The 56,291-nt window shown below is 70.8% G+C and carries 50 protein-coding genes (1 of these 50 running past the window's edge); 23 read left to right on the top strand and 27 right to left on the bottom strand.

Going from position 1 to position 56,291, the window contains the following annotated elements; translation table 11 throughout:
- The 3 genes in view from D8M34_RS12345 to D8M34_RS12335 are tightly spaced (at most 25 nt apart) and all read left to right on the top strand, a layout consistent with a single transcriptional unit that may run on beyond the window.
- Nucleotides 1-1,218: the 3' portion of an L-fuconate dehydratase gene (locus D8M34_RS12345; RefSeq protein ID WP_101848828.1), read on the top strand. The gene continues 78 nt to the left of window position 1, outside the view; only the last 1,218 of its 1,296 coding nucleotides appear in the window; its start codon lies beyond the left edge, outside the window; its stop codon occupies nt 1,216-1,218.
- Nucleotides 1,205-2,173: an aldo/keto reductase gene (locus tag D8M34_RS12340; protein WP_126894154.1), complete on the top strand. Its 969-nt coding sequence runs from the start codon at nt 1,205-1,207 to the stop codon at nt 2,171-2,173. The genes D8M34_RS12345 and D8M34_RS12340 overlap by 14 nt, the downstream gene beginning before the upstream one ends.
- 25 nt (nt 2,174-2,198) lie before the next feature.
- The gene (locus D8M34_RS12335) at nt 2,199-2,618 is read left to right on the top strand and encodes an RbsD/FucU family protein (protein ID WP_025105374.1); all 420 of its coding nucleotides are present in this window, start codon (nt 2,199-2,201) and stop codon (nt 2,616-2,618) included.
- Nucleotides 2,619-2,627: 9 nt separating this feature from the next.
- Here D8M34_RS12335 and D8M34_RS12330 read toward each other — a convergent pair whose 3' ends face one another.
- The gene (locus D8M34_RS12330) at nt 2,628-3,629 is read right to left on the bottom strand and encodes a LacI family DNA-binding transcriptional regulator (RefSeq protein ID WP_126894153.1); all 1,002 of its coding nucleotides are present in this window, start codon (nt 3,627-3,629) and stop codon (nt 2,628-2,630) included.
- A 188-nt stretch (nt 3,630-3,817) separates the two neighbouring features.
- On the opposite strand from D8M34_RS12330, the gene D8M34_RS12325 reads away from it, so the two are divergent.
- From D8M34_RS12325 to D8M34_RS12310, 4 genes are all read left to right on the top strand, one after another.
- Nucleotides 3,818-4,687, top strand: coding sequence for a sugar phosphate isomerase/epimerase family protein (locus D8M34_RS12325; RefSeq protein ID WP_126894152.1), 870 nt, complete (start codon nt 3,818-3,820; stop codon nt 4,685-4,687).
- A gap of 179 nt (nt 4,688-4,866) precedes the next feature.
- Nucleotides 4,867-6,369, top strand: a complete 1,503-nt coding sequence (locus tag D8M34_RS12320) for a sugar ABC transporter ATP-binding protein (protein WP_025105377.1) — start codon at nt 4,867-4,869, stop codon at nt 6,367-6,369.
- Nucleotides 6,369-7,403: an ABC transporter permease gene (locus D8M34_RS12315; RefSeq protein WP_025105378.1), complete on the top strand. Its 1,035-nt coding sequence runs from the start codon at nt 6,369-6,371 to the stop codon at nt 7,401-7,403. The genes D8M34_RS12320 and D8M34_RS12315 overlap by 1 nt, the downstream gene beginning before the upstream one ends.
- A gap of 134 nt (nt 7,404-7,537) precedes the next feature.
- Nucleotides 7,538-8,539 carry an ABC transporter substrate-binding protein gene (locus D8M34_RS12310; protein WP_126894151.1) on the top strand — a complete coding sequence of 334 codons (1,002 nt, stop codon included), beginning with the start codon at nt 7,538-7,540 and terminating at the stop codon, nt 8,537-8,539.
- A 686-nt stretch (nt 8,540-9,225) separates the two neighbouring features.
- Here D8M34_RS12310 and D8M34_RS12305 read toward each other — a convergent pair.
- From D8M34_RS12305 to D8M34_RS12275, 7 genes are all read right to left on the bottom strand, one after another.
- Nucleotides 9,226-9,522 carry a putative quinol monooxygenase gene (locus tag D8M34_RS12305; RefSeq protein ID WP_126894150.1) on the bottom strand — a complete coding sequence of 99 codons (297 nt, stop codon included), beginning with the start codon at nt 9,520-9,522 and terminating at the stop codon, nt 9,226-9,228.
- A 23-nt stretch (nt 9,523-9,545) separates the two neighbouring features.
- Nucleotides 9,546-10,514: a phosphotriesterase family protein gene (locus D8M34_RS12300; protein ID WP_126894149.1), complete on the bottom strand. Its 969-nt coding sequence runs from the start codon at nt 10,512-10,514 to the stop codon at nt 9,546-9,548.
- The gene (locus tag D8M34_RS12295) at nt 10,514-11,470 is read right to left on the bottom strand and encodes a shikimate dehydrogenase (protein ID WP_126894148.1); all 957 of its coding nucleotides are present in this window, start codon (nt 11,468-11,470) and stop codon (nt 10,514-10,516) included. Before D8M34_RS12295 ends, D8M34_RS12300 begins: the two co-directional genes overlap by 1 nt.
- Nucleotides 11,467-12,444, bottom strand: coding sequence for a phosphoglycerate dehydrogenase (locus D8M34_RS12290; RefSeq protein WP_238695653.1), 978 nt, complete (start codon nt 12,442-12,444; stop codon nt 11,467-11,469). Before D8M34_RS12290 ends, D8M34_RS12295 begins: the two co-directional genes overlap by 4 nt.
- Nucleotides 12,444-13,934: a xylulokinase gene (xylB, locus tag D8M34_RS12285; RefSeq protein WP_126894147.1), complete on the bottom strand. Its 1,491-nt coding sequence runs from the start codon at nt 13,932-13,934 to the stop codon at nt 12,444-12,446. Before xylB ends, D8M34_RS12290 begins: the two co-directional genes overlap by 1 nt.
- A gap of 9 nt (nt 13,935-13,943) precedes the next feature.
- Complete coding sequence (locus tag D8M34_RS12280) at nt 13,944-14,519, bottom strand: glucose-6-phosphate isomerase family protein (protein ID WP_025105385.1); 576 nt, start codon at nt 14,517-14,519, stop codon at nt 13,944-13,946.
- A 123-nt stretch (nt 14,520-14,642) separates the two neighbouring features.
- The gene (locus D8M34_RS12275; protein WP_126894146.1) at nt 14,643-15,617 is read right to left on the bottom strand and encodes an acetylxylan esterase; all 975 of its coding nucleotides are present in this window, start codon (nt 15,615-15,617) and stop codon (nt 14,643-14,645) included.
- Between the two features lie 80 nt (nt 15,618-15,697).
- Between D8M34_RS12275 and D8M34_RS12270 the strand changes: the two genes are divergently transcribed.
- Nucleotides 15,698-16,507: a DeoR/GlpR family DNA-binding transcription regulator gene (locus D8M34_RS12270; protein WP_025105387.1), complete on the top strand. Its 810-nt coding sequence runs from the start codon at nt 15,698-15,700 to the stop codon at nt 16,505-16,507.
- A gap of 11 nt (nt 16,508-16,518) precedes the next feature.
- On the opposite strand, the gene D8M34_RS12265 is transcribed toward D8M34_RS12270, so the two are convergent.
- The 6 genes from D8M34_RS12265 to D8M34_RS12240 form a co-directional block, all read right to left on the bottom strand.
- The gene (locus D8M34_RS12265; RefSeq protein ID WP_238695652.1) at nt 16,519-17,406 is read right to left on the bottom strand and encodes a LacI family DNA-binding transcriptional regulator; all 888 of its coding nucleotides are present in this window, start codon (nt 17,404-17,406) and stop codon (nt 16,519-16,521) included.
- Between the two features lie 68 nt (nt 17,407-17,474).
- A complete protein-coding gene (locus tag D8M34_RS12260; protein ID WP_126894145.1) occupies nt 17,475-19,736 on the bottom strand; it encodes an FAD-dependent oxidoreductase in 2,262 nt (753 codons plus the stop codon).
- Between the two features lie 36 nt (nt 19,737-19,772).
- Nucleotides 19,773-21,578, bottom strand: coding sequence for a BNR-4 repeat-containing protein (locus D8M34_RS12255; protein ID WP_126894144.1), 1,806 nt, complete (start codon nt 21,576-21,578; stop codon nt 19,773-19,775).
- Between the two features lie 11 nt (nt 21,579-21,589).
- Nucleotides 21,590-22,915 carry an extracellular solute-binding protein gene (locus D8M34_RS12250; protein ID WP_126894143.1) on the bottom strand — a complete coding sequence of 442 codons (1,326 nt, stop codon included), beginning with the start codon at nt 22,913-22,915 and terminating at the stop codon, nt 21,590-21,592.
- Between the two features lie 50 nt (nt 22,916-22,965).
- On the bottom strand, nt 22,966-23,871 hold the full coding sequence (locus D8M34_RS12245) for a carbohydrate ABC transporter permease (protein ID WP_025105392.1): 906 nt from the start codon (nt 23,869-23,871) through the stop codon (nt 22,966-22,968).
- Complete coding sequence (locus D8M34_RS12240) at nt 23,868-24,722, bottom strand: carbohydrate ABC transporter permease (RefSeq protein ID WP_174235390.1); 855 nt, start codon at nt 24,720-24,722, stop codon at nt 23,868-23,870. The genes D8M34_RS12245 and D8M34_RS12240 overlap by 4 nt, the downstream gene beginning before the upstream one ends.
- 438 nt (nt 24,723-25,160) lie before the next feature.
- On the opposite strand from D8M34_RS12240, the gene D8M34_RS12235 reads away from it, so the two are divergent.
- Genes D8M34_RS12235 through D8M34_RS12225 form a run of 3 tightly spaced genes read left to right on the top strand, consistent with a single transcriptional unit; the run spans nt 25,161 to nt 30,500 of the window.
- A complete protein-coding gene (locus D8M34_RS12235) occupies nt 25,161-29,234 on the top strand; it encodes an Ig-like domain-containing protein (RefSeq protein ID WP_126894142.1) in 4,074 nt (1,357 codons plus the stop codon).
- A complete protein-coding gene (locus D8M34_RS12230; protein WP_025105395.1) occupies nt 29,225-29,830 on the top strand; it encodes an SGNH/GDSL hydrolase family protein in 606 nt (201 codons plus the stop codon). The genes D8M34_RS12235 and D8M34_RS12230 overlap by 10 nt, the downstream gene beginning before the upstream one ends.
- Nucleotides 29,831-29,849: 19 nt before the next feature.
- A complete protein-coding gene (locus tag D8M34_RS12225; RefSeq protein WP_126894141.1) occupies nt 29,850-30,500 on the top strand; it encodes a GntR family transcriptional regulator in 651 nt (216 codons plus the stop codon).
- Nucleotides 30,501-30,799: 299 nt separating this feature from the next.
- On the opposite strand, the gene D8M34_RS12220 is transcribed toward D8M34_RS12225, so the two are convergent.
- From D8M34_RS12220 to D8M34_RS12185, 8 genes are all read right to left on the bottom strand, one after another.
- Nucleotides 30,800-31,609 (bottom strand): amidohydrolase family protein, encoded by an 810-nt coding sequence (locus tag D8M34_RS12220; RefSeq protein ID WP_126894140.1) that lies wholly within the window; start codon nt 31,607-31,609, stop codon nt 30,800-30,802.
- Nucleotides 31,610-31,630: 21 nt separating this feature from the next.
- Nucleotides 31,631-32,575, bottom strand: coding sequence for an aldo/keto reductase (locus tag D8M34_RS12215; protein ID WP_025105398.1), 945 nt, complete (start codon nt 32,573-32,575; stop codon nt 31,631-31,633).
- Nucleotides 32,545-33,327, bottom strand: a complete 783-nt coding sequence (locus tag D8M34_RS12210) for an RraA family protein (RefSeq protein WP_025105399.1) — start codon at nt 33,325-33,327, stop codon at nt 32,545-32,547. The genes D8M34_RS12215 and D8M34_RS12210 overlap by 31 nt, the downstream gene beginning before the upstream one ends.
- Nucleotides 33,324-35,240 (bottom strand): hypothetical protein, encoded by a 1,917-nt coding sequence (locus tag D8M34_RS12205; RefSeq protein WP_126894139.1) that lies wholly within the window; start codon nt 35,238-35,240, stop codon nt 33,324-33,326. The genes D8M34_RS12210 and D8M34_RS12205 overlap by 4 nt, the downstream gene beginning before the upstream one ends.
- The gene (locus D8M34_RS12200; protein WP_017204137.1) at nt 35,237-36,091 is read right to left on the bottom strand and encodes a carbohydrate ABC transporter permease; all 855 of its coding nucleotides are present in this window, start codon (nt 36,089-36,091) and stop codon (nt 35,237-35,239) included. The genes D8M34_RS12205 and D8M34_RS12200 overlap by 4 nt, the downstream gene beginning before the upstream one ends.
- Complete coding sequence (locus tag D8M34_RS12195; RefSeq protein ID WP_025105401.1) at nt 36,091-37,005, bottom strand: carbohydrate ABC transporter permease; 915 nt, start codon at nt 37,003-37,005, stop codon at nt 36,091-36,093. The genes D8M34_RS12200 and D8M34_RS12195 overlap by 1 nt, the downstream gene beginning before the upstream one ends.
- Nucleotides 37,006-37,173: 168 nt before the next feature.
- Nucleotides 37,174-38,442: an ABC transporter substrate-binding protein gene (locus tag D8M34_RS12190; RefSeq protein ID WP_126894138.1), complete on the bottom strand. Its 1,269-nt coding sequence runs from the start codon at nt 38,440-38,442 to the stop codon at nt 37,174-37,176.
- A 140-nt stretch (nt 38,443-38,582) separates the two neighbouring features.
- Nucleotides 38,583-39,119, bottom strand: coding sequence for a CGNR zinc finger domain-containing protein (locus D8M34_RS12185; RefSeq protein WP_126894137.1), 537 nt, complete (start codon nt 39,117-39,119; stop codon nt 38,583-38,585).
- Between the two features lie 38 nt (nt 39,120-39,157).
- Here D8M34_RS12185 and D8M34_RS12180 point away from each other — a divergent pair, with 38 nt between their 5' ends.
- From D8M34_RS12180 to D8M34_RS12155, 6 genes are all read left to right on the top strand, one after another.
- Nucleotides 39,158-40,102: an EamA family transporter gene (locus tag D8M34_RS12180; RefSeq protein ID WP_164498177.1), complete on the top strand. Its 945-nt coding sequence runs from the start codon at nt 39,158-39,160 to the stop codon at nt 40,100-40,102.
- A gap of 193 nt (nt 40,103-40,295) precedes the next feature.
- Entirely contained in the window at nt 40,296-40,961 is a 666-nt protein-coding gene (locus D8M34_RS12175) for a GntR family transcriptional regulator (protein ID WP_025105405.1), read from the top strand.
- A complete protein-coding gene (locus tag D8M34_RS12170) occupies nt 40,958-42,484 on the top strand; it encodes an MmgE/PrpD family protein (protein ID WP_085605503.1) in 1,527 nt (508 codons plus the stop codon). Before D8M34_RS12175 ends, D8M34_RS12170 begins: the two co-directional genes overlap by 4 nt.
- Nucleotides 42,484-43,392 (top strand): methylisocitrate lyase, encoded by a 909-nt coding sequence (gene prpB / locus D8M34_RS12165; protein ID WP_126894136.1) that lies wholly within the window; start codon nt 42,484-42,486, stop codon nt 43,390-43,392. Before D8M34_RS12170 ends, prpB begins: the two co-directional genes overlap by 1 nt.
- Nucleotides 43,393-43,469: 77 nt before the next feature.
- Nucleotides 43,470-44,603, top strand: coding sequence for a bifunctional 2-methylcitrate synthase/citrate synthase (locus tag D8M34_RS12160; RefSeq protein WP_025105408.1), 1,134 nt, complete (start codon nt 43,470-43,472; stop codon nt 44,601-44,603).
- 172 nt (nt 44,604-44,775) lie between these two features.
- The gene (locus D8M34_RS12155) at nt 44,776-46,263 is read left to right on the top strand and encodes an MFS transporter (protein ID WP_126894135.1); all 1,488 of its coding nucleotides are present in this window, start codon (nt 44,776-44,778) and stop codon (nt 46,261-46,263) included.
- 13 nt (nt 46,264-46,276) lie between these two features.
- On the opposite strand, the gene D8M34_RS12150 is transcribed toward D8M34_RS12155, so the two are convergent.
- Together D8M34_RS12150 and D8M34_RS12145 are read right to left on the bottom strand one after the other, a co-directional pair.
- On the bottom strand, nt 46,277-46,879 hold the full coding sequence (locus tag D8M34_RS12150) for an antibiotic biosynthesis monooxygenase (RefSeq protein WP_062765537.1): 603 nt from the start codon (nt 46,877-46,879) through the stop codon (nt 46,277-46,279).
- Between the two features lie 154 nt (nt 46,880-47,033).
- Complete coding sequence (locus D8M34_RS12145) at nt 47,034-47,372, bottom strand: hypothetical protein (RefSeq protein ID WP_126894134.1); 339 nt, start codon at nt 47,370-47,372, stop codon at nt 47,034-47,036.
- A 1,029-nt stretch (nt 47,373-48,401) separates the two neighbouring features.
- Between D8M34_RS12145 and D8M34_RS12140 the strand changes: the two genes are divergently transcribed.
- The 4 genes from D8M34_RS12140 to D8M34_RS12125 all read left to right on the top strand — a co-directional run bounded on the left by D8M34_RS12140 (nt 48,402) and on the right by D8M34_RS12125 (nt 52,897).
- A complete protein-coding gene (locus D8M34_RS12140; RefSeq protein ID WP_126894133.1) occupies nt 48,402-49,901 on the top strand; it encodes a CoA-acylating methylmalonate-semialdehyde dehydrogenase in 1,500 nt (499 codons plus the stop codon).
- Nucleotides 49,902-49,962: 61 nt separating this feature from the next.
- Nucleotides 49,963-51,144 carry an acyl-CoA dehydrogenase family protein gene (locus D8M34_RS12135; RefSeq protein ID WP_062637002.1) on the top strand — a complete coding sequence of 394 codons (1,182 nt, stop codon included), beginning with the start codon at nt 49,963-49,965 and terminating at the stop codon, nt 51,142-51,144.
- The gene (mmsB, locus tag D8M34_RS12130; protein WP_126894132.1) at nt 51,141-52,019 is read left to right on the top strand and encodes a 3-hydroxyisobutyrate dehydrogenase; all 879 of its coding nucleotides are present in this window, start codon (nt 51,141-51,143) and stop codon (nt 52,017-52,019) included. The genes D8M34_RS12135 and mmsB overlap by 4 nt, the downstream gene beginning before the upstream one ends.
- Nucleotides 52,020-52,120: 101 nt before the next feature.
- Nucleotides 52,121-52,897: an enoyl-CoA hydratase gene (locus D8M34_RS12125; RefSeq protein WP_126894131.1), complete on the top strand. Its 777-nt coding sequence runs from the start codon at nt 52,121-52,123 to the stop codon at nt 52,895-52,897.
- Between the two features lie 13 nt (nt 52,898-52,910).
- On the opposite strand, the gene D8M34_RS12120 is transcribed toward D8M34_RS12125, so the two are convergent.
- The 3 genes from D8M34_RS12120 to D8M34_RS12110 are packed head-to-tail and all read right to left on the bottom strand — an operon-like array spanning nt 52,911 to nt 54,357.
- Complete coding sequence (locus D8M34_RS12120; RefSeq protein WP_025105416.1) at nt 52,911-53,354, bottom strand: YdeI/OmpD-associated family protein; 444 nt, start codon at nt 53,352-53,354, stop codon at nt 52,911-52,913.
- Complete coding sequence (locus D8M34_RS12115; RefSeq protein ID WP_126894130.1) at nt 53,351-53,821, bottom strand: SRPBCC family protein; 471 nt, start codon at nt 53,819-53,821, stop codon at nt 53,351-53,353. Before D8M34_RS12115 ends, D8M34_RS12120 begins: the two co-directional genes overlap by 4 nt.
- Nucleotides 53,821-54,357: a MarR family winged helix-turn-helix transcriptional regulator gene (locus tag D8M34_RS12110; protein ID WP_085605486.1), complete on the bottom strand. Its 537-nt coding sequence runs from the start codon at nt 54,355-54,357 to the stop codon at nt 53,821-53,823. The genes D8M34_RS12115 and D8M34_RS12110 overlap by 1 nt, the downstream gene beginning before the upstream one ends.
- Before the next feature lie 175 nt (nt 54,358-54,532).
- Between D8M34_RS12110 and D8M34_RS12105 the strand changes: the two genes are divergently transcribed.
- Together D8M34_RS12105 and D8M34_RS12100 are read left to right on the top strand one after the other, a co-directional pair.
- Nucleotides 54,533-55,309 (top strand): electron transfer flavoprotein subunit beta/FixA family protein, encoded by a 777-nt coding sequence (locus D8M34_RS12105; RefSeq protein WP_126894129.1) that lies wholly within the window; start codon nt 54,533-54,535, stop codon nt 55,307-55,309.
- A gap of 1 nt (nt 55,310) precedes the next feature.
- Nucleotides 55,311-56,282 carry an electron transfer flavoprotein subunit alpha/FixB family protein gene (locus D8M34_RS12100; protein ID WP_126894128.1) on the top strand — a complete coding sequence of 324 codons (972 nt, stop codon included), beginning with the start codon at nt 55,311-55,313 and terminating at the stop codon, nt 56,280-56,282.
- Nucleotides 56,283-56,291 lie beyond the last annotated feature (9 nt).

The raw sequence follows: 56,291 nt of genomic DNA, 5'->3' as shown, positions 1-56,291 counted from the left end.
AACCCGGACCCCGACTACTCTGCCGCGTACGTCATCGTCCGCACGGACGCCGGCGACGGCATCGAGGGGCACGCCTTCGTCTTCACGATCGGCCGCGGCAACGACGTGCAGGTCGCCGCCATCGACGCGCTCGCCGGGCACCTCGTCGGGCGTGAGATCGAGCCGCTGCTCGACGACATGGGCGGCACGTTCCGCGAGATCATCGGCGACTCGCAGCTCCGCTGGCTGGGCCCGGAGAAGGGCGTCATGCACATGGCCATCGGCGCGGTCGTCAACGCGCTGTGGGACATCAAGGCCAAGCGCGCGGGCCTGCCGCTCTGGCAGCTGCTCGCCCGGATGACCCCGGAGGAGCTCGTCGATCTCGTCGACTTCCGCTACCTCACCAACGCCCTCACCCGCGAGGAGGCGCTGGAGATCCTGCGCGCGGCGGAGCCCGGCCGGGCCGAGCGCGAGCAGCAGCTCCTCGCCACCGGCTACCCCGGCTACACGACCAGCCCCGGCTGGCTCGGCTACTCCGACGAGAAGCTCGAGCGCCTCGCCCGCGAGGCCATGGCCGACGGCTTCACGCAGATCAAGCTCAAGGTCGGTGCCGACCTCGACGACGACATCCGCCGCTTCCGGAAGGCGCGCGAGGTGTGCGGCCCGGACTTCCCCATCGCGATCGACGCCAACCAGCGCTGGGAGGTGTCCGAGGCGATCGAATGGGTGAACGCGCTCGCCGAGTTCCACCCCGCCTGGATCGAGGAGCCCACGAGCCCCGACGACATCCTCGGCCACGCCGAGATCGCCCGCGGCGTCGCGCCCATCCGTGTCGCCACCGGTGAGCACGCGCAGAACCGGATGATCTTCAAGCAGCTCCTGCAGGCCGACGCGATCTCGGTCATGCAGATCGACGCCGTCCGCGTCGCGGGGGTCAACGAGAACATCGCCAACCTGCTGCTCGCGGCGAAGTTCGACGTGCCGGTGTGCCCGCACGCCGGCGGCGTGGGGCTGTGCGAGGCCGTGCAGCACCTGTCGATGTTCGACTTCGTCGCCGTTTCTGGGACCCGCGAGGGCCGCCTGATCGAGTTCGTCGACCACCTGCATGAGCACTTCGTCGTGCCGACCGACATCCAGGGCGGCTCCTACATGGCCCCGACCGCGCCGGGTACGGGCATGGAGATGAAGGCCGACAGCATCGCGGAGTACACCTGGACGGGCGCGCATGTCCACGCCTGACCGCCTGACCGTCCCGACGCTCGGCTACGGTGCCGCGAACGTCGGCAACCTCTTCCGTGAGCTGTCCGACGACGACGCGTGGGCGGTGCTGGACGCGGCGTGGGAGAGCGGCATCCGCTTCTACGATACCGCTCCGCACTACGGCCTCGGGCTCTCCGAGCGTCGTCTGGGTGCCTTCCTGCAGACCAAGCCGCGGGACGAGTACGTGCTCTCGACCAAGGTCGGCCGGCTGCTGCGCCCGAACCCCGACCACGCCGGCGGCCTCGACACCGCGAACGACTTCCACGTGCCGGACGACCTCCAGCGCGTGTGGGATTTCTCGGCGGACGGCATCCGGACGAGCCTGGACGAGTCCCGCGAGCGGCTCGGCATCGAGCGCATCGACCTTCTCTATCTGCACGACCCGGAGCGGCACGACCTCGACCTCGCGCTCGCCGAGGCTCTTCCTGCCCTGGAGCAGCTGCGCGCGGACGGCGAGGTGACCGCGATCGGCATCGGGTCGATGGTGTCGGACGCCCTCGCGGCATCCGTGCGCTCCGCCGACCTCGACCTCGTGATGGTGGCCGGTCGGTACACGCTGCTGGAGCAGCCCGCCGCGGTCGACGTGCTGCCCGCGTGCCGCGAGACCGGGACGGGGATCGTCGCGGCGTCGGTGTTCAACTCCGGACTCCTCGCGGCGAACGAGCCGCGGAGGGACGGCCGGTACGAGTACGGACAGCTCCCCGACGAGCTGTGGGACCGCCTCGTGCGCATCGCTGCGGTGTGCGCCGATCACGACGTGCCCCTGCCGGCCGCGGCGATCCGGTTCCCGCTCCAGTCCGACGTGGTGCGCTCCGTGGTGGTCGGCGGCAGTCGCCCGGCGCAGCTCCGGCAGAACGCGGAGTACGCTGCCCGGGAGATCCCGTCGGCCCTGTGGGAGAACCTCGCGGCCGAGGGCCTGATCCCCGCCTCCTGACCTCCATCCACCGAGAGGAGCCGCCGTGCTCGAAGGAATCCACCCGCTGCTGACCGGGGAGCTGCTGCTGCATCTCGACCGGATGGGGCACTCCGACGCCGTGGTCGTCGCCGACGCGCACTTCCCGGCCTGGGGTCTCGGGGCGCGCGTGGTCGATCTTCCCGGCACCACCACGCCCGAGGTCGTCGCGGCCATCCGCAGCGTGCTGCCGCTCGACGACGCGCCGGGCATCGATCTGATGACCTCTGCCGACGGCGAGGTGCTGGACGTGCAGCGCGAACTCATGGCCGCCGCCGGCACGGAACTCGACACCACGCGCTTCGTCGAGCGCTTCGCGTACTACGAGGTGGCGAAGGAGGCGTACCTCATGGTGCGCACGGGAGAGACGCGCAAGTACGGCAACGCACTCCTCCGGAAGGGTGTGGTCGGCCACCCCTCGGCCTGACCCGGGGGTTCAGCGCCCGACGGTCGACTCCCGCACGATGAGCTCGGCGGGGAACGGCGTGGGTGCCGGAGGCGCGGCGGTCGGATCGGCGAGGAGCTGCAGCAGCGCGGCCCCGGCGGCGCGACCGATCTCGTAGCCGGGCTGCCGGATGCTCGTCAGCGGCACCACGCCCTGGTGTGCGGCGGCCACGTCGTCGAACCCGACGAGGGCGATCTCCTCCGGCACCCGGATGCCGTGGCGGAGCAGCTGTGTCAGCACGCCGAGGGCCACCCCGTCGTTCGCGGCGAAGACCGCGTCGGGACGCTCTTCCGCCGGGAGATCCGTCAGGTGCGCCCCGGCCCGGAGGCCGTCTTCGGTCGTGAGATGCTCGACGTCGAGGACGGAGATACGGGCGTCGGTCCCCGCCACCGCGTCGCGCAGCCCGGCGAGACGATCGTTCGACTGGCTCACCGTCGGGGCTCCGAGGAACAGGATGCGGCGACGGCCGAGGGAGAGCAGGTGCTCGCCGGCCAGCCGTCCGCCGCCGCGGTCGTCGAAGGTGACCGCGGCGACGGAGGGCGAATCCCGGATGGGGCCGACGACCACCGAGCGGATCCCGCGAGTCGCGAGCTGTTCCAGCCGTGGCACGACATCGCCGCGCGGGTAGATGACGATGCCCTGCACCCGGTGGGCCTCGAACATGTCGATGTTCTGCTCCTCGCGGGCGGCATCGCGGGCGCTGTCGCTGAAGAAGAGCGACCAGCCGCCCTCACGGGCCACGTCGTCGACGCCGCGGGACAGGTCGTTGAAGTACGGCAGCCAGGCGTCGAGGAGGATGAGGGCGAGGGCTTTGCTCGACCCGGCGCGGAGCTGGCGGGCCGATTCGTTCGGCACGAAGCCGAGCTCGGCGATCGCCGCCCGCACCCGCTCGCGGCTGGCGGCGCCGAGGACGTGCGGGTGATTGAGGTAGTTCGACACGGTCGATGCCGACACCCCCGCGAGAGCCGCGACATCCTTCACGCTCGCGGGCATGGGCCTCCTTCGGCGGTGGGGCCGCAGGCGCGCGGCCGGATGAGGCCCAGGCTAGCGGACCAGTTGTAACGTGCCAAGAAAGTTCTTGACACCCCGACGGATGGCGACGTAGCGTGACTCGCACACCGGGCTTGTAACGTGCCAAGTCCGCGCGGCGACGGTGCCGGACACCCGCCGGAGGAGCGCTCATGAACATCGGCTGCCACGGACTCGTCTGGACGGGGACCTTCGACGCGGACGGCATCCGGCTCGCGGTCGAGAAGACGAAGCAGGCGGGCTTCGACCTCATCGAGTTCCCCTTGATGGACCCGTTCTCGTTCGACGTCGCCGCCGCCCAGGCCGCCCTCGCGGAGCACGGACTCGCGGTCAGTGCCTCGCTCGGGCTCTCCGACGAGACCGACATCACGAGCGGCGACCCCGCCGTGGTCGCCGCGGGCGAGGCGCTCCTGCTCCGCGCGGTCGACGTGCTCGCCGACCTCGGCGGTGCGCACTTCTGCGGGGTGATCTACAGCGCCATGAAGAAGTACATGGATCCGGTCACGCCCGAAGGTCTCGCATCGAGCCGTCGCACGATCGCCCGGGTCGCCGACCACGCCGCCGAGCGGGGGGTCTCGGTCTCGCTCGAGGTCGTGAACCGCTACGAGACCAACGTGCTGAACACGGCACGGCAGGCGCTGGCGTACCTCGGCGAGGTCGACCGCCCGAACCTCGGGATCCACCTGGACACGTACCACATGAACATCGAGGAGTCGGATATGTTCGCGCCGGTGCTCGATGCGGCTCCCGCCCTGCGGTACGTGCACATCGGCGAGAGCCACCGCGGCTATCTCGGCACCGGGACGGTCGACTTCGACACGTTCTTCAAGGCGCTCGGGCGCATCGGCTACGACGGCCCCATCGTGTTTGAGTCGTTCTCCTCGGCGGTGGTGGCGCCCGACCTCAGCCGCATGCTCGGCATCTGGCGCAACCTCTGGACCGACAACGACGAGCTGGGTGCGCACGCGAACGCCTACATCCGCGACAAGCTCGTCGCGGTGGACTCGATCCGCCTCCACTGACGCCCGGGCGGCGGTTCGAGATCAAGATGTTATTACAGGTCTTCCCTCGCCGCCGATCGTTAGATACATTTAGATACAACTTGCACTGACCCGGGTGCAGGTCGCAGAATTGATCCGATGTTTACGGCGGAACGGTCCGCCGCAATCGCGACAGAACCTTCAAGGAAGCAGGTGAGCGCATGAGTGGACCCATCCTGAGGGTCGAGGGGATCAGCAAGGGATTCCCCGGTGTCCAGGCGCTGAAGGACGTGCATCTCGAGGTGCGCGCCGGCGAGGTGCTCGTGCTCGTGGGTGAGAACGGTGCCGGCAAGTCCACCCTGATGAAGATCCTCTCCGGGATCTACACCAAGGACGAGGGCACGATCACGTTCGAGGGGCAGGAGGTCGAGCTCACCAGCCCGCTGCAGGCGCAGGAGCTGGGGATCACGATCATCCACCAGGAGCTCAACCTGATGCCCGACCTCACGGTCGCGCAGAACATCTACGTCGGCCGCGAACCCACGACGGGTCCGTTCCTGTCGGAGCGGAAGCTCAACCGGCAGACGGCCGAGCTGCTGCAGCGCCTCGACATCCACCTCGACCCCCGCCAGCGCGTGGGCGAGCTGACGGTGGCCGAGCAGCAGATGGTCGAGATCGCCAAGGCGCTGTCCTTCAACGCCAAGGTCCTCATCATGGACGAGCCGACGTCGGCCCTCACCGACAGCGAGGTCGAGACCCTCTTCGTCCTCATCGAGCAGCTCAAGGCCCGTGGCACCGGCATCGTGTACATCTCGCACCGCATGGACGAGCTGCGCCGCCTGGCGGACCGGGTGACCGTGCTCCGCGACGGCACATACATCGGATCACTCGACAAGTCCGAGATCACGATTCCGACGATCATCGAGATGATGGTCGGCCGCGTGATCGACGAGGGCACCCGCCCGCAGGCGCGGGAGCACCTCAACGACCCGATCGTGCTCGACGTGCAGGGGCTCTCCACGCGGAAGCTCCTCAAGGACGTGTCGTTCCAGCTGCACAAGGGCGAGATCCTCGGATTCGCCGGCCTCATGGGCGCCGGCCGCACGGAGACCGCCCGTGCCGTCATCGGCGCGGACCACCGTGACGGCGGCACGATCACGATCGGTGGGCGCACCGTCCGCATCGCGCAGCCCGCCGACGCGGTCAAGCACGGCGTCGGCTACCTCTCCGAGGACCGCAAGCTGCTCGGCCTCATGCTGGAGCAGGACGTCACCTTCAACACCGTGCTCGCGTCGCTCGGCTCCTACGCCAACGGCATCGGGTGGATGGGCGACAGCAAGGCCAAGAACCGCACGAAGGAGTACGTCCAGCAGCTGCGGGTGAAGACCCCCTCGGTCAACCAGGTCGTCAAGCTCCTCTCCGGAGGGAACCAGCAGAAGGTCGTCATCGCCCGGTGGCTGATGCGCGACTGCGACATCCTCATCTTCGACGAGCCGACGCGAGGCATCGACGTCGGCGCGAAGGAGGAGATCTACCGCCTCATGCAGCAGCTCGCCGACGCGGGCAAGTCCATCATCGTCATCTCGTCGGAGCTCCCCGAGATCCTCCGGGTCGCGAACCGCATCGCCGTGTTCGCGAACGGTCGCATCACCGGGACGCTCCGCAACGAGGAAGCCAGCCAGGAGAAGATCATGCAACTCGCAGCCCACGGGGAGGAAGACTGATGAGCACCCCACAGCAGTCCGGATCGTCGACGACGACGATCATCCAGACGGCCGTCAACGAGGACACCGACAAGCGCGACGTCGCCGGGTTCCTCAAGCGGCAGTTCCAGCAGTCGCTCGCGTTCGGCACCCTGATCGTCCTGGTCATCTTCTTCTCGATCGCCAGCCCGAACTTCTTCACCTTCAGCAACATCGCCACGGTGCTGCTGTCGACCGCGGTCATCGGCATCCTCGCCCTCGGCACGACGTTCGTCATCATCACGGGCGGCATCGACCTGTCGATCGGCACCGGCATGGCGCTCTGCGCGGTGATGACCGGTGTCCTCATCACCAACCTCGGCCTGCCGGTGTGGGTGGGCGTGCTCGGCGGCATCGCGACCGGTGTGCTCATGGGGCTGGTGAACGGCGTCAACATCACGTTCCTGCGACTGCCTCCGTTCATCGCGACCCTGGCCATGATGATGATCGCGGGCGGCCTCGCCCTCGTGATCTCGAACGTCGCGCCGATCTACTTCTCGACCTCGGCTCCCGACTTCAAGAAGATCGCGCTCGGCGTGCTCATCCCCGGCATCCCGAACGCGGTGCTCATCACCGCGGCCCTCGCGATCGTCGCCTGGCTCGTGCTGTCGAAGACGCTGCTCGGCCGGTACACCTTCGCGATCGGATCGAACGAGGAGGCCACGCGCCTCTCCGGCGTCAACACCCGCCGCTGGACGATCCTCATCTACATGTTCGCCGGCGCCTTCACCGGCATCGCGGGCATCGTGATCGCCGCCCGCCTCGACTCGGCGCAGCCGCAGATCGGCACCGGCTACGAGCTGCAGGCCATCGCGGCCGTGATCATCGGCGGCACCTCGCTGCTCGGCGGCCGCGGCTCGATCCTCGGCACCGTGATCGGTGCGCTCATCATGAGCGTCCTCGTCAACGGCCTCCGGATCATGTCGATCCAGCCCGAGTGGCAGAACATCGTCGTCGGCGTCGTCGTCCTGCTGGCCGTCTTCCTCGACTCGCTGCGCAACCGCCAGCGGACCTGAGACACGGCGGCGGCGAAACCCGTGCCCGCCGCCGTCCCCGGCTCCGGCCGGACCCCGCGGAACCCTCCGCACAGGCACCACGAATGTCCACCCGCCGGTCCTGGCCGGCACCCACACAGAACAACGGAGTTTCCATGAAATTCGGCAAGAAGACCGCATTCGCGGCACTCGTGGCCGCATCCGCGCTCGTGTTCGCCGGCTGTGCCGGCGGCGGCGACGTGATCGAAGAGGGCTCGGGCGGCGACACCGGCAGTGGCGACGGCGAGATGTACATCGCCATGGTCTCGAAGGGCTTCCAGCACCAGTTCTGGCAGGCCGTCAAGAAGGGCGCGGAGGAGAAGGCCCAGGAGCTGGGCGTCAAGATCACCTTCGAGGGCCCGGCCGCCGAGACCGAGATCGCGCAGCAGCTCGAGATGCTGACCGCCGCGATCGACAAGAACCCGGACGCCATCGCCTACGCCGCCCTCGACCCCGAGGCGTGCGTCGCCCCGCTCGAGCAGGCGAAGTCGAAGGACATCCCCGTCGTCTACTTCGACGCCCCGTGCAACGGCGACGTCGGACTCAGCCTCTCCGCGACGGACAGCAAGGTCGCCGGCGCGCTGGCGGCCGAGCACATGGCCGAGCTGATCGGCGGCGAGGGTGAGGTCGCCATCGTCGGCCACTCGCAGATCAACTCGACCGGTGTCGAGCGTCGCGACGGCTTCGTCGAGAAGATCGAGGCGGACTACCCCGACATCGAGATCGTCGACATCCAGTACGGTGACGGCGACCACCTGAAGTCGGCCGACATCGCCAAGACGCTCATCGCGGCCCACCCCGACCTCAAGGGCATCTACGGCACCAACGAGGGCTCGGCCATCGGCGTCGTGAACGCCGTGAACGAGCTCGGCCTCGAGAAGGGCAAGATCACCATCGTCGGCTTCGACTCCGGTGCGGCCCAGATCAACGCCATCAAGGACGGCACCATGGCCGGCGCCATCACGCAGGACCCGATCGGCATCGGCGCCCAGGTCGTGCAGGCGGCCTACGACGCGGCCAACGGCGACGACGTCGAGGAGTTCTACGACACCGGTTCCTACTGGTACGACAAGAACAACATCGACGACGACAAGATCGCCGCGGTCCTCTACGAGTGACTCGCACGACGGAGCCCCTCGCCTTCGGGCGGGGGGCTTCGTCGTGTCCGGGGGGACTCCGGTCCGTGGGTCCGTGGTCCGTGGGTCCGTGGTCCGGCTGCACGATCCCGGGGCGACTGCACGACCGGATCCCCGGTTTCCTCGTGCACCCGTATCGGGGTCGTGCAGACGAACCGGGTCCGGAGCCGGGTGGGTCTGGGGTCTAGGTCCGGGGAGGGTCTGGGGCTGGGCCGTGGATGGGACGGATGCACGACGTGGGGACCGATGCGTGGCCGGATGGGTAGTTCGGTCGTGCAGTCGTGACAGGGGCGTGCAGGTGAAACCGGAGGGCCGAGTGGAGTCGTTCGGCACGGGGGACGGTCAGCCCGAGGGACGGATCCACGACTGTGAGACGGATGCACGACGCGGGGACCGATGTGTGGCCGAAGGGGCGGATCGGTCGTGCAGTCGTGGTAGGGGTGTGCAGGTGAAACCGGATGGCCGAGTGGAGTCGTTCGGGTCGGGGGCGGTCAGCCCGAGGGGACCGTCCCCGGGGGACGGGGCACGACGAGGGACGGATGCAGGACGGGGGGACGAGGGCATGACGGGGAGGTCGGAACGGGCGTGCGGGCGTCGCGAGGTCGTGCAGGTGAAACAGGGAGGGGGAGACGGAGGGAGGAGGGGGGGAGACGGAGGGGAGGAGGGGGTCAGAGGGGGCGGAGGAACGTGAGGATCGAAGTGGGCTCGACGATGAGCTCCTGCAGGGCGGCGTTGAAGGGGACGCCGGCGGGTGCGTGGAGGTGGGCCTGGAAGGCGTCCTCGTCGCGGTAGACCTCGTAGACGAAGAAGCGGTCAGGGTCGTCGACGAGGCGGTGGGCCTCGAAGACGATGTTGCCCTCCTCGGCGCGGACGACCTCGGCGAAGTCCCGCAGCAGCGCGGCGACCCGGTCGGCGGCTCCGGGCTGCGCGGTGAAGACGGCGTGGAGGACGGTGGGTTCGGGCATGACGACTCCTCGGGTTCGGGTGGTCAGGAGTGGAGGGCCAGGAAGCGCGCGGGGGTCGTCACGAGCATCCGGTGCACGGCGTCGTCACCCACGGCCTCGCGGAGCCGGGGAAGGTAGCGGTCGCCGAGGTAGGCGAGACCGGGCATGCCGCCGTACGCGATGTACCGGGTGCGCCGGGCGACGTCGCCCCCGAGCAGGATCCGGTCACCGGCACCCCGCTCCACCACGGCGACCGTGAGGGCCAGCAGCTCGGCGTCGGAGCGGGTGCGCGGGCGGGCGAAGCCGTCGTACCCAAGGTGGGCGCCGCGCTCGGCCAACGCGACGTGCAGACCGGGATCGGGGTCGCGGTCGGCGTGGGCCAGCACGACGCGATCCGCCGGCACCCCCTCGGCCGCCAGCAGGTCGAGGACCTCGTGGGCCGCGGTGCCGAACTCCAGATGCACCATGACGGGGGCTCCGGTCTCCCGGTGCGCCTGAGCGACGGCGACGAGGGTCGTCCGCTCGAACGGACTGAGGCGCCAGTAGTCGGCCCCGCCCTTGAGCATGCCGGCGCGGACGGGCTGCCCGTCGGGACCCGCGGCGAGAGGCACGTCGGGCGTCTCGAACACCGCGGTGTCGTCCGCCGGCATCCCCCGCGTGAGGTCGGACACGAACAGGGCGGCGAGGCGGTCCGCGCCCCACACCTGCATCGGGTGGTCGGGGCCGTAGTGGGCCTCACGGTGCCGGCCCGTCGTGGCGACCACGTGCAGTCCGGTCGCGGCGCTGATGCGGGCGACGGCGGCCGGGTCGCGGCCGAGGCCGAACGGGGTGGCGTCGACCATGGCCTCGAAGCCGCTCGCCCGCAGCAGACCGGCCTCCTCGCCGGACGCGGCCTCGTCGTCGAGCTCGTCCCCGACCAGCAGCGGCGACACCTGGAAGAGGTGCTCGTGGTAGTCCACGCGCCCGAGCCGCGACGGGTCGAGGTCGCCGAGGACGGTCCGCACGGCGGGCATCAGCGCACCGACTCCGCGGCCTCCGCGAGGCGCTCGACGGTCTCCGGCGTGAGGTCGAGGTCGAACACGTCCGCCACGACCTGCGACCAGCCGTGGATGAAGTACCGCCAGCCGTCGACCACATACAGCGCGCGGTCGTCCTCCTGTGCCTCGGCCTGGTGCAGGAACTCCAGGGAGCCGCGGTAGTTGAACTCCCACGCGTACGCGCCCTCGGGGAACACGACGGCGTCGGTCAGCGGGGAGCCCGGGCGGTCCTTGCCGAGCCCGGTGGCGTTCGCGATGACCGATCCCGCGGGCGCGGCGGCGACCAGGGCATCGGCCTCCTCCGGCGTCTCGGTGACGACGTAGCGGAGCAGTCCCTCGGGAGTGCCGTGCTGGCGGTGCACCTCGCGGAGGTGGTCGAGCTTGTCCTGCGTGCGCGCGGTGACGGTGATGAGGGCCGGGGCATCCTCCCGCTCGGCGAGGGCCCAGCTCAGCGCGGTGCCCGATCCGCCCGCACCCAGGATGACGACCTCGGCCCCGGTGCGCGCGAAGTGGTCGGCGGGGAGGAAGTCGCGCAGCGCCAGGTCGACCGTGATCGGGTCCTTCGCGCGGCCGGACAGCGTGGACCCGCGCTTGGCGATGCTGGAGATCTCGGCACAGGACACGGCGAACGGGTCGAGGTCGTCGAACAGGTCGGACGCCGCCGCGTACACGTTCATCTTGTGCGTGGTGACCAGCGCGCCGCGGTGGTGCGGGTCATCGCGGATCTGCTCGACCATGGCGCGGTACTGCGCGGGGTCGGCGTCCATCGGCAGGTCGTGGCCGACGAGGGTCCGGGTGGGGAGGCCGAGGATGTCGGCCCACAGCGGGAACACCTTCATGATCGACGACGAGGCGGTGGTGACGCCGACGAAGCCCATGTAGTCGGCGGTGGCGGGGGCTGACGGTGCGGCGGACGTCGCGGCGGTGGTCATCGGTTCTCCTCGGGAGCGGACGCGGGCAGGGGCACGGGGTGGGCGGGGTCGGCGCCGCGGAGGACGGCGAGCACATCCGCGAGCGACAGCTCTCCCATGTTGTCGACGGCCTGGGTGGTCTGGGCACCGAGGTGCGGGGTGACGATGACGCGGTCGGCGAGAGCAGGGTCGAGCAGGGGACTGTCGTGCGCGGCGGTGTCGCCGTCGAGAGTGTCGGCGGCGTACCCGGCGAGGGTGCCGTCACGCAGCGCGTCCGCCACGGCCTGCTCATCCACGAGGTCGCCGCGGGCCGTGTTGACGAGTACGGTGCCGGGTCGCATCACGGCGAGGCGCTCGGCGTCGACGAGGCGCTGACCGCCGGGGGCGTGCAGGGTGATCACGTCGGCGGTGCGGAACAGGTCATCGAGGCCGAGGGGGTCGGCGCCGTGGTCCCGCACGAGGTCGGCGGGGAGGAACGGGTCGGAGGCGAGCAGCCGCGGGCCGAACCCGCTCAGTCGCCGCGCGACCCCTTGGCCGATCCGCCCGAAGCCGACGATGCCGACGGTCGCGGCGCCGAGCTCCCGTCCGCGGCGCACGCTCCAGTCGCCGGTCCGCACGCGGCGGTCGCCGTCCGGGATGGTGCGCAGGGCGGCGAGCATGAGGCCGACCGCGTGGTCGGCGACCGCATCCGCGTTCGCGCCGGGGGTGTTCGTGACCGGGATGCCGCGGTTGCGCGCCGCCGCGAGGTCCACCGCCTCCGTGCCGACCCCGTAGCGCGCCACGACCTTGAGCTTCGGGCCGGCAGCGAGGTGCGCGTCGGTGACCGGTCCGGTGCCGGCGATCCAGGCGTCGGCACCGTGCAGCAGCACGCGCAGCTCGTCGAGGTCGTGATGGGCGGGTCCGCGGAGGATACGGTGTCCGGCCTGCGCGGCGCGCCCGACCAAGTCGAGGTCGCCGTCCGAGAAGGAGCGGCTCGTGACGAGGATGACGCCCATCAGCGCGGCCTTCCCGCGAACCACGGTGCGAGGGCCGTGTACGCGTCGGTGAAGCGGGCGTGGCGCTCGGCGTAGACCGCATGCCGGGACGGGTCGGGCGTGAACTCGGCGGTGACCTCGCTGAGCGCCCGGGCGGCGGAGAAGTCGGTGAGGCCGAGGCCGACGGCTCCCGTGACCGCGGCACCGAGGCTGTTCGCCTCCTCCACGATCGTGCGGCGCCGCACCGGCACGCCCCACACGTCCGCGAGGACGGCGAGGTAGACGTCGCTCTGCGCCCCGCCGCCGACGGCGTCGATGCGGTCGATCGTCGCGCCGGCCTCGCGGAACGCCTGGATGCAGGTGAGGAGGTTGAACGCCGTCCCCTCGAGGACCGCGCGCACGAGGTGGGCGCGCCCGTGGTGGCGGGCGAGACCGACGAAGGCCCCGCGCGCATCCGGGTCCCACAGCGGGGAGCGCTCGCCGAGCAGGTACGGGAGGAAGTAGAGGTCGTCGGTGTCGATGTCGCTCGCGGCTTCGGCGACGAGGCGCCCCGTCTCGGGGTGTGCGGGGTCGACGGAGAGGGCTTCGGCGATCCACTGCACCGAGGCGCCGCCGGCCTGCATGGTCGCGGTCGGCACGAACGACGCGGGCACGACGTTGTCGAACGTGAAGGTGCGCATCGCGGGGTCGTGCAGCGGGGCGTCGGCCGCGAAGGAGATCCAGGAGGAGGTGCCGAGGCACACGTAGGCGCCGTCCTCCGGGGCCACGACGCCGGAGCCGACTGCGGCGAGCGGTCCGTCGCCCCCGCCCATCACGACCTGGACGCCGATGTGCAGCCCGAGCGCCTCGGCCGCGGCGGGCGTGAGCGGGCCCGCGATCTGCGTCGACTCCAGGATCTCGGGGAAGAGGGCGGGGTCGAGCCGCGCGGCGGCGAGGATCTCCGGCGACCACGTGCCCGCGACCTGGTCGTACGCATTGGTGCCCGAGGCGTCCGACCGGTCCGTGGCGAGCCGCCCGGTCAGCCGCAGCACGATGAAGTCCTTGGCGACGCACACCCGGCGCACGCGCTGCCACACCTCGGGTTCGTTGTCGCGCACCCACATGATCTTCTCGAGGGAGTAGGTGGGGTTCAGGCGGTGGCCGAGGATCCCGTAGGCGTGCTCGGCACCGACCGCCGCCTCGAGCTCGCGCTGCTGGGCGCCGGCGCGGGTGTCGGCCCAGATGATCGCGGGTCGTGCGGGCTCGCCGTCGGCGTCGAGCAGCACGGCGCCCATCATCTGTCCGCTGACCACGAGGCCCGCGACCTCGGCGGCGGCGGTGCCGGTGCGCGAGAGGAGGTCGCGGGTCGCCGTGACGACCGCGTGCCACCAGTCGGCCGGGTCCTGCTCAGCGACGCCGCCGGCCGCGAAGTGGGCCGGGTACGGCACGGTGACCGCGGCGATCAGACGACCGTCGTCGTGGTGCAGGGACGCCTTGTTCCCGGTGGTGCCGAGGTCGTGGGCGATGATCATGGCCGGAGCCTATTCCGCGTAGGGGCGCAGGTCGACGCCGGACTCCGCGCGGAACGCCCGCGAGCCCATGCCGTGCTCCAGCACCCAGCCGTAGTCGTGGCCGGCGCCTCCCGGGTACACGGCGAGGAAGGAGTACGGCTCGTCCCCGGTGTTCACGGAGCGGTGCGCCCAGCCCGGCGGGATGTAGCCGATGGTGCCGGGGAGCATGTCGAGCCACTCGGTGCGCTCGCCGTCGAACATGAGCAGTCCGCCGCGGCCGTGCAGCGCGAGGTAGATCTCGCCCTGGTGGTCGGGGTGCTGGTGGCCCTTCGTCATCCAGAGCTCGCCGCCCGTGTCGCCGGGCATGATCGTGGTGATCGACTGCGGCAGCTCCCGCTCGATCTCGGGGACCGGCGAGCTGACGACCGTGTAGACGATCGGGTCCTCGCCCGCGGCGGCGGCCGCCCAGGCGTCGTGGTCGCGGAACAGGCCCTCGAGGTCGGACATCCGCCGGGTCAGGGTGGGGCCTTCGGGGGAGAGGGTGAGCTTCTCGGCGTCGAAGGCGATCGCCATCGGGGAGATCGGCGGGGTCTGGTACTCGGGCATCCATGCTCCTCGAAACGGGTGCTGCGTCGTCGCGCAACCTGTAATGACAAGCTCACTGTACCTGTTATGACAGGTTGCGTCCAGTGCTCTCCTGCGCGGAGGAGGACGCGCGCCCGACGGCCGTCAGCCGGCGAGTACGCGCTCGAGGTGGTCGCGCCCGCCGCGGATGGCGGCCGCCGTCACCTCCGCCGACCCCGGGTACTCGGCGTGACCGGCGGGAAGGACGGCCAGGTCGAGGGCGCGGGCCCCGGCGGCGACCGCGAACTGCCCTTGCGGCGGCACGTACTGGTCCCACAGGGCCGCCTCGACCCGGACTGGCACCTCCGTGAACCCGATCGCGGTGGAGGAGTCGAACCAGCGCAGCACCTCGCGGGCCTCGGGGTGCCGCACGACGTGCTGACGCACGGTCTCCCCGCTCCCCAGGCATGGCACCGCCAGCCGTTCGTCGTACTGGCCGAAGCTCGGCACGATGAGGGTGGCCCCCACGAACCGGTCGTCCCACGGCAGGGCGAGCGCGCCGATGCCGCCGCCGAAGCTCTCCCCGACGTAGTAGAGAGGAAGCGCGCCGACGACCGAGACGAGGACGTCGGCCGCCAGCCACAGGTCACGGGCGCAGAGGCCGAGCACGTAGCGCTCCGGATCGTCGATGCCCGCGAGCACGTGCTCGGGGGTCGGCTCGGGCGCTCCGATCCCCGCGTTCAGCACGCCGAGCCCGCGGGCCACGGGATAGATCGCCGCGACGTCGTCCGGCACCCGGGCGAGATCGGCCGCGTCGCGACCCCCGTAGCCGTGGCCGTGCACGACGCCCGCGCGGGGAGGGCCGTCGAGGGGTTCGACCACCCAGGCCCGCAGCCGCACACCGTCGACGCCGGCATGCTCGACGACGGACATCCGACGGCCGTGCTCCTCGGAGGTGGAGAGGACCACGGGGGCGGCGTCCACCGCGGCGGCCTCCCGCCGCCAGCGTCGCCAGCGGTCGGCGAACCCGTGCGGCGCGGGCACGGGGCGCACGGCACGGAGGTCGGCTTCGGTGCGGCCGTAGCTGCCGTCGAACGTGGCATCGGGGAACCAGGTGGCGTAGGGCTCGGGGAAGGTCATGCGGGCTGAGGGATCCTGTTCCGGGAGTGGGGCGGGCGGGGGTGCGTGGCAGACTGGAGGCTCCATCGGAAGGAGACCGCGTGCTGGTCACGGAACGACGCGAGCGCATCCTCGCCCTGACCCGCGATCGCGGTACCGCGTCCATCGGCGAGCTCGCGGCCACGCTGCAGGTCAGCGAGATGACCGTGCGGCGCGACATCGATCAGCTGGCCGAGGAGGGCGCGGTCGAGCGCATCCGTGGCGGCGTGCGGGCGCGGGGCCTCCAACGTCTGGTTCCGGCTCCGGCGGCCTCGGCCGAACGGCGCGCGATCGTCGCGGCGGCCGCGGATCTCGTGGAGCCCGGAATGGCGGTCGGCATCTCCGGCGGACCCACGGCCCTGGCGCTCGCGCGGGAGCTCGTGCGCGTCCCCGAGCTCACGATCGTCACGAACGCCCTGCCGGTCTCCGACCTGTTCTCGCCGCCGGATCGCGCCGACGCCCCGTACACGCAGACGGTCGTGCTCACCGGGGGCGTGCGCACGCCCTCGCAGGCCCTCGTCGGGCCGGTCGCGGTCCGCGCCCTGGAGCACCTGCACTGCGATCTCGTGTTCCTCGACGCCCACGGCCTCGACGAGCAGGCCGGCATCACGACCATGAACCTGCTGGAGGCCGAGACCAACCGGGCGCTCATGGCTGCGGGCCGGGAGGTCGTCGTCCTCGCCGAGCACACCCGCTGGGGTGTGGTCGGACTCACGACCGTCGCCGACCTCAGCGACATCGACCGCCTCGTCACCGACGACGGCCTCGACGACGGCGCCCGGGAGCTGCTCGCGGCCCACGTCGGCACCCTGCACGTCGCGCCGCGCGACGGCGGCGACGAGCGTGCGCTCGCGACGGCCCTCGCGGACTGAGTCCGCCGCCGTCATCGGGCCGTGCTCGCCCGCGGGATCAGCCGGGCGCCGACCGTCACGTGCCGCACCGGGAGATCGGCTCCCGGCGGCGCGGCGATCTGCCGTTCGAGCTCCGTGAACGCCGCGTCCACCAGGCGGGCGTGGTCGGGGGCGATGGTGCTGAGGGCGGGCACGGCGAAGCGTGCGGCTCGGATGTCGTCGATGCCGACGACGGCGACGTCTCCCGGCACGCTCCGCCCCTGGGCCTGGAGAGCGGCCAGTGCACCGAGGGCGACCGAGTCGTTCGAGCAGACGATGCCGTCGAGATCGGGGATCGCGGCGGCCATGGCGCCCGCCACGCGCTCGCCCTCCTCGGCCGTGAAGGCGTCGACCTGCGCGGTGAGGGCGGGGTCGGCGGGGATCCCGGCGGCCGCCAGGGCCTCCAGGTACCCGGCGTGCCGACGGTCGGCGGCGTCCGAGGGGCGGGCGTCGCGGCGTCCGACGAAGCCGATGCGGCGGCAGCCGACCGCGAGCAGGTGCTCGGTGGCGGTGTAGGCAGCGGCGCGGTTGTCGATCGTGACGTGCGTGAACGGGCTCACCTGAATGTGCTCGCCCAGCAGCACGAGCGGCCCGGGGGAGGTGCGGCGCGTGAGGTCGGCGACCGTGAGCGAGCGCGGGATGTGGATGAGCCCGTCGATGGGCGGCAGGCCGACGCCGTTGGCGACATCGATCTCGCGGCCGTGATCCCCCTCGGTCTGCACGATGAGCACCGCCAGCCCTCGGTCGTCGGCGCCGCGGACGATGCGCGAGCCGAGCTCCGCGAAGTACGGCTCCTCCAGATGCGGCACCGCGAGCGCGATGAGTCCCGTGCGGGTGGCCCGCGCGACGGGGAGCACGCGGCCGCCGGGCGAGGTGGTCACCTGCGGCCTCCTGGAGGGACGACGGTCTCCGCCGGGACGACGGATGCCCTTCACGTTAGCGCTCTCCGTCACGATTGCACTCGGAACGCGATCACGCGCGCCTCCGCGACGCCGTTCGTCCGCTCCACCACGAGGCGGGCGGCCGCGAGGGCGCCGAGGTCGTCCGGCAGGGGATGCACCCGCAGACGATGGCGGTTGTCGCGCTCCTCCGCCACGGTGCGCCACTCCTCGGAACCCGCCTGCTGCACCTCGACCCGGTAGTCGCGCACGAGCTGGGGCAGCACCTCGTCGGGGCTGCGGTGGTGGTGCAGGGTGTTGAGCTCGAGGTCCACGTCGTCGTCGAACACGAGGCGGATCTCGGAGGCCGTGACCGGCTGCTCCCAGTCCAGGCGCAGCCACTGCGGGCCTTCGGCCTCCGGGGCGGACGCCCACAGGTGCGGTCCGCCGAACGGGCGGTTGTACCCGGAGACGGCGCGCTGCGGCGCGGTGGCCTCGGAGTGTGGGCTCGTGCGGAACGCGGGCACCCGCCCGCGCAGCGGCTTGGTCGGCCACTGCACGAGGAGACCGTCGCGGTCGACCTGCACGTTCCGGTCGTCGTTGTCGACCCGGTGCACGAGGGTGAGCACCCCGGGCGGGAGCTCGTCGGCGAGCTGCACCTGCACCTGCGGGTTCGCGCGGAGCACGATGATCGCGTTCTGCGGGTCCTCCGGGGCGAAAGGCGTGTCCGCCCGCACCCAGGTCGGAACACCGGCGGGGACGTCGATCACGGTGCGGTGCTCGAGAACCGCGGGCACGATGTTCTGCGGGCGGCCCGTGGACCAGACCTCCACCGTGACCTGCGTGTCGGCCTCGGCGCCGAGCAGCAGCTCGGTCGTGTCGAGGCGCGGGTGCACGGGGACGACGATGCCGAGGTCGTCCGTCAGGATGTGCGGGGTCGCCGCGGCCACGGCGGTCTCCGGGGTGCCGATCGTGCGCAGGGTGCTGGACGCGGTGACGGTGGCGGTGCGGGCGAGGTCGGAGGGATCCTCGTTCGCGACTCCGATGAGGGAGGCGTCGGCGCGGAGCAGCGTCTGCCGGAGCTCCGCACGATGGTGCTCGTACAGTTCGCGGGGCGTGGCGTCGTGCGCGTAGCAGAGGGCGGCGGCGGTGCCCGCGGCCTCGCCCATCGCCGCGCACGTGGCCATCACTCTGGCGGCACCGAAGGCGATGTGCGTGGCCGAGATGTCGCGGCCGGCCATGAGCAGGTTGTCGACGTTGACGGAGTAGAGCGAGCGGAACGGGATCTCGAAGACGCCGTCCGAGAAGCGCTGCACCGCGCCCGCCCCCGTCGCGTACATCCCCTCGGCGGGGTGGAGGTCGATGGACCAGCCGCCGAACGCGACGCCGTCGTCGAACGACGTCTGCTCCAGGATGTCCTGCTGGCGCAGCGTGTAGTCGCCGATGAAGCGACGGTACTCACGCTTGCCGGGGATGTTGCCGATCCACTCCAGGGTCAGGTTGTCGGCGTCGAACTCGCCGGAGTTCTTGATGTGGTCCCAGATGCCGAGGATCACCGACCGCAGCTCGTCGCGGATCGCCTCGTTGTCGTCGACGATGTCGAGCGTGCCGCCCCACTCGATCCACCAGTAGTGCGCGCCGCTGTCGCCGCTGCGGATGATGCGTGACGAGGGGATCGGGGTGGTCGAGATGTCCTTCGCGCTCTCCGGCGCGACGTACTTCACCGGGTGCCCGAGATCCTTCGTGTAGAAGAGGAGCGTCGAACCGAGGAACTCGCGCACGGGCTGCTCGGGCGCCCAGTCCTCGCCGAACTCGCTGCGGCTCTCCTTGCCCAGCCGGTGCCGGGCGCCGACGAGTCGTCCGACCAGGCCGTCTCCGGTGCAGTCGAGGAAGAGCGGCCCGCGGAAGACGGTGCGGATCTCCGAGCCCATCGTCCAGCCGGTGACCGACCGGACCCGACGGGCGTCGTCGGGTCCGGTGGCCTCGGCCTCGAGCACTTCCGTGTTGAGGAACAGCGTGAGGTTGGGCTCGCGGCGCACGATGTCGAGCACCACGTCATCCCAGTACACGGGGTTGCCCTCGGGGTTGCGGAACTGGTTCTCCCGGTACATCTCGCCGATGATCCCGGTCTCCCGCGCCCACCGCTGGTTGCCGTGGGCGGTCGCTCCGCACACCCAGACCCTCACCTCCGAGGAGGAGTTGCCGCCGAGCACCGGCCGGTTGTTGATCAGCACGGTACGTCGGCCGAGGCGGGCGGCCGCGACGGCGGCGCTCACTCCGGCGAGGCCGCCGCCGACGACGATGATGTCGGCTTCGACGGTCTGGGTGCGCATGGGGATGGGTTCCTTTCGGGAGGGGGATGATGCCGCTCAGCGCGCGGCGATCGCTTCGATCTCGTAGACGCGGGCGACGTCGGTGGCGGAGTCCGACGGGTCGGTGATGACGAGGCGCACGGCATCGGCCGTCCGCCCCTGGGCATCGACCACGACCGTCGTCTGGGTGTTGCCGGTGACGGTGCCGACCGTGACCCAGCCGCTCGCGGTGCGCAGCTGGACGGTGAAGTCGCGCAGCACGGAGGTCTGCGGCGGGCCGACCGTGTATCCGCTGCGGACCCGGACGACGTCGAGCGGTGCGGCCTCGTCCCACTCGACCGTGATGGTCGGCTGGGTGTCGGAGGCCGCCGAGATCCACCGGCTCGCATCCGTGCAGCCGCCGTCGATCGCCTTCTCCGGGCCGGTGTCGGCGCGGAGCTGGGACGAGGCGGTCGCGGTGCCGCCGAGCGCCAGGTTCTCGCCGCCGGCGTCGCCCCGGAGGGAGGCGACGATGGCGGGGAGGGTGGTCGCCCCCGGCTGCCCGTCGCGCGGGATCTCGGCGTGCCGCAGCGTGCCGCCGCTGGGAACGGCGGGGGCGCTGAGGTAGACGATGTCGGTGCCGTCCGTGCGGGTCGCCGCGCGGAGGCGCTGCTGGCCCACGACCGGATCGCCCACGGTGTCGGCGGTCCATCCGGAGGCCCCGGCGGTCAGCAGCACCGTCTGACTGCGGGTGATGCCGCAGTCCTGCACCGACACCACGGCGTAGACGCGGGTCTCGCCGGCGGCGGTGGTGGTGTCGAGCGCCGCGATGGTCTGGACGCCGCCACCGAGGGCGTCCGTGTCCACGAGGGTCTCGCTCGTCCAGGCGGAGCCTGTCCAGGTCGCCCACCGCACGTCGAAGGCGTTCTCGGTCTCGTCCGCGTACCGGTAGGTCACGCCCACGAGCTCGCCGTCGGCGAGGGCCATCTTCGCGGTCTGCACAGCGGGCACGGCGTCGCCGATGGTCTCGTCGGGCTCGTAGCCGCGCCACACGACGGCGCCGGGGGTGTCCGGGCGGATCGGGGTCGGCAGCGCCTGCCCGGCGACGTCGCGGAAGCCGCCTGCGGCCGGGTCGTACACTGCGTAGGAGCCGAGGTGGCGGTAGGGATCAGCGGGCCACGGGCCCCACTCCCACAGCACGTGCACCTTGCCGCTGGCATCGACCTCGAGGTCGTCCGGGTAGAAGGAGTGGTTCACGGCGGCGGCGATCGTCGTCTCGCGGCTCCACGTCCCGGCCACGGGGTCGTAGTGGTACAGCACCCCGTCGCGGCGAGCCTGCGGGTCGGCGCCGATGCGCACCATGAGCCAGATGTCGCCGTCGGCTCCCTGCGCCGTGACCGGGTAGGAGACCGCGGCCCCGGCGTCGGGCATCTCGGCGCTCGCGTCGACGAGCGAGGTCGCGTCGTAGGGCGCGGTGGAGCGGAAGTACTTCCACGGCTCGTGGTGCATCGAGACGAACGCGTGGATGTATCCGTCGCCGTCGATCGCGATCGACGGCTGGTTGTGGCCGTTGTCGTCGAGGTACTCCGCGCAGGCCCCGGTCGCCAGCCGCAGGCAGCCCGAGGTCCACGTGCCGTCGGCGGCGCGGACGGCGAGGTTCACCTGGTGCTTCGCGGCCACCGAGCCGGGCACGTTGTACGCGAAGTACGTCTCGTCGCCGTCGACGACGAGTGGGTTCCACCAGCCGGACTGGTTGGAGCTGTCGACCGTGACGGGCACGGTCTCGACGTCGGGGGTCGCGGCAGCGGCCGGAGCGGGCACGGCGAGGACGAGTGCGGCGAGGGCGGCGGCAGCGGTGGCGCCGACCTTCGAGCGGAGGGTCATGGCGATGCTCCTCAGCCCAGCAGCTTCTGCGCCTGGTCGCCGGCCTGCGCCATCGCGTCCTTGGCGCTCTGCTGACCGACGAGGACGGCCTGCACGCGGTCGGCGATCACCGTCTCGATCTGGGCGTACTGCGGGTACTGCCAGAACGGGTTGGTGGTGGCGGTCGCCGTGATCTTCTCGGCGAAGCGCGAGCCGAACGCGTCGGACGCCACCTCCTTCGAGGCCTGCGCCTCCTCGGTCACGGGCGGCAGGCCGCGCAGCTCGTAGTCGCCGAGCACAGCCTTCAGGTCGCTCGTGGCCCACTGGCCGAAGTCCGCGGCCGTGCGGGTGCTGTCGCCGGAGCCGCCGCCGACGATGGCGATGGCGCCGCCCCAGACGAGAGCGCGCGGGATGTCGCCCTTCTTCAGCACCGGGCGGGACTCGGGCACGAGCTTGGAGGCGAGGTCGGGATCCGGCGAGTCCTGCGTGACGGACGCGCGGCCCACGGGGGCGTCGTCGTAGATCGCGGCGCGGCCCTGGGAGAACAGGGAGCGGGCGTCGAAGCGGTCGACGTCGGCGGCGATGAGCCCCTGGTCGTACAGCGACTTGTACCAGGTCACCGCCTCGATGCTCGCGTCGTCGCCGATCGTGACCTTCCCGTCCTTGACGAGGTCGCTGCCGAACGTCTGCATCCAGATGAGGACGTCCTTGAGCTGGGCGGCTTTGGTCGAGGCAGCGTAGGGGATGAGGCCTCCGCCGAGGGCCTTGAGCTTCTTCAGCGCCGCCTCGAAGTCGTCGACGGTCGTCGGGAACGTGGAGATCCCCGCCTTCTTCAGGAGCTCGGAGTTGGTGATGAGGCCGATCGCGCCGATGGTCCACGGGAACGCGTACTGCTTCCCGTCGAGCTGCGTGGCCTCCAGGCTCGAGGCCGTGTAGCCGCGTCCCTTCGTGAGCGCCGAGACGTCCTCCAGCTTGCCGAGCGCGGCCAGCGAGGCGAGCCAGGCGACGTCGACGTGCGCGGCGCCGGTGAACTGCCCGCCGCGCACCTGCAGCATGAGCTGCTTGAAGTACTCGTTGTAGGGGAAGGAGACCTCGGTGATGCCGACGTCGTTGGTCTTCTTGTAGCCGTCGAGCAGCGCGCGGGTGGCCGGGGCGGCGGCCTCCTCGGTGAGCGACCAGCTGGAGAAGGAGAAGTCGGTGGCGGTGAAGTCGCCCGCGCCGAGCCCGGCGCCGGGGGAGGAGGACGGACTGCCGCTGCCGCCGCCGCTCGGCATGCAACCGGCGAGGAGGAGGCCGGCGGCGCCGAGCCCGGCGAACTGCAGCAGCTGGCGACGGGAGACGGTGGTGTTCTCGGACATGAGGATGCTCTCTCTTCTTCGAGGGACTGCGGATGAGGGGGTGGTGCGGGTCAGCCCTTGACCGCGCCGGCGGTGAGTCCGCCGACGAGGAAGCGCTGCAGGGCGATGAACGCGATGGCCACGGGGAGCGAGACCACGAGCGAAGCCGCCATGAGCTCCGGCCAGGCGGTGGACGCCTCGCCGATGAACGTGTTGACGAGGCCGGGCGGCAGGGTCTGCTTGTCGGGACCGGCGAGGGTGAGGGCGAAGATGAAGTCGTTCCAGCCCCGGACAAAGGCGAACAGTCCCGCGGCGATGAGGCCGGGGGCGGCCAGCGGCAGCACGATCGAGTGGATGATGCGCAGGCGGGAGGCACCGTCGACGCGGGCGGCCTCGATGAGCTCGTCCGGGATCGTGTCGAAGAAGCCCTTCAGCATCCACACGCACAGCGGCAGCGTGAACGTCGTGAACGACAGCACGAGCGCCGTGTAGGTGTTGAGTAGGCCGTAGGCCGAGAACACCGCGTAGAGGGTGATGAGCAGCAGCGCCTGCGGGAACATCTGCGACGCCAGCACGAAGTACATGAGGCTGCGGCGGCCGCGGTAGCGGAACTTCGAGAACGCGTAGCCCATGTACGCCGACACCAGCACCGAGAGGATCGCGGTGATGACGGAGACCACGATGCTGTTGCGGAGGTAGCCGAACAGGGCCGGGTTGTTCGCGAGCGCGGCGTAGGCCTCGAACGTGATCTCGGTGGGGAACAGCTTCGGCGGGTAGCTGAACACCTCGGTGCGCGGGGTCAGCGACGTCGCGAGCAGCCAGTACACGGGCAACAGGGCGAACCCGCCGAAGACGACGACGGCGATCCAGGCGCTCACGGTGGAGGCGCGGCGGTCGGCGCGGTGGCGCCGACGGCGGGGCGCGGCGGGTGGGGCGGAGACGGCGGCCACCGTCTCTTCGGTCAGCACGGCGGTCATCGCTTCTCTCCCTTCTCGGACAGGCGGACGTAGACGACGACGAGCGCCATCAGCAGGATCATCCAGAGCAGGCCGATCGCCCCGGCGTGGCCGAGGTCGAAGCCGTCGAACGCGGTCTCGTACACCGCGGTCGCGAACGTCTGGGTGGAGCCGGCGGGACCGCCGCCGGTGAGGACGTAGATGATGTCGAAGTGCTGGAAGTTCCAGATGAACTCCAGCAGGATCACGAGGCCGATGATGCCGCTCATCTGCGGGACAGTGATGGAGAAGAAGCGGCGGATGGTGCCGGCGCCGTCGATCTCGGCGGCCTCGTGCAGCTCGATCGGCACGGTCTGCAGGCCGGCGAGGAGCATGACCATCATCCAGGGGAACGACTGCCACGTCTTCGCGACGATCACGGCGATCATGGCGGTGGTGGGGTTCGCGAGCCACGCCTGCGGGGAGTCGATGAGGCCCACGGTCTCCAGGGCCGCGTTGAGCACGCCGTAGTTGGCGTTGAAGATCCACATCCAGAGGAACGACACGACCACGCCGGGGATCAGCCACGGGATGAGCATGAGGCCGCGGAGCACCTTGGCGCCGCGGATGCGCGTGTTCAGGGCGAGGGCGAGGCCGAAGCCGATCACGAACGGCGCGATGGTCGTGCCGAGGGTGAAGACGAGCGTCTGCGTGAGGAGCGGGAAGAACTCGCCCGTCAGCACGTCGACGATGTTCTGGAAGCCGACGAATTCGCGGCCGGGCTCGACGAGGCTCTGCTTGTAGAACGCGGTGATGAGGGCCGTGATCAGCGGGTACACGACGACGGCGGCGAGGAGCGCGAGGCCGGGAGCCGTGAGGAGGAGCGCGAACATCCCGTCCGAGAGGCGACGGGGCCGGCGACCTGTTCCTATCTGTGAGGAAATGGTCTGTTCTGTCATCTAGGTCATCCTTGGCCTGGGGTGATGTGTCCGCACTCTCGCGGTGCGGTCTCGGGCTTCCTCAGTATTTCCGGCAGATTACGGCGACGTCAACTGGAGAGCGCAATAGTCAGAAAGTGGTAGAAAGTGGTTGTTTTGTTAACTGGTTTCTCGGATGCGAGCCTCGGTACGCGAGGGCCATCGGGATCGGGATGCCGAAGGCGGTGTCGACCAGCGCCGAGCCCGATCAGCCGCGACGTCCTGGCACCTCGAAGAACCGAAACGATCAGTATCGATCCTTGCTAGTCGATTATCGATTGGCTACGGTCGGAGCAGCCGCTCCCGCGGCGCCGCGCGCATCGGCCGTGCGGGAAGCGACAGTTCGGAGACGCGATGAAGCGTGTACTGGCAAGCCTGACCCTGGCGGCGGTGTTCGGATCCGCCCTCGCTGCGGCGGTCCCGTCGGCGGCTGCGGCCGCGGACGACGACGCCCTCTACCTCGCGCCGGGAGGTGACGACGCGGCAGCCGGCACGATCGACGACCCCCTCGCGACGCTGGAAGGCGCCCGCGACCGGATCCGCGCGCTGAAGGCGGATTCCGCGCTCCCGGACGACGGCCTCACGGTGTACCTCCGGGAGGGCACGTACCCCCGCTCGGCGTCGTTCGAGATCGGCGCGCAGGACTCGGGCACTGCCGACGCCCCCATCACCTACCGCTCGTACCCGGGGGAGACCGCCACCCTCACCGGCGGTCGCGAGCTGCCGCGCGACCAGTTCGCCGCGGTCGACGACGCGGCGGTGACCGACCGCATCATCGACCCAGCTGCCCGCGACCGTGTCGTCGGGATCGACCTCGCCGACCTCGGCATCACCGACTACGGCCAGCTCAGCCGCCACGGCTACTGGAAGGCCAACGACGTCAGCACCACCCCGCCCATGGAGCTGTTCATCGACGGCCAGGGCATGACCCTCGCGCGCTGGCCCAACGCCGACGCGGCCACCCCGACCGTGCAGATGGGTGACATCATCGACGCCGGGCCGGACCGCAACGACGCCGACCTGCAGGAGCGCGGCGGCACGTTCAGCTACGGCTACGACCGTCCGAAGCACTGGACCCAGGCCGAGGACGTGTGGCTGGACGGCATCTTCGGCTACAGCTGGGAGTGGTCGTACAACAAGATCGAGAGCATCGACACCGAGGCGAAGACCATCACCCTCCGCTACGGCGAGATGTCCGGGATCATGAAGAGCTGGTTCCCCGACTTCCACTTCGCGCAGAACCTGCTGGAGGAGCTCGACGCCCCCGGCGAGTACTACATCGACCGCGACGCCGGGAAGCTGTACCTCATCCCGAACGCGGCCTTCACGTCCGGCCGAGGCGCCGTGACGGTCACGACGCTCGACGAGCCGATGCTGCGCGCCGACGGGGCCTCGTACGTGAACTTCGACGACCTCGTGATGGAGTACGGACGCGCGACGGCCGCGGTCATCCTCGGCGGCTCGCACGTGACGATCTCGCACAGCGACATCCGCAACTTCACCGACGGCGGCGTGCTCATCAACTCGCCAGGGCGCTACACGTACGACGGCATCCCGGTGAACCGCGGCGGCCGTGACCACGCCGTCACCGACAGCCGGCTCACGCACGTTGGCGGCGTCGGCGTGGTGCTCCAGGGCGGTGACAAGACGACGCTCGAACCCGGCCGCAACCGGGTCGAGAACTCCGAGATCGCCGACTTCGCGTACTACCACAAGGCCTACAACCCCGGCGTGATGTTTGACGGCGTCGGCAACATCGCCAGGGACAACGAGATCCACGACGCTCCGCACCCCGGGATCATCGTGCACGGCAACGACCACCTGTTCGAACGCAACGAGGTGTACGACGTCTGCAAGCAGTTCCACGACCTCGGTGCGATCTACATGAACTCCGGCAAGACCCCGCAGCAGCGCGGTCACGTGTTCCGGGAGAACTACTTCCACGACATCGGCGTCGGCATGGCGGGCGTCGAGGGCATCTACGCCGACAACTTCACGTGGGACCTCACGATCGAGAAGAACGTGTTCGTGAACATGGGCAACGGTGCGATCAAGAGCGGCTCGGCCGACTACATCGAGGCGCGCAACAACGTCTTCGTCGACGCCTACGCCCCGTACGACAACTACGAGCAGTGGATGGGCAATCAGGAGGGCAACGTCGTCGACCGCGACTACATGCCGGCCTGGGAGAAGGTGTTCGCCGACAACAACGACTTCGTCGGCACGCCGTATCTGACGAAGTACCCCGAGCTCGCGCACTTCTTCGAGGACGACCACTACTTCCCGAACCACAGCACGTTCGCGGAGAACGTCGTGTGGAACCCGAACCGCGCCCGGATGGCCGGCGTCAACGAGCACGGCGCGAAGGACGGGAAGAACCTCCTGAACTACGAGGACAACTGGGTGGCCGACGCCGACCCCGGCTTCGTGGACGCCGCGAACGGCGACTACACGCTGAAGGCCGATGCGGCCGTGTTCGACCAGATCCCGGGCTTCGAGGCCATCGCCTTCGGCGAGATCGGCGTCGACGGCGCGATCGGGCAGACGCAGCAGCCGCAGACCATCCCGCTCGAGGACATCGCGTTCGACAGCGACACGCTCACGATCGACGCGGGCGACGAGGTGCGCGTGCGCGCCGTGCCGCTGCCCTGGAACGCCGACGACGCCGCGGTGACCTATGCCTCGGCCGACCCCGCCGTCGCCTCCGTCAACGACAAGGGCGTAGTGCTCGGCATGGGCCCCGGTACGACCACGGTGACGGCGACGGCGAAAGCCGATGCCAGCAAGACCGCGACCATCGAGGTGATCGTCGAGGAGGGCGACGGCGTGCTGCACTTCACCGACTTCGAGTCGGGGGCGAACGGCTGGCCGACCGACCCCAACCGCAGCATCCAGGTGGATGCGTCGGGCGACAAGGTGTACCGCATCCTCAAGGGCGCCAACAGCATTCTGCCGCGGGACTTCACGGAGTTCGTGCTCGACTTCGACGTCACGGCGCCGGCCACGACCCCCGCCAACGCGGGACTCATCGTCTACGACCGCAACGGCAAGGGCGGCGGCTACATCCGCTTCCGCCAGGCCGCGGCCGGGCCGACCTGGACGATCTTCGACGACGCCTGGAAGGTCGTCGCCGAGAAGGTCGTGCCGGCGGCACAGGGCCTGACCCCCGGCGAGACCTCGCACGTCCGTATCGCGGTGCAGGACGGGCAGATCCGGATCTCCGTCAACGGGGCGATCGCGCTGGAAGGCGCCGACCCCGGCCCCGGCAAGGCCGGTCGGGTCGGGTTCTACGTGGAGAACTACGCCTCGCTCGACTTCGACGACATCGGGTTCTCGCTCTCCGGCGTGCCGGTCACGGGCGTGAGCCTGGACGCCGACGCCGTGGGGCTGACCGTGGGGGAGCGGCGGTCCGTCGCGGCCACGGTCGCCCCGGAGGACGCCAGCGACGCCCGGGTCACCTGGACGACCGACGCTCCGGAGGTCGCCACGGTCTCCGGGGGACGGATCGCGGGAGTGACGGCGGGCACGGCGACGATCACCGCGACCTCGGTCGCCGATCCGAGCCTCAGCGACACGGTCACCGTGACCGTGGACGACGCCGAGTACCCGACCACCCGCCTGGACGGTCAGCTGAAGGACGGGGCGAACTGGAGTGAGTCCGACCTCATCGCGGTGGACGACACGGGTGTCGTGATCAGCGGTCAGGGCGTCCACGGCTACGAGGCCGAGCGCTTCGGCGACACCCTGCTGCAGTTCGAGGCGGAGTTCGGCGCCTTCGACGGAGGCTGGTATGGCTTCCAGGCGCGCTCCGACCAGACCGGCCTCCCGGCCTGGCAGAACTCCAACACTGGATACCTCGCGGTGATCAAGGAGGACGTGATCGAGTTCCAGAGCTGGACCCCGGGGCAGACCATGCTCGACAGCATCCCCAACACGGTCATCGAGCCGGGCTCCACGCACCGCATCGAGTTCGGGGCCGTTGCCGAGGACGGCGGAACCCGCATCGTGCTCCGGGTCGACGACGTGACGGTGTGGAACATGGTCGACGCCAGGGAGAACCTCCGCATCGGTGCGGACGGCTTCTTCAACGTCTACCACTACGGCAAGACGAACACCCTGGCCGTGCGGCCGACACCGCCGCCCGCGACCGTGACCGGCATCTGCTGGGCGCCTGAAGCCGACCCGAAGACCCGCTACGTGCGCGGCGAGGAGCTCGACGTGACCGGCATGCTGCTGGGCGTGGACTGGAGCGACGGATCCCGCACCACCCAGCAGGTGACGGCGGACATGGTCAGCGGCTTCGACAGCAGCAAGGTGCGCCCGCACCACACGCTCACCGTGACGTACGCTGGCGCGAGCGTCGAGCTCCCGATCTCGGTGCGACCGAAGCTCAAGAACGACGAACAGGACGTGCCACGATGCGGGTGACCTTCATCGGAGACTCGATCACCGACGCGGGGCGCGATCGCTTCGACCCGGAGTCCTTCGGGGACGGCTACGTGTCGCTCCTCGCCCCCGAGCTGCAGGCCGCGGGGGCCACGGTCCGCAACCTCGGGATCGCGGGGGACCGCGCCCGCGACCTGGCCGCGCGGTGGGACGCGGAGCTGCTGCCCACGGCGCCGGAGCTGCTGACCGTGTACGTCGGCGTGAACGACATGTGGCGGCGGTTCGACAGCGACGACCCGACCTCGGCCGAGGACTTCGCCGCCACGCTCGGCGACCTCCTCGGCCGCGCGGTGGCCGCGCACGCCCCGCGGCTGATCCTGATGGAGCCGTACTTCCTCCCGGTGACGGAGGAGCAGCGCACGTGGCTCGACGACCTCGACGGGAAGCGGGCGGCGGTGCGGGCTCTCGCCGTGGAGCACGGGGCGGCGTTCGTGCCCCTGCACGAGGTGTTCACGGCGGCGGCGGAGCAGTATCCGGTCGTCGAGCTCGCGCCGGACGGGGTGCACCCGACACCCCGCGGATCCGCCCTCATCGCGGATAGCTGGCGCACGGCCGCGTCCATTAGCGATAGTCGATAATGGACGTAGACTGATGGTCATGACGGATGCTCTCGGCACGGCCGGACTGCAGCGCGGACTGCTGTCGGATCAGATCTACGCGCTCATCAAGGCGATGATCAAGGACTCGACGCTGGCCCCCGGCGAGCAGCTCGTGGAGTCGCAGCTCGCCCGGCAGATGCAGGTGAGCCAGGCGCCCGTGCGCGACGCCCTCAAGCGGCTCGCCCACGAGGGTCTCGTGTCGCATGTGCGGCATCAGGGCAACTTCGTCGCGAGCTACTCCGCGGAGGAGGCGGCGCAGGCCAAGGTCGCCCGCGTCGAGCTGGAGGGGCTGGCGGGACGGCTGGCCTGCGGGGCGCTCGACCCTGCTCGCCGCGCCGAGCTCGTCGGCCTCATCGCGAAGATGCATGAGGCGGCTGAGGCGGAAGACCTCGCCCGGTTCCGCGAGCTCGACTTCACCTTCCACCGAGCGGTGATCGAGGCCAGCGGCAACGTGTACCTCCCGCGCATGTGGGACCTCCTGGAGCCGAGCCTGCGCGTCATGCACGTGCTCGGCGACCCCACCTTCACGGGGGACTGGCACGAGGTCGCGGACTGGCACAAGGGCCTGCTCGACACACTGGAGGCCGGCGACGAAGAGGCCGCGTCCGCCCTCTTCCGCGCCCACGCCGCCGGCACCCTCCTCGACTGACCCCCGCGCGAGGTCGGAGTTTCGCACCGAGGTCGCACGGCTGACCGGAGTCCCTGCGGCACGGTGAGGATCTGCGACGGGGTTGAGGAAGTGTCCCCGGGGTGGGAGTCCCTGCGCGAGGTCGGAGTTTCGCACCGGTGTCGCATCCATCCCCGGAGTCCCAGCGACGCGGTGAGGATCTGCGACGGGGGTGCGGAACTTCCCCGGGGGGTAGGAGTCCCGGCGCGAGGTCGCAGATTCGGCACGCGGTCGCATCCATCCCCGGAATCCCTGCGACCTCGGTGCGAAACTGCGATGGGCTAAGCGGTGAAGGGGGAGAGGCGGTCGGCGGTGCCGGACCAGAATGCTCGAGCCTCGGCCGGGGAGAGGGGAGGGAGAGCCCGCCGGGTCGCGGCGAGCACCTCCGCGTAGGTCGTGGTCCGCGTGGACATCGGCCAGTCGCTGCCGTACATCAGCCGTTCCGCGCCGAAGAGGGCGAACGCGGAGCGCAGCAGCTCCCGCGACTCGTCCGCCCCGCGAGCTGCGAGGTCGAGTCCGGAGACCTTCGCCGACACCCCCGGAGCCGACGCGGCCTCGGCGAGGGCGGAGAGCCATGCCTCATCGGCCGTCCGGGCGCCGAGGCCGAGGTGGCAGACGACGATCGCGGTGTCGGGGTGCCGTCGGGAGAGGGCGGCCGCGGCGGGCAGCTGATCCGGGCGGATGAGCAGTTCGAGGGTGCGGGCGGTCGCCCCGAGGTGGTCGGCGAGGGCGTCGAGGCCGTCCACATCCGAGAGATCCGCGGCGAACTGCGGCACCGCGGCGCGCACGCCGACCACGGCGGGAGAGAACGCGACTGCGGTGGCGCCGGCGGCTCGTCCCGGCGCGGGGGTGTACTGCAGCACCACGCGCCGCAGGAACGGGTCGCGGGCGGCGGTCGCGGTCAGCCACTCCGCCTCCGCCACCGAGTCCGCCGCCTGCACGGCGATGGCGGAGGAGACGCCGGCGTCGGTCAGCTCCCGTCCGAGCCGAGCGGCCGCGGCCTGCCGGGGGAGCCCGAGGTCGTCGCGGAACCACGGGATCGGCACGGCGTCCGCATCCCAGACGTGCACATGGGCGTCGACGATCCGCACGTCAGCTCCCGGGCCGCGCGGTCATGCAGCCTCCGCATCGAGGGCGTCCCACAGCGCGGCGGGCAGCACGGCGTCGAGGCCGTCCACGAACGCGTCCACCTCGGCGGGGGTGCGCGCCCCGACGACCACCGCATCCGCACCCTGCCGCAGCGGGAACTGCACCGCGGCATCCGCGAGGCGCACGCCGTACGCGGCGCACACGGCCTGCAGGCGCTGTGCCCGCTCCCGGAGCTCCGGGGGTGCCGGCTTGTACTCGAAGAAGGGGGAGCCGACCGGGTCGACGAGGATGCCGGAGTTGAACACCGCGGCCGCGAGCACCCCGATGCCGCGGGCCGCCGCGGTCGGCAGCAACCGGTCCAGGGCGGTGCGGTCGAGCAGCGTGAGCCGACCGGCCTCCATCACCACGTCGAGCGGCGCCTCGGCGACGTAGCGCTCCAGAGGGTCGAGCCGTCCCAGGCCCACGCTGATCGCGCGCACGACCCCTTCGTCGCGCAGTTCGACGAGGGCCGGAAGCGCCGTCGCGAACGCCGCCTCCACGTCCAGGGGGTCGTGTAGGTGCAGCACGTCCACGCGATCGACACCCATCCGGGCGAGGCTGCCGTCGAGGCTCCTCCGCACGCCGTCCCTGCTGAGGTCGACGACGGAGTCGTGTCCGCTCGCGGCGCCCGCGACGGGGCGGCCGTCCGCATCGACCAGCACCCGGCCGACCTTCGTCGCGATCACGTAGTCGTCCCGCGGCACGCCGCGCAGGGCGAGGCCGAGCTTCCGCTCGCTCTCGCCCGAGCCGTACAGCGGTGCGGTGTCGAAGAAACGGACGTCGCGGGCGAGCGCCGCCTGCACGGTCGCCACCGCGTCGCCGTCGGGCACAGGGGCGAAGAGGTTGCCGATCGGCGCGCACCCGAGTCCGACGTCGTCGCGGGCGGCGACCTCGGGATTCAGCGGACGGAGCTCTGGACGGAACGCCATGCCTCGTACTCCTCGCGGCTGTCGGGGGTCAACGGGTAGTAGTCGCTCAGGCGCGCGCCCTCGTCGAGACGGCGGCGGCTGAACACCTCCCACTCCTCATGATCGCGCGCGTCGTCCACGACCCGCGGCGCCATGGCCTGCGGCACCACGACCGGGCCGTCGTCGTCTGCCACCACGAGGTCGCCGGGCATGCACAGCGCGCCGCCCACCGCGACCGGCACGTCGTAGGCCCACGGCACGAGTTCCGACTGCGAGGCGTAGTGCGGGGTCGTGCCCGTCGACCACACCGGGATCCCGAGCTCGCGGATGCGGCCGGCGTCGCGGATGCGGCCGTCCACGACGATCCCCGCGCCCCCCTTGCGTGCGAAGTAGCGCGCCAGGATGTCGCCGATGCACCCGGAGAACCGGCTGCCGTAGGCCTGGATCACCAGCACGTCGCCCGGCTGCACGGCTTCGAGCACGTGCCACAGGGCGGTGTGCCGCTCGGCGTACTCCTGGCCGTCGCCCGAGGCCATGTCCTCGCGCTGCGGCATGAACTGCAGGGTCAGCGCCGAACCGACGACGCGCTGGCCGAGGCTCAGCGGCTCCGGTCCGTCGATGTAGCTGCGGCGGATCCCGAGTCCGTGCAGCTTGGCGCACGCGGTGGCGGAGGAGATCGCGTCGAAGGACTCGACCACCTCGCGCGAGGGCCGCTGGTAGGCCCCACCCCGCACGGGCAGGGCGAAGTCGGGTCGGATCAGATCGGCGCTCATGCGTCTCCTTCAGGGAACAGGTGGCGCGGCGATCCGGTCGCACGCGCGATGGTCAGGTCGAGGTCGGCGGTGTGCGCCGGGGGCAGGGTCACCACGAGGTCGTCGTCCACGTCGGACGTCGTGGTGACGGTCGGGGCGTCCGGGGCCGTGTAGGTGCCCGAGGCGCCGGGCCAGAAGCCGGGCTCCTCGCCGGTCGCCGTGACCCGCACGATCCGGTCCAGGCCGAAGCGCCCCCCGCGCAGCCGCACGGTCCGGGTGTGCACGGCGGAGGTGTTCACGAGCTGCACGCCGATGCCGTCGTCGTCGAGACGGTGCACGAGCGCGGCGACGTCCTCCGGGAGTCCGGGCCGCGCGCGGTCGACGTCCTCGTAGCGGAGCGCCGTGAAACCGAGCCCGCCGTTGTAGAGCACCTGCGGCGCCCCGCCGACGAGCTGGGTCAGCACCTCCGTCACCACCGGGTTCACGCGCTGCCAGAAGTGCAGGTGCGCGGCGTCGGGGTCGCGGTCGTCGGCGAGCATCATCGCGGCACGACGTGCCACCTGGCCGAGCGCCATCTCCAGCGCCCGCACCGGATAATCGGGCAGGTCGCCGGAGAGATACGCGAACCAGCCCGCTTCATGCCCCGCCTCCTCCTTGTCGCGGAACGGCGCGACGAGGTCGGCGGAGGAGGGGAGGCCGGCGATCGCCGTCTCCAGCCGCTCCCGGTCGGACGGCCGCCGCGACCACCACCACAGCCACAGGGGGAGGTCGAGCTGCAGCGGACCGTAGTCGAACCAGCCGTCCGCGCCGTGGCGGTAGGGGACCAGCAGAGCGGGCTCGGTGGCGGCCGCGCCGAGCCGGGCCATCCACCCGCCGCGCAGGCTGTACGTGGACTCCGCGACGCTGCCCGTGCGCGCCTCGGCGAGCACGGTGTCGAGCATGGTGCGCACGAGGTCGAGGGCGCCGTCGTCGCCCGTGACGAGCGCGTGGTTCAGGGCACCGATCAGGGCGCTCATGCCGACGGAGTGCAGCCCGTGCGGCCAGGCCCAGCCGTAGTGCCCGCCCCACCAGCGGCCGTCGTGGAGGGAACCGACGGTGCCGTCGGGGCCGACGTTGTCGGGGAGCAGCCCCCCGTCCGCCCGCGCACGCCAGCCGTCGACGTACCGGCGGATCCAGACGGCCGCCTCCTCGTCGCCGTCGTAGAGCCAGCGGTTCGCGGCGAGGGAGGTCGCAGCCAGGTTCACGGCGATGTCACCCGCCGCGCGGCGCTGCATCTCCTCCGCCATCCGCTGGGCGTGCGCGGGGTCGGCGAGGTCGTCCCAGGAGGCGATGCCGTCCAGGCCGTGCAGCGGCAGACCGTAGGGGCGCATCTCGTCCCGGTCGGCGGTGTACGGCACGATCTTCTCGTCCAGACCCGCGCGGGCACCCAGAGCGCCGTTGTGCGGCGAGCGGATCATGTTGCGCTCGGCGTCGTAGTTGCCCTGTGCGGGGTCGGTGAAGAGGGCCGCGAACCGGGCGGCGCGCGCGGCGAACGCGGAGTCGGCCGGGTCGGCGGCGCAGATGCCGGCGAGGAACAGCAGCGACTCGCCCTGATGGAACCAGTCGTAGCCGTTGTCGTACTCCTCGGTGAGCATGCCCGCCTCGGCGAGCTGCACGGTCACGCCCTCCCAGTGCCGCTTGGCGTCGGCGAGCACCTCGTCGGAGCCACCGAGCAGGTAGAACGCGGGCCAGTTGAAGAAGGGCTCGTACAGGTCGTCCACGCCGTCGCGGTCGATGAACTCCGCGACGCCGCGGAGGCGGCCGTCCGGCAGCGTGTAGCGGTCGCGGAAGAGGCGGCGGGCCTCCTCGACCTCGGCGAAGAGCCGGCGCTGCAGCACGGCCCAGGCCGGGATCACACGCAGCGGACGGGTGAGCGGGGTCTCCGGCACGGTCATCCCTTCGTCGCTCCGGCGACCAGGCCGCCGATGATGTGGCGCTGCATCACGATGAAGAACACCATCGCGGGCAGCACGGCCAGCAGGAGGGTCGGGAACACCTGCGTGTAGTCGGTCGAGAACTGTCCGACCGCCGCGTAGACACCGGTGGTGACCGTGTAGATCCCCGAGCTCGGCCCGAGGATGATCTGCGGACTCACGAAGTCGTTCCACACGCCGATCGAGTTGAGCACCACGACCGTCGCGACGACGGGCTTCATGATCGGGAAGATGCACGCCCAGAACGCGCGGATGGGCCCGGCGCCGTCCAGTGACGCCGCCTCGTCGATGTCACGCGGCACGCTGCGGAGGTAGGCCGTGAACAGGAAGATCGTCACCGGCAGGGTCGCCGCCGTCTCGAAGAGGATGAACCCGGGGATCGTGTTGATGAGCCCGAGCACCCGCAGCACGAAGACGACGGGGATCAGCGTCACCTGACCGGGGATGAACAGCCCGGAGACGAAGAGGAGCAGCAGTCCCAGATGCCACTTCGACCGCCCGCGGGCGATGACGTAGGCGACGGGCGCGGCGAGGGCGATGCAGCACAGGTTCACGAGCACGACGAACAGCAGCGTGATGCCGTACGCGGCGATCACGTTGAACTTGCTGCTCGTGATCGCGGCCCACAGGTAGTCGAACGTGAACATCTGCGGCGTGATCAGCAGCGGGTTCTCGATGATGTCGGCCTGCGGTTTGAACGCGTTGATCAGCATCGTGTACATCGGGATCAGCATCGTGATCGCGACGACGCCGAGGACGATCCACCGGATCGTGCTGACGGCGAGGGCCGGGCGGTTGCGGGTCTGCTTCATCAGTCGGTCGCCTTCTGCTCGGCGCGGCGTCGCACCAGCGTGACGGCGAGGCCGACGACCGCGGTGACGATGAGGAGGATCATGGACTGCGCGGCGCCGAAGCCGAGGGCCGAGTTCGCGAAGGAGTCCTTGAGGATCTGGTACACGATGGTCTGCGTCGAGCCGGCAGGCCCGCCGTCGGTGAGCGACAGCACCACGTCGTACGCCTTGAGGAGCCCGACGAGGGTGAGCACGAGGTTCACGGTGAAGACCGGCGCGATGAGAGGCAGCGTGATGGACCGGAACTGCTGCCACCGCGAGGCGCCGTCCACGGTCGCCGCCTCGTAGTACTCCGCGGGGACGGACTTGATGCCGGCGAGGAACAGGATCATGTTGAAGCCGAAGTGCGACCACACGATCGTGAAGATCACGCTCGCCTTGGCGAAGGTCGGGTCCGTGAGGAACGGCATCGCCGGGAGGCCGAGCGTGCTGAGCAGACCGTTGACGGCGCCGGTGGGGGAGAGCATCGCCGACCAGAGGAAGCCGATGATGAGGGCGCTGATCACGTACGGGTAGAAGAAGATCGTGCGCAGGATCGTGTTCGAGCGGCCGGGCCCGGAGATGAGGGCGGCGATCGCGAGGCCGATGGCGTTGCAGAGGATCGTGCCCACCACCGCGATGATGCCCGTGAAGATCGCGGCCTGCGTCGAGCGCGGGCTGCGGAACGCCTTGATGTAGTTGTCCCAGCCGATGAAGTTGAAGTTGAGGCTGTACCCGTTCCAGTCGGTGAAGCTGAGCACCGCCGCGAGGATCATCGGGATGACGAACATCGCGAGGAAGACCGCGACGGCCGGGCCGCCCATGAGGATGCCGGGGATCCGGTTCCGCCACTGCTGCAGCGCCGTGCGGCGGCGCGGGGCGGGGGGCGAGCTCATCGGCGTCGATGGTCCTGTCGGGGTGGCGGCGGCGGCCGGAGGCGGCGCGGTCCTGGTGGGCGGAGTCATGGCGGCACTCTCGTTCTCGGTGGCGCGTTCAGGGGGAGGCGCTGGGGCAGCGCCGGGACGGCGCCCGGGACGGATGTCGCGTCCCGGGCGCCGCGAGGGTCAACCGGCGTTGGCGGCGAACCAGTCGTCCATGGCCTGCAGCACCTGGTCGGCGGGTGCGCCGCCGAGCAGGGCCTGGGTCTGGGTGTTGATCTCGCCGGAGTAGCCGTCCGGGAGCGTGCGCTCGCCGTAGCCGCCGCCGGTGGGCGTGTAGGCCTCGGCCGGGGTGTCGGCCACGATCTGCAGCAGCTCCTCGCCGAGCGGCGTCATGTCGTACTCGTAGCCGTCGCGGAAGTTGCCGTCGACCGCGAGCTGGTCGCTCACCGCGGTCTGGTCGGTGGTGAGGAACTCGATGAGCTTCGCCGCCGCGTCCTGGTTCTTGCTCGCCTTGAGGATCGAGTACGGGCTGGCGATGTTGGCGCCCATCGCGGGCTGCTCGTCGGCGCTCATGGCGGGGGCGCGGAAGACGCCGATGTCCGCGGAGTCGGCGGCCTTCGCCTGCGTGCCGGCGAACCAGCTGCCCATCGAGTACACCGCCGTCTTGCCCGAGAGGAAGGCCTGCTCGGCGTCCGGGTACTTGATACCCAGGGCGTCGCCGGGGATGTAGCCCTCGGACACCCAGTCCGCGTAGGTCTCGACCGCATCGCCGTAGGTCTCGCTGAAGGTGACGTCGCCTGCCGAGATGTCCTGGAACCACGCCGGGTCCTCGGCGATGATGGTCGGCAGTCCGAGCGCCTGCAGGGTGTGGCTCGTCATCCAGTCGCCGCCGGTCTGGACCGGGGTCCACCCGGCGTCCTTGAGCTTGCCGAGGGCCTCGGTGAGCTCGTCGACCGTCGTCGGCACCTCCGTGATCCCGGCCTCCTCGAAGGCGGTCTTGTTGTAGAAGAAGAGGCTCTGCAGCTGCACGCCGATGCCGGCCATGTAGTTCTTGCCGTCGATCGAGTACTGGTCGGCGAGCGGACCGGACGACGCCCACTCGTACTGCGAGAGGTCGACGAGCTCGGGGGCGAGCTTGGTCGTCGGCGCGATGGACTGCACGACGTCGGGAGCGTCACCGGCGGCCAGCAGGCGCGGCACGGCGGCTTCGACGCCCTCCGCACCCGGGTTCTGGATGACGACGTCGATGTTCGGGTTGGCGTCCTCGAACGGCGCGACGAGGTCGTTCCAGAACTCCTCGGTCAGGTTCGGGGTGACGTTCACGAGCATGCGCACGGTGACGTCGCCGCCGGCGTCACCGCCGTCGTCGCCGGCGGTGGTCGAGCAGCCGGCGATGGCGAGGGCGGACACCGCCGCGATGCCGGCGAGGGGGAGGACTCGGGCCTTGATCATCGTTGATCCTTTCCTGATGCATGAGGGAGGGCCGCTCGCGACATTACACTAATCGATAATCGTTTGTGAAGAGTGGGCAGCATCGAACCCGCTCGGACCGCATTCCGGTCTGCGGTCTCCGAGCGGGGCGCGCGGCGCGGTCAGCCGGCGGCGCGGCGGGCGCGGTACGCCGCCACGGCGTTGCGATTGGCGCAGCTCGTCGAGCAGTAGCGCTTGGAGCGGTTGCGGGAGAGGTCGAGGGCGATCGCCTGGCATGTCCCGTCTTCGCAGACGGTGAGGCGAGAGCCCTCGTCCGTGCGGATGACGTCGATCAGGGCCATCGCGGTCTCCACGAGCACCCGTTCGGCGAGCGGGCGTTCGTCGGCGAGCCCGTGCAGGTGCCAGTCCAGCTCGTCGTGGCGCACGAGCCGCGGGGTCAGGCGCACCTCGGCGAGAGCGGCGTTGACGTGTGCGGCCATCTCGTCGCGCGGAGCGAGCAGCATGGCGCGGAGGCGCGACCGCAGAGCGCGGAGGTCGTCGAGCTCCACCGTGTCCCCGTCGACCCGTCCCGTGTACGGGAACACCCGAAGGAAGGCCTTCTCGTCGTCGATGTCGACCAGGGTGTCCGGGTCCTCCGCCGAGTTCGCGAGCCAGACCGCCGCGCGCAGCGCATCCTCTGTGTCATCGGTGAAGACCATGTTGACAGCTTACTCCCGCCGGCGTAGCGTCATCCCTCATGAGCACGGTGGCTGATGACACTCCGCGCACCCGGACCGGGGTGCGCCTCGGCCTGCCGCTCGCTGTCGCCGCCGCCTTCGCGTTCGGCTCCTCCGGGGCGTGGGCGCGCGGACTCATCGATGCGGGGTGGACGCCGGGGGCCGCCGTCACGGTGCGGGTCTGGGTCGCGGCGCTCGTGCTGCTCGTCCCCACGGTCCTCGCGCTCCGTGGGCGGTGGCGTGCTCTCCGGCAGAACGCGGGGATGGTCGCCGCCTACGGCCTCCTCGCGGTCGCGGCCACCCAGCTCTGCTACTTCCAGGCCGTCGCGGTGATGGACGTCGGGATCGCGCTGCTCATCGAGTACACCGCCCCGGTCGCGGTGCTCCTCTGGCTGTGGATGCGCCGGGGTGAGCGTCCCACGCGGCGCAGCATCCTCGGTGCGGGCATCGCCTTCGTCGGGCTCGTCCTCATGCTCGACATCGTCACCGGGGCGCAGGTGGACGTGGTCGGTGTCCTCTGGGCGCTCGGGGCGATGGTGGGTGCCGCGAGCTACTTCGTGCTGTCCGCGCGGGCGGACACCGGGATCCCGCCGATCGCCCTCGCGGGCAGTGGGCTGCTGCTCGGTGCCGTGGGTCTGAGCCTCGCCGCGCTCATCGGCGTGCTGCCGTTCGCGTGGACGACGGCCGACGTCGAGTACCGGTTCGGCGCGGTGCCGTGGTTCGTGCCGGTTCTCGCGATCGGCGTGATCGCCACGGCTCTCGCGTACGTGCTCGGCATCGTCTCGACACGGATGCTCGGCTCCCGGTTGGCCTCGTTCGTCGCGCTCGCCGAGGTCGTGGCGGCCCTGCTCTTCGGCTGGCTCCTGCTCGGACAGCTCCCCGGCCCGCTGCAGGCCCTCGGGGGCGTGCTCGTCCTCGCCGGCGTGGTCGTCGTGAAGCTCGGCGAGCCCCGCCCTGCCGCCTGAGCCCACTCGCGCGCACAACTTCGGAGATCGGAGCCGACACGCCGGCCTCCGGCCTCGCGGTGCGGCGTGTCCCGGCCGATCTCCGAAGCTGTGCCCGGATGAGGAAGGGGGTCGGGGGAGGCTATGTATACGAATGGACCGCTCGCGCCCGAGAAGTCGACCGAGTGGGGCGGTTTATGTATACACTGGCGGAATGGTCCTCCCTGTCGAGCGCACGTCCATGGGCGATCGCGCCTATGCGGCGCTCCTCGACGGCATCCAGTCCGGGGAGCTGCCGGCCGGGTACGTGCTCGGCGAGGTGGAGCAGGCCGAGCGCCTCGGTGTGAGCCGGACGCCGCTGCGGGAGGCTCTGCGTCGCCTGGCCGCCGACGGTCTGGTCGTGCAGCAGTCGCCTCGCGTCACCGTGGTCGCCGACCTCGACGCCGACGACATCCGGTCCCTGTTCGAGATCCGTCGCGCGCTGGAGGAGACCTCCGCCCGGCTGGCGGCCGTCCGGGGTGACGCCGACCGGTTCGCCGCGCTCGCCGCGGAGTTCGCGCACGTGGACCTCACCAGGGCGGAGGGCCGCGATGCCTACTACGCCCTGATCGCGCGATTCGATGCGGCCCTCGACGACGCCGTCGCCAACGACTACATCGCTGCGGCGCTGCGCACGGTCCGCACCCACCTCGTCCGCGTGCGGCGCATGGCGCGGGACAAGCCCGCCCGGCTCGCCGCCTCCGCCGCCGAGCACCGCACGATCGCCGAGGCGCTCGCCGCCCGCGACGGCGACCTCGCCGCCCATGCCACGCACGTGCACCTGCACAACGCGCTCACCGGCATCCTCGACTCCCTCCCCGACAGCGAAGGACACTCATGACCGTCACCCACCACGTCCGCGTGCACGCCAGCTCCGAGAACCTCGTCCGCGAGGATCAGCTCGCGTGGAAGATCGCCGAGGTCGCGGTCGACCAGGTCGAGGTCGAGCAGCCCGTCGTCGACATGATCATCAACCGCATCATCGACAACGCCGCCGTCGCCGCCGCCTCTCTCACCCGCGCGCCGATCGTCGCCGCCCGCGCGCAGGCGTTCAGCCACCCCGTCTCGACGGGCGGGGCCGGCGCCAACCTGTTCGGAACGCCGCTCGACCGCCGCACCAGCCCGGAGTGGGCGGCCTGGGCGAACGGCGTGGCCGTGCGCGAGCTCGACTACCACGACACGTTCCTCGCCGCCGAGTACTCGCACCCGGGCGACAACATCCCGCCGATCCTCGCGGTCGCGCAGCACACCGGCAAGGACGGGCGCGCGCTCGTGCGCGGCATCGCCACCGGCTACGAGATCCAGATGGACCTCGTGCGCGCGATCTGCCTGCACAAGCACAAGATCGATCACGTCGCGCACCTCGGCCCGTCCGCCGCCGCCGGTATCGGCACCCTCCTCGGCCTCGACGTCGAGACGATCTACCAGGCGGTCGGCCAGGCGCTGCACACCACGACCGCCACGCGTCAGAGCCGCAAGGGCGAGATCTCCACCTGGAAGGCGCACGCCCCGGCCTTCGCCGGGAAGATGGCCGTCGAGGCGGTCGACCGCGCGATGCGCGGACAGACGAGCCCGGCGCCGATCTACGAAGGCGAGGACGGCGTGATCGCCTGGATGCTCGACGGGAAGGACGCGGCCTACGAAGTGCCGCTGCCCGCCGCCGGCGAGGCCAAGCGCGCGATCCTCGACTCGTACACGAAGGAGCACTCCGCGGAGTACCAGGCGCAGGCGTGGATCGACCTCGCCCGCAAGCTCGGCACCGCGAACCCGGCCCTCCGCGACCCCGCGAACATCGCGTCGATCGTGCTGCACACCAGCCACCACACGCACTACGTGATCGGCTCGGGCGCGAACGACCCGCAGAAGTACGACCCGACGGCCTCCCGCGAGACGCTCGACCACTCCATCCCGTACATCTTCGCGGTGGCGCTGCAGGACGGCGGCTGGCACCACGTCGACTCCTACACGCCGGAGCGCGCAGGCCGCGCCGACACCGTCGCGCTGTGGCACAAGATCACCACGGCCGAGGACGCGGAGTGGACCCGCCGCTACCACTCGGAGGACCCGGACGAGAAGGCCTTCGGCGGTCGCGTCGAGATCCGCCTCACCGACGGCTCGACCGTGGTCGACGAGATCGCCGTCGCCGACGCCCACCCCCTCGGCGCGCGCCCGTTCGCGCGGGAGAACTACATCGCCAAGTTCCGCCTGCTCGCGGAGCCCGTGCTCGAGCCCGCCGAGATCGAGCGGTTCCTCGAGCTCGTGCAGCGCCTGCCCGAGCTCACGGCCGCCGAGGTCGCCGAGCTCTCGATCGTCGCGAAGCCGGGTCTGCTCGACGACGCCGACGCCCCGACGGGCCTGTTCTGATGCTGTACTCCACCACGACGCCCGCCGAGAAGCGGCGCCTGTTCCGGGAGCGGCTCGCCTCGGGGGAGCTGCTGCGGTTCCCCGGCGCGTTCAACCCGCTGAGCGCCCGACTGATCGAGCAGAAGGGGTTCGAGGGTGTCTACATCTCGGGCGCCGTGCTCTCCGCCGACCTCGGCCTGCCCGACATCGGCCTCACCACGCTCACCGAGGTCGCCGGGCGGGCGAAGCAGATCGCCCGCATGACCGACCTCCCCGCGATCGTCGACGCCGACACCGGCTTCGGTGAGCCGATGAACGTCGCCCGCACGATCCAGGAGCTCGAGGACGCCGGCCTCGCGGGAACGCACATCGAGGACCAGGTCAACCCCAAGCGCTGCGGCCACCTCGACGGCAAGGCCGTGGTGGACGAGGACACCGCGATCAAGCGGATCCGCGCGGCCGCCGACGCCCGCCGCGACGAGAACTTCCTGATCATGGCGCGTACCGACATCCGTGCGGTCGAGGGGCTGGACGCGGCGATCGACCGGGCCAAGGCGCTCGTCGACGCGGGGGCGGACGCGATCTTCCCCGAGGCGATGCGCACGATCGGCGAGTTCGAGGCCATGGCCGCGGCGCTGGACGTGCCGATCCTCGCGAACATGACCGAGTTCGGCAAGAGCGAGCTGTTCTCCGTCGACGCTCTCCGTGATGCGGGGGTGCGCATGGTCATCTGGCCGGTGTCGCTGCTGCGGATCGCGATGGGGGCGGCGGGCCGTGCGCTCGATACGCTGAACGACGAGGGGCACCTGACCTCGAAGCTCGGGGAGATGCAGCACCGCGCCGACCTCTACCAGCTGATCGACTACGAGTCGTACAACCGTTTCGACTCCGGCGTCTTCAACTTCACACTCGACAACACCGGTCGCTGAGCGCAGCGAAGCGGACACACGACGCGGTTGCTGAGCGAGGAGCGCAGCGACGAGTCGACGTACACGAAGGAGTGACCATGACCGAGCCGGACATCAAGAAGGGCCTCGCGGGGGTCGTCGTCGACACGACGGCGATCTCGAAGGTCAACCCCGAGACGAACAGCCTGCTCTACCGCGGCTATCCCGTGCAGGAGCTCGCGGACACGCAGTCCTTCGAGGCCGTGGCGTACCTGCTGTGGAACGGCGAGCTGCCGACGGGCGACGAGCTCGCCGCGTTCCGGCTGGAGGAGCGGAAGCACCGCGCCCTGGCCGACAACGTGAAGGCCGCCATCGACCTCGTGCCGCTCGAGGCGCACCCGATGGACGAGGTGCGCACCGCCGTGAGCCTGATCGGCGCATCCGACCCCGAGGCCGGCGGTTCCGTGCTCGACGCCGGTGGCAGCCCCGAGCAGAACCTGGCGCGCAGCATCCGCCTGTTCGCCGCGCTGCCGGCCATCGTCGCCTACGGCCAGCGTCGCCGTCGCGGCCAGGAGCTTATCGCTCCGCGCGACGACCTCGACTACTCGGCGAACTTCCTCTGGATGACCTTCGGGGAGGAGGCCGACGATGTCGTGGTCGACGCGTTCAACCGGTCGATGATCCTCTACGCCGAGCACTCCTTCAACGCCTCGACCTTCACCGCCCGGGTCATCACCTCGACCCTCAGCGACATCTACTCGGCGGTCGTCGGCGCCATCGGCGCGCTCAAGGGCCCGCTGCACGGCGGGGCGAACGAGGCGGTGCTGCACATCTTCAAGGAGATCGGCTCGGCGGACGCCGTCGAGGCCTGGCTCGACAAGGCCCTCGCGGAGAAGCGCAAGATCATGGGCTTCGGGCACCGCGTCTACAAGAACGGCGACTCCCGCGTGCCGACGATGAAGGCCGCGCTGGACACCCTGGTCGCGCACTACGGTCGGGAGGACGTCGCCGCGCTGTACGACGCGCTGGAGTCGCAGTTCGTCGAGCGCAAGGGGATCCACCCGAACCTCGACTACCCGTCCGGTCCCGCATACAGCCTCATCGGCTTCGACACGCTCACCTTCACGCCGCTGTTCGTCGCGGCGCGGGTGACGGGGTGGACGGCCCACGTCATCGAGCAGGCCGGCGCGAACGCCCTGATCCGCCCGCTGTCGCACTACGACGGCCCGGACGAGCGGCATGTCGCCCGCTGACCCCGTTCCGTTCGAATCGCCTGAATGGCTCCATTCTCGCCCGGGATGGAGCCATTCGCGCGATTCGAAGCGGTAGCGTGCCGACGGCCCCGGGTCAAGCGGATGCGGCGGATTTCCGGGAGGAGTAAACCGGATCCGGGACGAAAGCGTGTCCCGCGAGAAGGAGGCCCCCATGTCCGCGTCCGACGTCACCGTCAAGGAGGTCCGGTCACTCGTCCCCGCGCGCATGGACCGGCTCCCCTGGTCGCGCTTCCACTGGATGATCGTCGTCGGACTCGGGTTCTCCTGGATCCTCGACGGCCTCGAGGTGCAGATCGTCGCGGCCAACGGCTACGCGCAGACGCTGGGGATGGGCCCGGCCGAGGTCGGTCTCGCCGGCACCTGCTACCTGCTCGGACAGGTTTTCGGCGCCCTCGTGTTCGGCCGTCTCGCCGACCGCCTCGGCCGCAAGAACCTCTTCCTGCTCTCGCTCGGGGTGTACCTCGTCGGGTCGGCCGTCGCCGGGCTCGCGTTCGCCCCCTGGTTCTTCTACATCTGGCGCTTCGTCGCCGGGGCGGGCATCGGCGGTGAGTACGCGGCCATCAACTCGGCCATCGACGAGATCATCCCCGCGAAGTACCGCGGCCGGGTCGACATCGCCATCAACGGCACCTACTGGGGCGGTGCGGCCCTCGGCGCGGTCGCCAACATGTTCTTCCTCAACACCGACATCCTGCCCGCCGACATCGGCTGGCGGCTGAGCTTCTTCCTCGGCCCGATCCTCGGCCTCCTCATCATCTGGCTGCGGCGGCACATCCCGGAGAGCCCGCGCTGGCAGATGACGCACGGCCGCGAGGAGGAGGCGGAACGCAACGTCGACGAGATCGAGGAGCGCATCCGCAAGGAGGGCAAGACGATCGAGCCCGTCGACGAGAGCAAGGCCATCACGGTCAAGGAATACGGCAGCGTCCCGTTCCTCGTGATCGCGAAGGTGCTGTTCAAGAAGTACCCGCGGCGCACGCTCGTCGGCATCACGATGATGGTCACGCAGTCCTTCCTCTACAACGCGATCTTCTTCACGTACGCGCTCGTGCTGGAGAACTTCTACGACACCCCGCCGGCATCCGCGTCGCAGTACTTCATCGTGTTCGCGGTGGGCAACCTCGCCGGCGCCCTCATCCTCGGCCACTTCTTCGACACGTGGGGTCGTCGGCGGATGCTGTTCGGCACCTACGTGCTCGCGGGACTGATCCTGCTCGTCAGCGCCTTCCTCTTCAACGCGGGGGTGCTGAACGCGGGCACGCACACGGCGTTCTGGTGTGCATCGTTCTTCTTCGCCTCGGCCGGCGCGTCCGCCGCGTATCTGACGGTGAGCGAGATCTTCCCGCTCGAACTGCGCAGCCAGGTGATCTCGTACGTCTTCTCGATCGGGCAGCTCGTCGGCGCCGTCGCTCCGGTGCTCTACGGCGCCCTGATCGGAGCGAGCGCGGAGTCTGGCGACCGCGGTCCGCTGTTCTGGGGCTACGTGCTCGGTGCGGCCATCATGATGTTCGGCGGCGTCGTGTGCGGTGTCTTCGGCGTCAGCGCCGCCGGGAAGTCGCTGGAGGACATCGCCGATCCGCTCTCGCTCGTCGAACCGGCGAAGAAGGGTGTCACCCCGGGTACGGAGTCCGGCTCCTGAGAAGGCGGTTCCGCTAGCGGGCGAGCCAGTTCCGCAGGGAGCGCGTGACGAACGGCAGCACCCAGTACGTCATGATCGGCGTGAGCACGAGGGTGGTGATGAGTACGCGGAGCCACAGCGGCACGGCGTCCCATCCCGGCACCGGGCTCATGGCGTAGGTGAACGCGAGGTTCACGGGGAAGAAGCCGAGCCAGATCGAGACGGCCTGCTTCCACCGCGGCGGCGCGGGGGCGACGGTCACGGTGCTGGTCGTGCCATCCGGGTCGACGACGGGGATGGATCCCGTGGACGGCTCGTCGAACCACCCCTCGATGCCGGAGCGGCGCTTGGACCGCTCGCTGCGGACGAAGCCCTGGCCCATCGACAGCCACCACGCGCGTTCGCCGGACTGCTCCCACGCGGTGAGCGCGTCCTCGCTCGCGAAGCGGTAGAGCATGTGCCAGACCTGGGAGTCCTCGCCGGCACGGACCCAGCCGGAGCCGAGGAATCCCGGGTACTTCGTCGCCAGGTTCACCCCGGTCTGCACCCACGCGGTGGCCTCGGCGATGCGCTCCGGGTCGACCTCGCGGCGGATGGAGACAGTGACGGGTTCGGAGACGGGCGCGGATGCGGACATGGTGCGGTCCTCGGGGGTGAGCGGCGTCGGGGTGCGGACGCGGGGTGGCGGCGCCAGGGTCGCGACGCCTGGTCGATTCTAGTTCCCGTTCGAGTCGCGCGAATGGCTGTGAATCCGGGCCGGATCCCGCCATTCGCGCGATTCGAACGCGGGGTCACCGCCCCAGGGCCGACGCCACACGGCGGATCAGTTCCCCCGGTCTGTGGAGGAGGGGTGCGGTGACCTCGATCACCGTCCACCCGGCAGCACGCAGCGCCGCGACCCGCTCGATATCCCGTGCCCACTGCGCGCCGTGCACCATGCCGTGGTACTCCGCCGCGACGCGTTCGGCCTCCCAGACCATGTCGACGCAGGCCAGGAAGCGACCTCGGTCGTCGAACACGTCCACGTTGAGTTGAGGCTCCGGGATCCCGGCCGCGACCAGGAGGCACCGCAGCCGGCTCTCCCGCGGCGACCACGAGTCCTCCCGCACGAGCTCGACCGCCTCCCGCAACCGTGCCGCCCCGCGCCTCCGCCCCGGCCGCCAGCATCTCCCGCAGCTCGTCGACCGTCGCCCACGGCTGCCGCCCGACACCCGGCCGCCCGACGCCCGGTCTCCAGTGCCGGCAGAAGTAGTCGCCGAGGGCCACGAGGTCCACCAGCGGCAGCGTCCCGAGGGAGACCCAGGTCGCGGCGGGAGAGGTCACGCGGAGGCCGTCCCGATAGCGGATCGAGGTGAGGCTGGACAGCGTGCGGTGCCCGGTCACGCCGCGGGCGCGGGGGAACGGGATCCCGCCGGACGCACTGACGTGGAGGGCGAGGTCGTCCGCCGTCGCGATGCCTCCGTGATCGTCGAAGGCGAGCGGCAGGGGGCCTCCCCAGATCGACACGGCGGTCTCGTGACTGAAGAAGTGTCCGGTGTGCAGGATCGGGGCGTAGGACTGTGCTCGTGCTACCCGTGCGTGCCGCTGCCGCTCGTACGGGTCTGCGACGTCGATCCCGGGAGCCGGGCGGGGGTGCACGCGGACCCCGTGGAACGGAGCCTCGAGGTCGGATCCGCGCAGCCGTCCGCGACTCACGCCGTGCAGTCGCGCCGTCCGGACCGCGAAGTCCGCCTCGAAGCGGGCCGGAAGCTGCTGTCGTCGTCCCATGCCCCCACGCTCCCACCCCCGCGGTCGGGGCGGGGTCGGTCTCCACAGCCCCGGTTCGAATCGCGCACTGTGCTCCATCTCCGGCCGAAATGGAGCAAAGCAAGCGATTCGAAGAAGGAGAAGACCCCCGCCGACCCGATTCGGCGGGGGTCTCGGGAGCGAGAGTGCTCACCGTGTGCACGGGAGACGCGACTACCCGATCCGGTCTGAGTCTGTGCCGTGCATCTGCAGTTGTAATCGGCCTGGATGTCCGGCGGGTGAACGGCCGGAGAACGGGCGACGGCGGCATCCGAACGCGGGGCGCCGCAAGATACAAGGACGTCCTCGTATTTTCACGGTCGTCGGAGTAAACTCGCCGATGTGCCAAAGAGGGCACGGAGGGATGTCGCACAATGACCCGTACTATCCCGCACTTCGTGGGCGGAACGCATGTCACCCCGGAAGACGGCCGCTTCGCCGACGTCTTCGACCCGAGCACCGGAGCCGTGCAGGCCCGGGTGCCGCTCGCGTCCGCGGAGGAGGTGCGCCGCGTCATCGCGAACGCCGAGCAGGCACAGGCCGCGTGGGCGGCGACCAACCCGCAGAAGCGCGCCCGCGTCCTCCTGCGGTTCCTCGACCTCGTGCAGCAGGAGATGACCTCGCTCGCCGAATTCCTCGCGAGCGAGCACGGCAAGACCGTCGACGACGCCAAGGGTGACATCCAGCGAGGCCTCGAGGTGATCGAGTTCTCCGCCGGAGCCCCGCACCTGCTCAAGGGCGAGTACTCCACCGGTGCCGGGGCGGGCATCGACGTGTACTCGATGCGGCAGCCGCTCGGGGTCGTCGCGGCGATCACGCCCTTCAACTTCCCCGCCATGATCCCCCTGTGGAAGGCCGGGCCCGCGCTCGCCGCCGGCAACGCCGTGGTGCTCAAGCCCAGCGAGCGCGACCCCTCGGTGCCGGTGCGCCTCGCCGAGCTCTTCCTCGAAGCGGGGCTGCCGGCCGGCGTCCTCAACGTGGTGCACGGCGACAAGGAGGCGGTCGACACGCTGCTCACCGACGACCGGATCCGCGCGGTCGGTTTCGTCGGCTCCACGCCCATCGCCGAGTACATCTACGCCACCGCGGCCGCCCACGGCAAGCGCGCGCAGTGCTTCGGCGGCGCGAAGAACCACATGATCGTGATGCCGGACGCGGATCTCGACCAGGCCGTCGACGCCCTCATCGGCGCCGGCTACGGCTCCGCGGGGGAGCGGTGCATGGCCATCTCGGTCGCCGTGCCGGTCGGCGAGGAGACCGCGGACGCGCTTGCCGCCAAGCTCACCGAACGCGTCGCTCAGCTGCGGGTCGGACCGTCCCTCGCGGCGGACGTCGACTACGGCCCCCTGGTCACCCGCGCAGCGGTCGAGCGGGTCGAGGGTTACATCCAGCAGGGGATCGACGAGGGGGCGACGCTGCTCGCCGACGGCCGCGGCTTCACGGTCGACGGGCACGAGGAGGGCTTCTACCTCGGACCGACCCTGTTCGACCACGTGACCACCGACATGGCGATCTACCGCGAGGAGATCTTCGGCCCGGTGCTCGTGATCGCCCGCGCCGCCGACTACGAAGAGGCGCTGCGCATGGCCTCCGAGCACGAGTACGGCAACGGCGTCGCCATCTTCACGCGCGACGGCGACGCGGCTCGCGACTTCGCCGCTCGCGTCGAGGTCGGGATGGTGGGCGTGAACGTGCCCATCCCCGTGCCGATCGCCTACTACACGTTCGGCGGCTGGAAGCGAAGCGGCTTCGGCGACCTCAACCAGCACGGCGCCGACGCCTTCCGCTTCTACACGAAGACCAAGACCGTGACGAGCCGCTGGCCGTCGGGGATCCGCGAGGGCGCCAGCTTCGTCATCCCCACCATGCATTGACCCTTCGACCGGCTCAGGGCCCTTCGACAGGGCTCAGGGACCCATATCTCAAGGACACGCGATGACCATGACCACCGTCACCACCACCGATGAGGAGCGCGAGGCGATCCTCGACGCCGTGCGAGAGTTCGCCGATGCGGAGCTCGCCCCGTTCGCCGCGGAACGCGACGAGAAGCACCTGTTCCCGCGGGAGTCGCTGCAGCGCGGCGGCGAGCTCGGCCTCGGCGGGATCTACGTGAGCGAGGAGTTCGGCGGCACGGGCCTCACCCGCGTCGACACCGTCGCCATCTTCGAGGAGCTCGCCAAGGCCGACCCCGCGGTGGCCGCCTACATCTCCATCCACAACATGGTGGTGTGGATGATCGACACCTACGGCGACGACGAGCAGCGGTCGCGCTGGCTGCCGTCGCTGACCGCCATGCAGGAGTTCGGCGGCTACTGCCTCACCGAGCCGGGGGCCGGATCCGACGCGGCGAACATCGCGACGAGTGCCGTCCGCGAGGGCGACGAGTACGTGCTTACCGGGGTGAAGCAGTTCATCTCCGGAGCCGGTGAGGCCGCGGTGTACGTCGTCATGGCGCGGACCGGCGAGCCGGGAGCCCGCGGGATCAGCGCCTTCCTGGTCCCCGGCGACGCGGAGAACCTGAGCTTCGGTGCTCCGGAGAAGAAGATGGGGTGGCACGCGCAGCCCACCCGGCCCGTGATCATGGACGGCGTGCGGGTGCCGGCGTCCGCGATGCTCGGCGACGAGGGACGAGGTTTCGCGATCGCGATGTCGGCGCTCAACGGTGGCCGCCTCAACATCGCGGCGTGCTCTCTCGGTGGCGCGCAGGCCGCGCTCGACAAGGCCGTGCAGTACGTGCACGAGCGCGTCGCGTTCGGGGAGCCGCTGGCGGAGAAGCAGTCGATCCTCTTCGCGATCGCCGACATGCGCACCGACCTGCAGGCCGCGCGGCTCATGGTGCGGGACGGCGCGGAGGCTGTCGACGGGAAGGCGCCGGACGCGACGATGCGCTGCGCGATGGCCAAGCGCTTCGCGACCGACGCCGGCTTCGAGGTGGCCAACCGCGCCCTCCAGCTGCACGGCGGCTACGGCTACCTGCAGGACTACGGCATCGAGAAGATCGTCCGCGACCTCCGCGTGCACCAGATCCTCGAGGGGACGAACGAGATCATGCGCCTGATCGTCGGCCGGGAGATGCTGCGACCCGCGGGGTCGACGTCGATGCGGAGCGCATCATGACCCGCGTCGCCTTCCTCGGGCTCGGGCACATGGGGCTGCCGATGGCGAAGAACCTCGTCGCCGCCGGACACGAGGTGCACGGCTTCGACCTCATGCCCGCGGCGATCGAGGCGGCCGGGGCGGCCGGGATCCCCGTGGCGGCGAGCGGCGCGGAGGCGGTGGCGGACGCGGAGGTCGTGGTGACGATGTTCCCGGCGGGGAAGCACGTCATCGAGGCCTACCGCACGGAGCTGCTGGCGGCCGCGCGCCCCGGGACGCTGTTCATCGAGTCGTCGACCATCGCGGTGGACGAGGCGCGGGCCGCCCATGCGCTCGCGCTCGCCGCCGGCCACCGGCACATCGATGCTCCGGTATCCGGAGGTGTGGTCGGGGCGGAGGCCGGGACCCTGGCGTTCATGGTCGGGGGTTCCGACGACGACTTCGCGGCGGCGCTGCCGCTGCTGGAGATCATGGGGAAGCGCATCGTGCACTGCGGCGGACCGGGACTCGGACAGGCGGCGAAGGTCTGCAACAACATGGTGCTCGCGGTGTCGCAGATCGCCGTCGCCGAGGCGTTCGTGCTGGGCGAGCGGTTGGGGCTCGAGCATCAGGCCCTGTTCGATGTGGTGTCCCAGGCGTCGGGGCAGTGCTGGGCGCTCACCACGAACTGCCCCGTGCCCGGTCCGGTGCCCACCAGCCCCGCGAACCGGGACTACCAGCCGGGGTTCGCGGGCGCCCTCATGGCGAAGGACCTCGGTCTCGCGCTGCAGGCCATCGAGCAGACCTCGACGGACGCGCGGATGGGTCGTCTGGCGCAGGAGCTGTACGCCGCCTACGCCGCCGGCGACGGCGCCGCCCGTGACTTCTCCGGCATCATCACGGAGATCCGCGGCTGACTCCCGCTTTCGAATCGCCTGAATGGTCGCAAATCCGGCCGAAATGCAGCAAATCGGGCGATTCGAAGGGGAGGGTGGATGACGACAGGAAGGCGGGAGCGATGACCGAGTACGAGACGATCCTGGTGGAGCAGCGCGGACGGGTGGGCTGGATCACCCTCCACCGACCGGAGGCGCTCAACGCGCTGAACAGCCGGCTCGCCGAGGAGGTCACCGCGGCCGCGCAGGCCTTCGATGCGGATGACGGCGTCGGGGCCATCGTCGTGACCGGCTCCGAGAAGGCCTTCGCGGCCGGCGCCGACATCAAGGAGATGGAGGGCATGTCCGCGGCGGAGATGCTCGAGACCGACCACTTCGGCGTCTGGCACGACTTCGCGGCCGTGCGCACCCCGGTCATCGCGGCGGTCTCCGGGTTCGCGCTCGGCGGCGGCTGCGAGTTGGCGATGATGTGCGACATCATCCTCGCCGCGGACACCGCGAAGTTCGGACAGCCCGAGATCAACCTCGGAGTGATCCCGGGCATGGGCGGCACCCAGCGGCTCATCCGCGCGGTGGGGTACTACAAGGCGGCGGAACTCGTGCTGTCCGGCCGCTTCATGGGCGCCGAGGAGGCGGAGCGCTCCGGACTCGTGTCCCGGGTCGTCCCCGCGGGGGATCTCCTGGCCGAGGCGACGACGCTGGCTGAGACGATCGCGTCGAAGTCGCTGCCGTCGGTCTACGCCGCCAAGGCTGCGCTCGATGCCGCCATGGAGACGACGCTCTCCGAGGGCCTCGCCCACGAGAAGCAGGCATTCGCGGCGCTGTTCGACACGCACGACCAGAAGGAGGGGATGGCGGCCTTCCGCGAGAAGCGCACGCCGGACTTCCAGAACCGCTGACCGCGGGGACAGGTCAGCCGCGCAGGGACTCCACGATCTTCGCGATCCGGCGCTCGCGCGTCGCCTCCTGCTTGGCCTCGGCGACCGCCCTGGCGTGCTCCTTGCGCGCCGACGGGGAGAGGGCGTCGAACGCCGCGCGCACGGCCGGATCGGCGTCGAGGGCAGCGGCTAGTGCTGGCGGCACCTCGACCACCCGCTCCGCGGTGTCGAGCCGGATCACGGCGTCGACCTCCTGATCGATCTCGACACCGAGGTCCGCGCGGGCGGCCTTGCTGAGACCGATCATGTTCTCGCCGCCCATGCGGGCCAGGCGCAGGCGCGCGGTGCGCCCGCCGATCGTGACCGCGACCGGGAAGGCCTTGCCGGCCCCGAAGGACGCCACCTGCTCATCGGTGAGGAGGATCGCCGCGGCGGGGCCGCGACCGGTGAGGACGGTGTGCACGCGCAGTTCGCTCATGCAGGAAGAGTACGCCCGCCATCCTCGATCGCGGCGACCAGAGCGGTGTTGCGTTCGGCGATCAGGCGCTCCATGTAGCGGCCGAGCACGAGGGCGTCGACGACGCGGCCGAGGAGCCCGAAGGGCGACCGGAACACGATCGTGTCGCGCATGAGGGTGCCGCGCGGATGCTCCTCGAACACGTGCTCGTGCCGGAGGTCGCGGAACGGTCCGTCGATCTGACGGTCGGTGAACCGATGCGGCGCGTCGATGTCGAACACCACGGAGCGCAGGCGGAACGGGATGCCGAAGTGCCGCGCGCGCCAGGTGACCGTGGACCCCTCGCTGAACGCGCCGCCTGCGGGCTCCTCGATCATCGTCTCGTCGTAGCGCGCCATCGACTGCAGATGCAGCTCCGGGTCCAGTGCTGCGGCGAACACGACAGGGCGCGGTGCCGCGATCACGGTCTCGAGCACGAACCGGGGCATCAGAGCGGTTCGGGGAGGGGGCGCGGGTCGATGAAGTCGCCGGCGTCACGACGCAGACGGGCGACGATGGCGACGAGCTCGGCGGCGTCGGCCTCGCTCATGCCGGGGTCGGCGAAGACGTCGGCGTTGAGGGCGGTCGTGGCGCGCTCGACGAGATCGCGGCCGTCGTCGGTGAGGGCGAGCATCGCCGCGCGTCCGTCGTGCGGGTGCGGTTCGCGGACGACGAGGCCGTCGCGCATGAGCCGCTCGGCGGTGCTCGTGATGGTGGTGGCGTGGACCTGCAGGCGCGCGACGACACTCGACAACGGCAGGCGTCCGGCGCGGCTGAAGGCGAGCAGCCGCAGCACCTCGTAGCGGGCGAAGCTCAGCGCGAAGGGCTTGAGGGCCGCGTCGACGCGGGCCAGGAGGAGCTGCTGGGCGCGCATCACCGAGGTGACCACCGTCATGCCGTCCGCGGCCTCGGTCCAGCCGTGCGCGATCCACTGCCGCTTCGCCTCGGCGAGCGGGTCGACGGGAAGCGGGCGGGGTCGGACCACGTCTCTACGGTACCGGGGGAGTCCGCCCCCGGCTGTCAGCGGCGAGCCGCGGGGCCCGACTGTCGACTATGTATACATTGGCGGCCGAAATCGGGGGTGCCACCTGCGGATCCCTCCGCCTTTGGCTACATAGAAGAGCGTGCGGATAGACTCAGCGTGTCGTGAGGAGCATTCGATGAAGATCTTCGTCCTGGTCAAAGAGGTACCGGACACCTATGGCGATCGCACGTTGAATCTCGAGACCGGACTCGCCGAACGCGGGGCCGGGGATGTGGTCCTCGACGAGATCACGGAGCGGGCCCTCGAGGTCGCCCTGGCCCACGCCGACAAGAACGAGGGCACCGAGGTCGTGGCCCTCACGATGGCGCCCGAGAGCGCGACGGCATCCGTGCGCCGGGCCCTCGCGATCGGCGCCGCCTCCGCGATCCACATCGTCGACGAACAGCTCGTCGGCGCCGACCTGGGTCTCACCGCCGAGGTGCTCGCCGCCGCGATCCGCCGCGGCGCGCCCGACCTCGTCATCACCGGCAACCTGTCCACCGACGGCGCCGGCGGCGTCCTCCCCGCGATGCTCGCCGAACACCTCGGCTGGGCGCAGGCCACCGCCCTCACCGCGGTCGAGATCACCGCCGAGGGCGTCTCCGGCACCCGCGGCGCCGACGCGGGCAACCAGCAGGTGACCGCGCCGCTGCCCGCCGTGATCTCCATCACCGAGGCGCTCCCGGACGCCCGGTTCCCCAACTTCAAGGGCATCATGGCGGCGAAGAAGAAGCCGCTGGAGGTGCTGTCCCTCGCCGACCTCGACGTGTCGGCCGACCCGGCGGCGGCGCCACGCACCATCATGACCGCGGTCTCGGAGAAGCCCCCGCGGGCCGCCGGCGTCAAGATCACCGACGAGGGCGATGCCGCCGAGAAGCTCGTCGAGTTCCTCGTGCAGAACAGGCTGGTGTGACATGGCGTACCCCGAGAACCCGATCCTCGTGCTCCTCGACGTCGACCCGTCCGGTGCACTCACCAGCAGCACCGCCGGACTCCTCGGCGCGGCGGCGGGCGTCGGCACACCGGTCGCGGTGATCGTCGGCGGTTCCGAGGCGGCGGTCGCCACGGCCGCGGAGGCCGGAGCCGCGGTCGTGCTCTCGGCCGACGGCGACCCGTCCGCGCTGACGGTCCCGATCGTCGACGCGCTGCAGGCCGCCGCCGCGCAGGTGCAGCCCGCGGCCGTCCTCATCTCGAACTCGATCTCCGGCCGCGATGTCGCCGGCCGGTTCGCGGTGCGGACGAAGAGTGCGCTCGCCGTGGACGCGGTCGGGGTCTCGCGTGACGACGAGGGCATCGTCGCCCACCACTCGGTCTATGGCGGGGCGTATCTCGTCGACGCCGCCGCGACGTACGGCACGCTCGTCGTCACGCTGCGCCAGGGCGCGGTGGACGCCAGGGCCGAGGCGGTCGCCTCCCCGCAGGTCGAGCAGCTCGCGGTCACTCCGTCCGGAGCGGTCGCCGCGACGGCGGGCCCCGTCGAGACGGTCGAGGCCACCTCGTCCCGGCCCGAGCTGCGCGGAGCGACCCGCGTCGTGTCGGGCGGCCGGGGTCTCGCCTCGAAGGAGAAGTTCGTGCTCGTGGAGGAGCTCGCCGACGCCCTCGGGGCCGCGGTCGGCGCCTCGCGTGCCGCCGTCGACGCGGGCTACATCCCGCAGTCCCACCAGGTCGGGCAGACCGGGGTCTCGGTGTCGCCGCAGCTCTACGTCGCGCTCGGGATCTCCGGCGCGATCCAGCACCGCGCCGGCATGCAGACGTCGAAGAACATCGTGGCGATCAACAAGGACCCGGAGGCGCCGATCTTCGACGTCGCCGACTTCGGCATCGTCGGCGATGTGTTCACGATCGTGCCGCAGGTGATCGCCGCGCTCGAGGCGCGGAAGAAGTAGCCATGGCGG

Source organism: Microbacterium sp. HSID17254 (assembly GCF_003989315.1).
Taxonomy (GTDB): domain Bacteria; phylum Actinomycetota; class Actinomycetes; order Actinomycetales; family Microbacteriaceae; genus Microbacterium.
The sequence above is the reverse complement of the archived record's forward strand: the minus strand, read 5'-3'. Positions and strand labels throughout refer to the sequence as shown.

What these genes read in the sequence shown, in the direction of transcription:
- D8M34_RS12340 (WP_126894154.1), top strand. Translation starts at nt 1,205, where the DNA reads ATGTCCACGCCTGACCGCCTGACCGTCCCGACGCTCGGCTACGGTGCC.
- D8M34_RS12330 (WP_126894153.1), bottom strand. Translation starts at nt 3,629, where the DNA reads ATGCCCGCGAGCGTGAAGGATGTCGCGGCTCTCGCGGGGGTGTCGGCA.
- D8M34_RS12325 (WP_126894152.1), top strand. Translation starts at nt 3,818, where the DNA reads ATGAACATCGGCTGCCACGGACTCGTCTGGACGGGGACCTTCGACGCG.
- D8M34_RS12320 (WP_025105377.1), top strand. Translation starts at nt 4,867, where the DNA reads ATGAGTGGACCCATCCTGAGGGTCGAGGGGATCAGCAAGGGATTCCCC.
- D8M34_RS12315 (WP_025105378.1), top strand. Translation starts at nt 6,369, where the DNA reads ATGAGCACCCCACAGCAGTCCGGATCGTCGACGACGACGATCATCCAG.
- D8M34_RS12310 (WP_126894151.1), top strand. Translation starts at nt 7,538, where the DNA reads ATGAAATTCGGCAAGAAGACCGCATTCGCGGCACTCGTGGCCGCATCC.
- D8M34_RS12305 (WP_126894150.1), bottom strand. Translation starts at nt 9,522, where the DNA reads ATGCCCGAACCCACCGTCCTCCACGCCGTCTTCACCGCGCAGCCCGGA.
- D8M34_RS12300 (WP_126894149.1), bottom strand. Translation starts at nt 10,514, where the DNA reads ATGCCCGCCGTGCGGACCGTCCTCGGCGACCTCGACCCGTCGCGGCTC.
- D8M34_RS12295 (WP_126894148.1), bottom strand. Translation starts at nt 11,470, where the DNA reads ATGACCACCGCCGCGACGTCCGCCGCACCGTCAGCCCCCGCCACCGCC.
- D8M34_RS12290 (WP_238695653.1), bottom strand. Translation starts at nt 12,444, where the DNA reads ATGGGCGTCATCCTCGTCACGAGCCGCTCCTTCTCGGACGGCGACCTC.
- xylB (WP_126894147.1), bottom strand. Translation starts at nt 13,934, where the DNA reads ATGATCATCGCCCACGACCTCGGCACCACCGGGAACAAGGCGTCCCTG.
- D8M34_RS12280 (WP_025105385.1), bottom strand. Translation starts at nt 14,519, where the DNA reads ATGCCCGAGTACCAGACCCCGCCGATCTCCCCGATGGCGATCGCCTTC.
- D8M34_RS12275 (WP_126894146.1), bottom strand. Translation starts at nt 15,617, where the DNA reads ATGACCTTCCCCGAGCCCTACGCCACCTGGTTCCCCGATGCCACGTTC.
- D8M34_RS12260 (WP_126894145.1), bottom strand. Translation starts at nt 19,736, where the DNA reads ATGCGCACCCAGACCGTCGAAGCCGACATCATCGTCGTCGGCGGCGGC.
- D8M34_RS12255 (WP_126894144.1), bottom strand. Translation starts at nt 21,578, where the DNA reads ATGACCCTCCGCTCGAAGGTCGGCGCCACCGCTGCCGCCGCCCTCGCC.
- D8M34_RS12250 (WP_126894143.1), bottom strand. Translation starts at nt 22,915, where the DNA reads ATGTCCGAGAACACCACCGTCTCCCGTCGCCAGCTGCTGCAGTTCGCC.
- D8M34_RS12245 (WP_025105392.1), bottom strand. Translation starts at nt 23,871, where the DNA reads ATGACCGCCGTGCTGACCGAAGAGACGGTGGCCGCCGTCTCCGCCCCA.
- D8M34_RS12240 (WP_174235390.1), bottom strand. Translation starts at nt 24,722, where the DNA reads ATGTTCGCGCTCCTCCTCACGGCTCCCGGCCTCGCGCTCCTCGCCGCC.
- D8M34_RS12235 (WP_126894142.1), top strand. Translation starts at nt 25,161, where the DNA reads ATGAAGCGTGTACTGGCAAGCCTGACCCTGGCGGCGGTGTTCGGATCC.
- D8M34_RS12230 (WP_025105395.1), top strand. Translation starts at nt 29,225, where the DNA reads ATGCGGGTGACCTTCATCGGAGACTCGATCACCGACGCGGGGCGCGAT.
- D8M34_RS12225 (WP_126894141.1), top strand. Translation starts at nt 29,850, where the DNA reads ATGACGGATGCTCTCGGCACGGCCGGACTGCAGCGCGGACTGCTGTCG.
- D8M34_RS12215 (WP_025105398.1), bottom strand. Translation starts at nt 32,575, where the DNA reads ATGGCGTTCCGTCCAGAGCTCCGTCCGCTGAATCCCGAGGTCGCCGCC.
- D8M34_RS12210 (WP_025105399.1), bottom strand. Translation starts at nt 33,327, where the DNA reads ATGAGCGCCGATCTGATCCGACCCGACTTCGCCCTGCCCGTGCGGGGT.
- D8M34_RS12205 (WP_126894139.1), bottom strand. Translation starts at nt 35,240, where the DNA reads ATGACCGTGCCGGAGACCCCGCTCACCCGTCCGCTGCGTGTGATCCCG.
- D8M34_RS12200 (WP_017204137.1), bottom strand. Translation starts at nt 36,091, where the DNA reads ATGAAGCAGACCCGCAACCGCCCGGCCCTCGCCGTCAGCACGATCCGG.
- D8M34_RS12195 (WP_025105401.1), bottom strand. Translation starts at nt 37,005, where the DNA reads ATGAGCTCGCCCCCCGCCCCGCGCCGCCGCACGGCGCTGCAGCAGTGG.
- D8M34_RS12190 (WP_126894138.1), bottom strand. Translation starts at nt 38,442, where the DNA reads ATGATCAAGGCCCGAGTCCTCCCCCTCGCCGGCATCGCGGCGGTGTCC.
- D8M34_RS12185 (WP_126894137.1), bottom strand. Translation starts at nt 39,119, where the DNA reads ATGGTCTTCACCGATGACACAGAGGATGCGCTGCGCGCGGCGGTCTGG.
- D8M34_RS12180 (WP_164498177.1), top strand. Translation starts at nt 39,158, where the DNA reads ATGAGCACGGTGGCTGATGACACTCCGCGCACCCGGACCGGGGTGCGC.
- D8M34_RS12175 (WP_025105405.1), top strand. Translation starts at nt 40,296, where the DNA reads ATGGTCCTCCCTGTCGAGCGCACGTCCATGGGCGATCGCGCCTATGCG.
- D8M34_RS12170 (WP_085605503.1), top strand. Translation starts at nt 40,958, where the DNA reads ATGACCGTCACCCACCACGTCCGCGTGCACGCCAGCTCCGAGAACCTC.
- prpB (WP_126894136.1), top strand. Translation starts at nt 42,484, where the DNA reads ATGCTGTACTCCACCACGACGCCCGCCGAGAAGCGGCGCCTGTTCCGG.
- D8M34_RS12160 (WP_025105408.1), top strand. Translation starts at nt 43,470, where the DNA reads ATGACCGAGCCGGACATCAAGAAGGGCCTCGCGGGGGTCGTCGTCGAC.
- D8M34_RS12155 (WP_126894135.1), top strand. Translation starts at nt 44,776, where the DNA reads ATGTCCGCGTCCGACGTCACCGTCAAGGAGGTCCGGTCACTCGTCCCC.
- D8M34_RS12150 (WP_062765537.1), bottom strand. Translation starts at nt 46,879, where the DNA reads ATGTCCGCATCCGCGCCCGTCTCCGAACCCGTCACTGTCTCCATCCGC.
- D8M34_RS12140 (WP_126894133.1), top strand. Translation starts at nt 48,402, where the DNA reads ATGACCCGTACTATCCCGCACTTCGTGGGCGGAACGCATGTCACCCCG.
- D8M34_RS12135 (WP_062637002.1), top strand. Translation starts at nt 49,963, where the DNA reads ATGACCATGACCACCGTCACCACCACCGATGAGGAGCGCGAGGCGATC.
- mmsB (WP_126894132.1), top strand. Translation starts at nt 51,141, where the DNA reads ATGACCCGCGTCGCCTTCCTCGGGCTCGGGCACATGGGGCTGCCGATG.
- D8M34_RS12125 (WP_126894131.1), top strand. Translation starts at nt 52,121, where the DNA reads ATGACCGAGTACGAGACGATCCTGGTGGAGCAGCGCGGACGGGTGGGC.
- D8M34_RS12120 (WP_025105416.1), bottom strand. Translation starts at nt 53,354, where the DNA reads ATGAGCGAACTGCGCGTGCACACCGTCCTCACCGGTCGCGGCCCCGCC.
- D8M34_RS12115 (WP_126894130.1), bottom strand. Translation starts at nt 53,821, where the DNA reads ATGCCCCGGTTCGTGCTCGAGACCGTGATCGCGGCACCGCGCCCTGTC.
- D8M34_RS12105 (WP_126894129.1), top strand. Translation starts at nt 54,533, where the DNA reads ATGAAGATCTTCGTCCTGGTCAAAGAGGTACCGGACACCTATGGCGAT.
- D8M34_RS12100 (WP_126894128.1), top strand. Translation starts at nt 55,311, where the DNA reads ATGGCGTACCCCGAGAACCCGATCCTCGTGCTCCTCGACGTCGACCCG.